Annotated in this window: 47 protein-coding genes, 1 tRNA gene and 2 pseudogenes; 25 read left to right on the top strand and 25 right to left on the bottom strand. The window is 42.3% G+C overall.

Annotated elements, in window-relative coordinates; all coding sequences use genetic code 11:
- Positions 1–316: 316 nt before the first annotated feature.
- Positions 317–769, top strand: coding sequence for a PEP-CTERM sorting domain-containing protein (locus tag HWQ38_RS23840; protein ID WP_292798525.1), 453 nt, complete (start codon positions 317–319; stop codon positions 767–769).
- A 446-nt stretch (positions 770–1215) separates the two neighbouring features.
- Here HWQ38_RS23840 and HWQ38_RS23835 read toward each other — a convergent pair whose 3' ends face one another.
- The 4 genes from HWQ38_RS23835 to HWQ38_RS23820 form a co-directional block, all read right to left on the bottom strand.
- Positions 1216–1500, bottom strand: coding sequence for a DUF427 domain-containing protein (locus tag HWQ38_RS23835; RefSeq protein WP_292798523.1), 285 nt, complete (start codon positions 1498–1500; stop codon positions 1216–1218).
- Positions 1501–1860: 360 nt separating this feature from the next.
- The gene (locus HWQ38_RS23830; protein ID WP_292798533.1) at positions 1861–2319 is read right to left on the bottom strand and encodes an IS630 family transposase; all 459 of its coding nucleotides are present in this window, start codon (positions 2317–2319) and stop codon (positions 1861–1863) included.
- Between the two features lie 30 nt (positions 2320–2349).
- The gene (locus tag HWQ38_RS23825; RefSeq protein WP_292798521.1) at positions 2350–2736 is read right to left on the bottom strand and encodes an IS630 transposase-related protein; all 387 of its coding nucleotides are present in this window, start codon (positions 2734–2736) and stop codon (positions 2350–2352) included.
- 195 nt (positions 2737–2931) lie between these two features.
- Positions 2932–5202 (bottom strand): bifunctional (p)ppGpp synthetase/guanosine-3',5'-bis(diphosphate) 3'-pyrophosphohydrolase, encoded by a 2271-nt coding sequence (locus HWQ38_RS23820; RefSeq protein ID WP_292798519.1) that lies wholly within the window; start codon positions 5200–5202, stop codon positions 2932–2934.
- A gap of 314 nt (positions 5203–5516) precedes the next feature.
- Here HWQ38_RS23820 and patD point away from each other — a divergent pair, with 314 nt between their 5' ends.
- Entirely contained in the window at positions 5517–5936 is a 420-nt protein-coding gene (patD, locus tag HWQ38_RS23815) for a heterocyst frequency control protein PatD (RefSeq protein ID WP_292798517.1), read from the top strand.
- A gap of 185 nt (positions 5937–6121) precedes the next feature.
- Here patD and HWQ38_RS23810 read toward each other — a convergent pair whose 3' ends face one another.
- Positions 6122–6718, bottom strand: coding sequence for a TetR/AcrR family transcriptional regulator (locus HWQ38_RS23810; protein ID WP_292798515.1), 597 nt, complete (start codon positions 6716–6718; stop codon positions 6122–6124).
- Between the two features lie 244 nt (positions 6719–6962).
- Between HWQ38_RS23810 and HWQ38_RS23805 the strand changes: the two genes are divergently transcribed.
- Positions 6963–8552, top strand: a complete 1590-nt coding sequence (locus HWQ38_RS23805) for a DHA2 family efflux MFS transporter permease subunit (protein WP_292798513.1) — start codon at positions 6963–6965, stop codon at positions 8550–8552.
- Between the two features lie 78 nt (positions 8553–8630).
- Here HWQ38_RS23805 and HWQ38_RS23800 read toward each other — a convergent pair whose 3' ends face one another.
- Entirely contained in the window at positions 8631–9965 is a 1335-nt protein-coding gene (locus tag HWQ38_RS23800; protein ID WP_292798511.1) for an ATP-binding protein, read from the bottom strand.
- A 213-nt stretch (positions 9966–10178) separates the two neighbouring features.
- Positions 10179–10715 carry a methanogen output domain 1-containing protein gene (locus HWQ38_RS23795; protein ID WP_292798509.1) on the bottom strand — a complete coding sequence of 179 codons (537 nt, stop codon included), beginning with the start codon at positions 10713–10715 and terminating at the stop codon, positions 10179–10181.
- 876 nt (positions 10716–11591) lie between these two features.
- Between HWQ38_RS23795 and cysH the strand changes: the two genes are divergently transcribed.
- From cysH to HWQ38_RS23765, 6 genes are all read left to right on the top strand, one after another.
- The gene (cysH, locus tag HWQ38_RS23790; protein ID WP_292798507.1) at positions 11592–12317 is read left to right on the top strand and encodes a phosphoadenosine phosphosulfate reductase; all 726 of its coding nucleotides are present in this window, start codon (positions 11592–11594) and stop codon (positions 12315–12317) included.
- A 61-nt stretch (positions 12318–12378) separates the two neighbouring features.
- Positions 12379–13632 carry an exonuclease SbcCD subunit D gene (locus tag HWQ38_RS23785; protein ID WP_292798505.1) on the top strand — a complete coding sequence of 418 codons (1254 nt, stop codon included), beginning with the start codon at positions 12379–12381 and terminating at the stop codon, positions 13630–13632.
- Between the two features lie 400 nt (positions 13633–14032).
- Positions 14033–14563 (top strand): YdcF family protein, encoded by a 531-nt coding sequence (locus tag HWQ38_RS23780; protein ID WP_292798531.1) that lies wholly within the window; start codon positions 14033–14035, stop codon positions 14561–14563.
- Between the two features lie 335 nt (positions 14564–14898).
- Positions 14899–16062 (top strand): GuaB3 family IMP dehydrogenase-related protein, encoded by a 1164-nt coding sequence (locus tag HWQ38_RS23775; RefSeq protein WP_292798503.1) that lies wholly within the window; start codon positions 14899–14901, stop codon positions 16060–16062.
- A 369-nt stretch (positions 16063–16431) separates the two neighbouring features.
- Positions 16432–16755, top strand: a complete 324-nt coding sequence (gene trxA / locus HWQ38_RS23770) for a thioredoxin (protein ID WP_265275256.1) — start codon at positions 16432–16434, stop codon at positions 16753–16755.
- Between the two features lie 217 nt (positions 16756–16972).
- A complete protein-coding gene (locus HWQ38_RS23765; protein ID WP_292798499.1) occupies positions 16973–17785 on the top strand; it encodes a carbon-nitrogen hydrolase family protein in 813 nt (270 codons plus the stop codon).
- Between the two features lie 195 nt (positions 17786–17980).
- On the opposite strand, the gene fba is transcribed toward HWQ38_RS23765, so the two are convergent.
- The 4 genes from fba to pdhA form a co-directional block, all read right to left on the bottom strand.
- Positions 17981–19060: a class II fructose-bisphosphate aldolase gene (gene fba, locus HWQ38_RS23760; protein ID WP_292798497.1), complete on the bottom strand. Its 1080-nt coding sequence runs from the start codon at positions 19058–19060 to the stop codon at positions 17981–17983.
- A 371-nt stretch (positions 19061–19431) separates the two neighbouring features.
- Positions 19432–19503 (bottom strand) — tRNA-Lys (locus HWQ38_RS23755).
- Positions 19504–19564: 61 nt separating this feature from the next.
- A complete protein-coding gene (locus tag HWQ38_RS23750) occupies positions 19565–20434 on the bottom strand; it encodes an aldose epimerase (RefSeq protein WP_292798495.1) in 870 nt (289 codons plus the stop codon).
- Between the two features lie 87 nt (positions 20435–20521).
- Positions 20522–21556, bottom strand: a complete 1035-nt coding sequence (pdhA, locus tag HWQ38_RS23745) for a pyruvate dehydrogenase (acetyl-transferring) E1 component subunit alpha (RefSeq protein ID WP_292798493.1) — start codon at positions 21554–21556, stop codon at positions 20522–20524.
- 141 nt (positions 21557–21697) lie between these two features.
- Between pdhA and HWQ38_RS23740 the strand changes: the two genes are divergently transcribed.
- The 3 genes from HWQ38_RS23740 to HWQ38_RS23730 all read left to right on the top strand — a co-directional run bounded on the left by HWQ38_RS23740 (position 21698) and on the right by HWQ38_RS23730 (position 25712).
- Positions 21698–21877, top strand: a complete 180-nt coding sequence (locus tag HWQ38_RS23740; protein WP_292798491.1) for a hypothetical protein — start codon at positions 21698–21700, stop codon at positions 21875–21877.
- A gap of 714 nt (positions 21878–22591) precedes the next feature.
- On the top strand, positions 22592–24898 hold the full coding sequence (locus HWQ38_RS23735) for an IMS domain-containing protein (protein WP_292798489.1): 2307 nt from the start codon (positions 22592–22594) through the stop codon (positions 24896–24898).
- A 208-nt stretch (positions 24899–25106) separates the two neighbouring features.
- A complete protein-coding gene (locus tag HWQ38_RS23730) occupies positions 25107–25712 on the top strand; it encodes a hypothetical protein (protein ID WP_292798487.1) in 606 nt (201 codons plus the stop codon).
- A 337-nt stretch (positions 25713–26049) separates the two neighbouring features.
- Here the strand turns inward: HWQ38_RS23730 and HWQ38_RS23725 are convergent, their stop codons facing one another.
- The 3 genes from HWQ38_RS23725 to HWQ38_RS23715 form a co-directional block, all read right to left on the bottom strand.
- Positions 26050–26925, bottom strand: a complete 876-nt coding sequence (locus HWQ38_RS23725; protein WP_292798485.1) for an MBL fold metallo-hydrolase — start codon at positions 26923–26925, stop codon at positions 26050–26052.
- 181 nt (positions 26926–27106) lie between these two features.
- A complete protein-coding gene (locus tag HWQ38_RS23720) occupies positions 27107–27571 on the bottom strand; it encodes a hypothetical protein (protein ID WP_292798483.1) in 465 nt (154 codons plus the stop codon).
- 94 nt (positions 27572–27665) lie between these two features.
- Complete coding sequence (locus tag HWQ38_RS23715) at positions 27666–27821, bottom strand: hypothetical protein (protein ID WP_292798481.1); 156 nt, start codon at positions 27819–27821, stop codon at positions 27666–27668.
- 15 nt (positions 27822–27836) lie between these two features.
- Here HWQ38_RS23715 and HWQ38_RS23710 point away from each other — a divergent pair, with 15 nt between their 5' ends.
- On the top strand, positions 27837–28028 hold the full coding sequence (locus HWQ38_RS23710; RefSeq protein WP_292798479.1) for a hypothetical protein: 192 nt from the start codon (positions 27837–27839) through the stop codon (positions 28026–28028).
- A gap of 41 nt (positions 28029–28069) precedes the next feature.
- Here the strand turns inward: HWQ38_RS23710 and HWQ38_RS23705 are convergent, their stop codons facing one another.
- From HWQ38_RS23705 to HWQ38_RS23690, 4 genes are all read right to left on the bottom strand, one after another.
- Entirely contained in the window at positions 28070–28288 is a 219-nt protein-coding gene (locus tag HWQ38_RS23705; protein WP_292798477.1) for a hypothetical protein, read from the bottom strand.
- Positions 28285–28407 carry a hypothetical protein gene (locus HWQ38_RS23700; protein WP_292798475.1) on the bottom strand — a complete coding sequence of 41 codons (123 nt, stop codon included), beginning with the start codon at positions 28405–28407 and terminating at the stop codon, positions 28285–28287. Before HWQ38_RS23700 ends, HWQ38_RS23705 begins: the two co-directional genes overlap by 4 nt.
- 205 nt (positions 28408–28612) lie before the next feature.
- The gene (locus HWQ38_RS23695) at positions 28613–29569 is read right to left on the bottom strand and encodes a heme o synthase (RefSeq protein ID WP_292798473.1); all 957 of its coding nucleotides are present in this window, start codon (positions 29567–29569) and stop codon (positions 28613–28615) included.
- A 263-nt stretch (positions 29570–29832) separates the two neighbouring features.
- Positions 29833–30747, bottom strand: coding sequence for a heme A synthase (locus tag HWQ38_RS23690; protein ID WP_292798471.1), 915 nt, complete (start codon positions 30745–30747; stop codon positions 29833–29835).
- A 404-nt stretch (positions 30748–31151) separates the two neighbouring features.
- Between HWQ38_RS23690 and HWQ38_RS23685 the strand changes: the two genes are divergently transcribed.
- The 5 genes from HWQ38_RS23685 (at position 31152) to HWQ38_RS23665 (ending at position 37998) form a co-directional block, all read left to right on the top strand.
- Positions 31152–32234, top strand: a complete 1083-nt coding sequence (locus HWQ38_RS23685; protein WP_292798469.1) for a cytochrome c oxidase subunit II — start codon at positions 31152–31154, stop codon at positions 32232–32234.
- Positions 32235–32367: 133 nt separating this feature from the next.
- Complete coding sequence (ctaD, locus tag HWQ38_RS23680) at positions 32368–34104, top strand: cytochrome c oxidase subunit I (RefSeq protein ID WP_292798529.1); 1737 nt, start codon at positions 32368–32370, stop codon at positions 34102–34104.
- Between the two features lie 153 nt (positions 34105–34257).
- Positions 34258–34884, top strand: a complete 627-nt coding sequence (locus HWQ38_RS23675) for a heme-copper oxidase subunit III (protein ID WP_292798467.1) — start codon at positions 34258–34260, stop codon at positions 34882–34884.
- Between the two features lie 688 nt (positions 34885–35572).
- The gene (locus HWQ38_RS23670) at positions 35573–36790 is read left to right on the top strand and encodes a serine/threonine-protein kinase (protein WP_292798465.1); all 1218 of its coding nucleotides are present in this window, start codon (positions 35573–35575) and stop codon (positions 36788–36790) included.
- A 134-nt stretch (positions 36791–36924) separates the two neighbouring features.
- Positions 36925–37998 (top strand): substrate-binding domain-containing protein, encoded by a 1074-nt coding sequence (locus HWQ38_RS23665; RefSeq protein ID WP_292798463.1) that lies wholly within the window; start codon positions 36925–36927, stop codon positions 37996–37998.
- Positions 37999–38094: 96 nt separating this feature from the next.
- On the opposite strand, the gene HWQ38_RS23660 is transcribed toward HWQ38_RS23665, so the two are convergent.
- From HWQ38_RS23660 to HWQ38_RS23645, 4 genes are all read right to left on the bottom strand, one after another.
- Complete coding sequence (locus HWQ38_RS23660; RefSeq protein WP_292798460.1) at positions 38095–38667, bottom strand: transposase; 573 nt, start codon at positions 38665–38667, stop codon at positions 38095–38097.
- 142 nt (positions 38668–38809) lie between these two features.
- Complete coding sequence (locus HWQ38_RS23655; RefSeq protein ID WP_292798458.1) at positions 38810–40594, bottom strand: tetratricopeptide repeat protein; 1785 nt, start codon at positions 40592–40594, stop codon at positions 38810–38812.
- Positions 40584–41876 (bottom strand): ATP-binding protein, encoded by a 1293-nt coding sequence (locus HWQ38_RS23650; protein WP_292798456.1) that lies wholly within the window; start codon positions 41874–41876, stop codon positions 40584–40586. The genes HWQ38_RS23655 and HWQ38_RS23650 overlap by 11 nt, the downstream gene beginning before the upstream one ends.
- A gap of 350 nt (positions 41877–42226) precedes the next feature.
- The gene (locus HWQ38_RS23645; RefSeq protein WP_292798454.1) at positions 42227–42430 is read right to left on the bottom strand and encodes a hypothetical protein; all 204 of its coding nucleotides are present in this window, start codon (positions 42428–42430) and stop codon (positions 42227–42229) included.
- 171 nt (positions 42431–42601) lie between these two features.
- Between HWQ38_RS23645 and HWQ38_RS23640 the strand changes: the two genes are divergently transcribed.
- The 5 genes from HWQ38_RS23640 to HWQ38_RS23620 all read left to right on the top strand — a co-directional run bounded on the left by HWQ38_RS23640 (position 42602) and on the right by HWQ38_RS23620 (position 46283).
- On the top strand, positions 42602–42949 hold the full coding sequence (locus HWQ38_RS23640; RefSeq protein WP_292798452.1) for a hypothetical protein: 348 nt from the start codon (positions 42602–42604) through the stop codon (positions 42947–42949).
- Positions 42950–43486: 537 nt separating this feature from the next.
- Positions 43487–43624, top strand: a complete 138-nt coding sequence (locus HWQ38_RS23635) for a hypothetical protein (RefSeq protein WP_292798450.1) — start codon at positions 43487–43489, stop codon at positions 43622–43624.
- A gap of 163 nt (positions 43625–43787) precedes the next feature.
- Positions 43788–44363: a 7-cyano-7-deazaguanine synthase gene (locus HWQ38_RS23630; RefSeq protein WP_292798448.1), complete on the top strand. Its 576-nt coding sequence runs from the start codon at positions 43788–43790 to the stop codon at positions 44361–44363.
- Positions 44341–45339 (top strand): hypothetical protein, encoded by a 999-nt coding sequence (locus HWQ38_RS23625; RefSeq protein WP_292798446.1) that lies wholly within the window; start codon positions 44341–44343, stop codon positions 45337–45339. Before HWQ38_RS23630 ends, HWQ38_RS23625 begins: the two co-directional genes overlap by 23 nt.
- Positions 45340–45344: 5 nt before the next feature.
- The gene (locus HWQ38_RS23620) at positions 45345–46283 is read left to right on the top strand and encodes a CBASS oligonucleotide cyclase (RefSeq protein WP_292798444.1); all 939 of its coding nucleotides are present in this window, start codon (positions 45345–45347) and stop codon (positions 46281–46283) included.
- A 69-nt stretch (positions 46284–46352) separates the two neighbouring features.
- On the opposite strand, the gene HWQ38_RS23615 is transcribed toward HWQ38_RS23620, so the two are convergent.
- A complete protein-coding gene (locus HWQ38_RS23615) occupies positions 46353–47192 on the bottom strand; it encodes a hypothetical protein (RefSeq protein WP_292798442.1) in 840 nt (279 codons plus the stop codon).
- An 84-nt stretch (positions 47193–47276) separates the two neighbouring features.
- Between HWQ38_RS23615 and HWQ38_RS23610 the strand changes: the two genes are divergently transcribed.
- Positions 47277–49205: a hypothetical protein gene (locus HWQ38_RS23610; protein WP_292798440.1), complete on the top strand. Its 1929-nt coding sequence runs from the start codon at positions 47277–47279 to the stop codon at positions 49203–49205.
- Between the two features lie 147 nt (positions 49206–49352).
- Here HWQ38_RS23610 and ndhJ (HWQ38_RS23605) read toward each other — a convergent pair.
- Positions 49353–49598 (bottom strand): annotated as a pseudogene (gene ndhJ, locus HWQ38_RS23605) (photosynthetic/respiratory NAD(P)H-quinone oxidoreductase subunit J); the annotation flags it as partial.
- Between the two features lie 89 nt (positions 49599–49687).
- Here ndhJ (HWQ38_RS23605) and HWQ38_RS23600 point away from each other — a divergent pair.
- Positions 49688–50560, top strand: a complete 873-nt coding sequence (locus HWQ38_RS23600) for an Rpn family recombination-promoting nuclease/putative transposase (protein WP_292798438.1) — start codon at positions 49688–49690, stop codon at positions 50558–50560.
- A 104-nt stretch (positions 50561–50664) separates the two neighbouring features.
- Here HWQ38_RS23600 and ndhJ (HWQ38_RS23595) read toward each other — a convergent pair.
- Positions 50665–50838: pseudogene (ndhJ, locus tag HWQ38_RS23595) on the bottom strand (photosynthetic/respiratory NAD(P)H-quinone oxidoreductase subunit J); the annotation flags it as partial.

The following is a 50838-nucleotide window of genomic DNA, read 5'->3' as shown; positions in this document are numbered from 1 at the left end:
GCTTGTTAAATTGGTATATCAACTATTAGTTAAGCATAGCAAGTACTGAAGAACCTTTGTTATAAATGCTTGCACCTTAGTAACAACAGTTTGTTTATTTCTAGCAAATGCTTAAGCAAACCTGATTAGTATAGAAGTTATCGTAACAAATGACTCCGCTTGTTTTTTTAGGTCATGCTTTTTGCTTGTTAGCTTTAATTATAAAGTTATATCAGTGGCAGTAAACCGCATACCATGCGATCGCTATGCTTGAGTAAGTATAAAATCGTCAAGTTATAGATTTATGTCTTTTGCTCTAAAAATGGATTCACAATCCATGACAAAAAACAATAGAAAAAAGGCTGTTGCTCAAGCTATTTCCACAGCTGTTGCTCTGGGCTGGGTGATAATGCAAGTCGAATCAGCACAAGCTGCTACCTTCGACAATCTCAATTACAGTGGGGCTGGCTCATTGCAAATCTCTACTGGTAGGCTAATGATTCTCGATGGTGCCAGCGTCAATTTTGGGGAAACCGGCGATGGTCTAGCAGGTAACATAACTCTCAGAGCCGATGATCTTCTTATATTGAAACCAGTACGCAAACCCAGTGCGATCGCTGGTGGTAACATTAATTCAGGAGCAGCAGGCACTATAACTGTTACAGCCAGTGAGGTTGTTTTCCTGACAAGAGTACCCGAACCAAGTGCGATCGGTGGTATTATACTTGCTGGTAGTCTGGCTTGGCTGGCGAAGAGAAAGCAAGCAGCGTTTCGCAAAGCCAAGGTATAATTACGTATTAGAATAAATTTTTTACAGCAGTTTTCATCTATTTGAACCACATCTATCGTAGGGGCACAGAAAAAGCTCATTGGTGTCAAATTAACGTGAAAGCCATGTTCCACAAGGAACTGAAGTTCCTTGTTAATAGCTCAAGTCATCTAAAGATGACTAAATAATCCGAAAAATCTTTAGTCTACTTGAGTAGACTTGGGCTAAAAGCCAAAGAAATTTATTTCTGGGCGGGCGTGGAAGTCAACAAGCGATTTCTAGCTGAAGTTGACACCAATGAGCATTGCTGTGCCCCTACCGCGTGGTCTATTTACCTAAAAATAGCTGTAAATAGTTTAAATACAAAGCCCGCTCAGACTTATCTCTGCGCGGGCTAATTATTTTATGGGCAATTAGCCGAAGATAATATCAATTTCCTGAAACTAAAATACTTCCAGGAACCTTTATTAAGCCTCAACTTTTACACCCCTCCAGAAAGCCACATAGCCTTCAATATTCTTAGCCTTCTCCTTGGCGCTGGGATAGTACCAAGCAGCATCTTTATTAATTTGCCCATCAACGTCGATACTGTAGTAGCTGGCGACACCTTTCCAAGGACAAGTGGTGTGGGTGTTGCTTTCTGTGAAATACTGTTTGTTAATGGCGTCAACAGGGAAATAATGGTTGCCTTCCACAACTACAGTATTATCACTCTCGGCTAAAACAGTTCCATTCCAAATTGCTTTCGGCATAAATGACTTTGTAAATAAACTATACACATAACATTTTGACACGATCAGCTTATTTGTAGGTGGTCAAACGAGCAGCAGGCGATCGCGCCTTAATAGAGGTTATGACAGACGAAGCTGATATCTTGCATCAGTTCCAACAACCGCCTCAGAATTCATTCTGAGGCTAATAGCTAAAGTCTTCTAAAGAAGACTGAGCAAAAGTTTGAGTCCACTAAGCGTGGAGTTGAGCTATCAGCCCAGAACTTGAGTTCTGGGCGGGCGATGGTGCTAATTGAGAATGGTGCAAGATGTCAGACGAAGCCTATTAAAGATGTAAAATATACTACCGTTGATTTTTAATTATAGCAACCGCCAAGGCGGTTAAGACACCGAACGTAAAACATGCTCAATGGCATCTCGCAAACAATCGAACTGATCCAGTTTTTTGCGGATTTGACTTTTTAGCCAAGACCAGCATTTCTCAATCTTGTTAAGATCAGGAGAATAAGGCGGTAGGTATAGCAGTTCACACCCCGCGTCCTGAATCAGTTCTTGAATACGTCCACCTTTATCAAATGTGGCATTATCCATCACTACAACCTGTCCCAGTTCGAGTGTCGGAACCAAACAGGTTTCCAACCAGGTCTCAAACACTGTTCGATTACAGGCTCCCTCAACAGTGAAGGGAGCTATCAGGTTTTGGTTACACAGCGCGGCAATCATGTTCACCCGTCCTTCACCTCGGCCTGATTTAAGTGCATGGAAGCGCTGCCCTTTTTTATTCCAACCGTACTCATACTCGTCTCGATTATCCATCCCAGATTCATCAAGGTAAACAATTTTCTCGCCTTAGTAGGCCGGATAACTGCGCTACAAACGTCTGCCGTTTGCCTTCATCGCGCTCACAGTAGCCGTAGGTCTTTTTTTTCGAGTGAAGCCAATTTTCTTCAATGCGCGTGAAATCGTGCGATCGCTAATTTCTCCTTCCCAAAGTGAGGCCATTTCAACTTGGGTTTTATCCCCATGAGATAAAGCGAATTCCCGGAATTTTTCCCAGTCAGTGATTTTATGGCCATTACCAGGAGGCTGATTGGGTATGGCTTGGAAGTCGCCTGTAACGTCCAATCGCTTCAGCCATAAGTCTATGGTATTGCGACTGATATTGAATAGTTGACTCACTTCACTTTTCTTTAAGCCATCGAGTTCGATGGCTTGAATCACCTTCTGACGGAGGTCATAACTATAGGGTTTAGGCATGGGTCGAGCAATCGCACTCCGCAGGAAAAGGGACTACTTCCAGTCTATACCCTAACCGCCTTGGCGGTTGCTATATCAAATATAATACAATTATTTAAGTAAAAACACTGGATATTGATTTCCTCTGCGCCTCTGTGGTTCGACTCCTAAATTGGTGCGTTACACTGCGTTAACGCACCCTACCAATTGGGACACCTACTCGTCAATTTGACCAACGCGGTGGATATTTAAAATGTCGCTCATTTTCTTAATTTGGACGAACACTTGCTCTAGTTGAGAGCGATCGCGTATATCTATTCCTAAGTCGATCAATGCCGGTTGACCAATAGAGGTTTTCACCTGGGCATGGCGGACATTGATCCCTTGGTCACTCAACCGTGACAAAATATCCTTTAGCACCCCTACGCGGTCAAGGGCTTCAATTTGCACATCCACTGGATAAGTATGCGGACGACCACTATTTTCGGCGCTTGGGTTCCACCTAACTGGTACTAAACGCTCATACTCCACACTCTCCAGATTATGGCAGCCTTGGCGATGAATCGAAATCCCCCTACCTCGCGTCACCACACCAATAATTGGTTCGCCAGGAATCGGGGTACAACACCCAGCTAAATAATACACCAAACCTTCCACCCCAACAATTGGCGAATATGTGGAGCGGGAGGTAGTTACAGGTACATCTCGCAAAGCTTTTGATGTAGTTGGTTCTTTGGGGATAAATGGCGACACCGTGGAAACTGGTTGTTGTCCCTTAGCCACTTCTCGCCAACGATTTAATACCAAGTTCAACGTCACTTCACCGTAACCCAAACCGGCAAGTAAATCTTCCACACTATGGTAGTTACACTTTTCGGCGACAGTCTCCATTGCATCCGACTTCAGCAAACTATCAAAACCAGTTTTACCAAGTTCCTTTTCTAACAACTCCCGTCCACGCGCAACATTTTCTTCGCGGCGCGATCGCTTGTACCATTGTTTTATCCGATATTTCGCCGCCGAAGTCCTGACGAAGTTCAACCAATCTAAACTCGGATGGCAGTTCTTTTGGGTGAGAACCTCTACAATATCGCCATTTTGCAGCCGCGTTGATAGTGGCACCATTCGCCCATTCACCCGCGCCCCTGAACAGTGGTTCCCGACTTCGGTATGAATGCGATAAGCAAAATCTATAGTCGTAGAACCGGGACTTAAAGGAACAACATCCCCCTTAGGGGTGAAGACATAGACATCATCTTCAAATAGATTATCTTTGACGCTATCAAGATATTCTTGGGCATCCTTGAGATCACTTTGCCACTCCAGCAGCTGCCGCAGCCAAGTAAACTTGTCATCTGTCGCTGTCAAATGGCTAATACTAGAACCTCCTGTTTCTTTGTATTTCCAATGGGCGGCAATCCCATACTCCGCGATATGATGCATTTCGATTGTCCGAATTTGCACCTCTAAAGGACGACCAGTTAGGCCAATCACCCCAGTATGCAACGACTGGTAACGGTTAGGCTTTGGCAGTCCAATATAGTCCTTAAATCTCCCAGGAATTGGGCGAAAAGCATCATGAACCACCGCCAGCGCCCGATAGCATTCCTCATTGCTTTGGACAATAATTCGCAGCGCTGCCAAATCGTAAATTTCATGAAATTCCTTTTGCTGGCGGTGCATTTTTTGGTAAATGCTATAAAGGTGCTTGGGACGACCACTGATATCGTGAAAATTGATTCCGGTTTGCTGCAAACGTTCCCGCAAAATGTCTGTAGCTTTGGTCAATTTCTCTTCTCGCGCCGTCCGTTTTTCGGAAACAAGTTCTTGCATTTGGCGGAAAGCTTCCGGTTCCAAATACTTAAAAGCCAAATCTTCCAGTTCCCATTTAATCCGCCAAATCCCCAAGCGATTGGCTAAAGGCGCGAAAATATCTCGCGTTTCTTGGGCACTGCGGCGGCGGCTAGCCTCTGACATATATTGTAAAGTTCGCATATTATGCAAACGGTCTGCCAATTTCACCACAATTACCCGAATATCTTGCGCCATTGCCAAAAACATCCGCCGGAAGTTTTCGGCTTGGCTTTCGGTTTTGCTAGTGAAATTGATTTTAGAAAGCTTGGTGACACCTTCGACCAATTGCCGCACTTCTGGGCCAAAGCGCTGTTCTATGTCTTCACTGGTAACTTCTGTATCTTCAACGACATCATGAAGAAATCCAGCTGCTATCATAGCAGCACTCCCCCCCAAGTCACGCAGCAAATCAGCTACAGCAATGGGATGAGCAATGTATGGTTCTCCAGATTTGCGGTATTGACCTTGATGCAGTTGGTAAGCAAATTCAAATGCTCGACCAATTAAGACGGTATCATTATACCTTCGGTCATCTTCGGCTGCGCCGCTAGTTGTCGATGACTCCTTCAAACATTTTTTTAACCATTCTGGAATAGCTAGATCGGCTGATGAATTTATCGCTATGGTGCTCATACAATTGGGTTTAGAGAGGATTGGTAGATAAGTGAAAGATAAATAAAACTACCAGCATCGCCCTGAAAAGATGCTGTCGCTCAAAAAAACAGTGTTAGGATGATTCTGCAATTGCCGATAGCGCAGCCTTAGCGACGCACGAGCGTCTGGTAGTCATCCAGTTTGAGTTTCAAGGATCATAAATTTCAAAATCGATTGATGGCAAACAAAGCCTCAAATCACGACTTGAGGCTTTTAGTGCTGATAAACGATTAAGTAAAGTTTATTGTAGAAGAAAAATTACTTGACATTAATACTATCTTAACTATCACTGGATGTCTTTAAATCGTGAGAAATATCAGGCATTTGTAACCTTACTAGAGCAATTACGCTCCGATGCCACAACTACGCAAATTGTTGCACCCGAACTGCGGCAAGGTGTAGCCTCGTTGCAACAATTTTTTAGGCAACAGATTGTGCCTTTGGCTGATGTTGGCGTTGGCGTTGGCGAAGCTTCTGGTAGAGAAGCCTCTGCTAGAGAAGCCTCTCCCCAAGGAGAAGACTGGCGAGTGCAGTCTTATCAAACGGAAATGAGCAAGCAATTGCGCCTGTTGGAAATAGATGTGATGTTTTTGCAAGGAGCGCGGCAAGCATCTACTGCACAAACGAGACTTCAAACGATTAGCGATCGCTTGACAATCCTCATTCAATACTGTGATGCCATTTTGCAACCAGAAGCGGAGGGAGAAAAATAACAATTGTTCACCTTTTTCTCTAATTATTCCATCATCTCATTTATGACCTATGCTGGAAAGTTATTTTGGCAACAAGTTTCAAATGGGCATTGGGCATTGGCCAGTTAGGAGTTAGGAGTTTGGAGAGACGCGATTAATCGCGTCTGTACAGGAATTTAGAAGAACTCTTCCCTATGCCCCATGCCCTATGCCCTATTCCCAATGCCTTTGAGAAGAAGATTCATTGTACGGCGCATATACGCTTCTACTGGCTCGGTTGTGGGTTTGAAGATCAGTGCATAATATAGTGACCCGCTCACAAGATCGATAATTAAGTCTACGTCTGCATCCTTGTGAATTTCGCCTCTAGACTTTGCACGCTGAAGTATTTTAGCAAAGGCTTCACGTCGGAGTTTGGTATATTTTATCCAATAGACCTCGGCAAACTGAGGATTGCTAGACGCTGTACTAATGATCAGCGCGAGTGTCTGACGACCAAGGGGACTATCTATTTTTTTGGCGGCATTATTGATTAAGATATCCATGTCTCCCCAAAAGCTGCCAGTATCGGGGATCGCTAAATCATCTCTGAGACTTTCTATAGCGTCTGCAACTAGTTCTTCTTTGGAAGTGTAACGCCGATAGATGGTCGTTTTACCAACTCCCGCACGGGAAGCGATCGCTTCTATACTCATGCTTTCATATCCTACCTCTGCAAGCAGGTCTAAAGTCGCTTGCAGAATAGCTTGGTCGGCGTGGATGCTGCGTGGGCGTCCAGAGGGTGCGTTAATTTGCTTACTCATAAAAATATCATCCCCAAGCAATATCTTTTTGACAATTTGCTTCTACCTCTGGGCATAGAACACAGCCTATGGAGAATAAATCAGTCGAGAACTCATTTCCTATGCACGAAAACAGCAACAGTGACCATCCATCTTTAGCATATGTATTTCTGCCACTTTTTATTCAAGACTCTCTTGACCGATTCTATATGATACGCTACCGTAGCGTATATATACAATACTTAACTTTAGCTTTGGCCTAACAATGGCTACCAACATTAAACGTTCAACTTTTGACCAATTTGGTTATGTGCAGGGGCCATTGAAGTGGGCGATCGCTTTCACGGCTTCTCTTGGTGCAATCTTAGAAGTAATTGATACTAGTATTGTTAACGTTGCCCTGACTGATATCCAAGCCAGTCTGGGTGCAACTGTTAGTGAAGTAGGTTGGGTGGTGACTGGATATGCGATCGCAAATGTCGTCTTAATTCCCTTATCTGCATGGCTGGGAGATTACTTTGGGCGCAAAACCTACTTTATCTTCTCGTTGATTGGCTTTACCCTGGCCTCGGTTTTATGCGGTTTAGCATTTAATCTACCGATGCTAGTTTTTTCTCGAATTCTTCAAGGTTTATGTGGTGGCGGGTTGTTAGCTAAAGCACAAGCGATTTTGTTCGAGACTTTTCCACCGGCTGAACAAGGATTCGCCCAGGCAGTTTTTGGGGTGGGTGTAATTGCTGGGCCAGCCATCGGCCCAACATTGGGGGGATTCCTGGTAGATGGTTTGGGCTGGCGGTGGATTTTCTTTGTTAATATTCCCTTCGGGATCATTGCAGTGGCGATGTCCTTGGCATTTTTGCCCAAAGATAAAGATAAGAAAGAGACACAAAGCCAAGCCGTCGATTGGTTCGGGATTGGGTTTTTGGTGATTGCTGTTGGCTGTATGCAAACTTTGTTAGAGGAAGGAGAGACAGACGACTGGTTTTCCTCCAATTTCATCACCACCTTAGCGATCGCTAGTATTATCGGCTTGGGGTTGTTTATTTGGCGAGAACTGAAAACAGATCATCCGGCTGTGGATTTGAGAGTTTTGCGTCACCGGTCTTTAGCTGCGGGAAGCGTTCTTTCAGCAGTGGTGGGTATGGGGCTTTATGGAACACTCTTTGCTGTGCCGATATTTGCTCAAAGTGTGCTGCACTTTACGGCAACGCAGACAGGACTATTGTTAGCGCCTGGGGCTTTAGCGTCTGCGATCGTTATGGTTTTATTAGGCAAACTTTCTAATAAAATTGATGCCCGATTTTTAATTGCAATGGGCGCTGTCGGATCATCTGGAGTCATGTTTCAATTGGCAGCAATTACCCCACAAACCGGCATAGATGATTTATTTTGGCCATTGGTATGGCGTGGGGGTTTTACTGTATTGATGTTTCTCCCTTTGAGTTTGGCAGTCTTAGGCCCGCTACCCAAGCAAGATATTTCTGCCGGATCTGGTTTCTACAATCTCACCCGACAACTCGGTGGTAGCATCGGCATTGCCCTACTCACCACTCTGCTTGACCGACGACACGCTTTTCATCGGGACATTTTGTTAGCAAAACTTAGTCCTTATGACCCAGAAACCAATCAGCGCCTCGATGCGCTCAACGGGGCACTCCAAGGCCAAGGCATAGATGCGGCAACAGCGCAACAACAAGCACTAGCTTTATTAAGTCAAACAGTAGATACCCAAGCTGCGGTTTTATCTTACGCAGATTGCTTTCGAGTCGTAGGGGTAGGATTCCTTTGCTCATTACCTTTGTTACTATTTCTGGGCAAAGGCGGTGCAGGAGTGAAAGCGCCAGTCGGTCACTAGTACTGCTTCTCTACGAGACGCTACGCGAACGCGTAATTCGTAATTCGTAATTACGTTTTAGCAAGGGTACAGTTTTGATCAGTAAACAATGGGTAACTCAATACTAAATTCAGTTCCGCAACCTTGCTCAGATATCACATTAATTCGACCATGATGGCTCTCGATGATTTGGTAACAAATCGATAATCCTAATCCTGTCCCTTTGCCGACTGGCTTAGTAGTGAAGAAGGGATTAAATATCTGATGATGAATCTGGGTAGGGATTCCGCTACCGTTATCCTTGATGCGAATTCCAATGTAGCGATCATTTAGTTTCTCCGTGCAAATCCAGATCCGACTAGGATAATTTTGCATTGATTCTGGCGATGACCTACGGTCGGTCGCAGACCATCGCACTTGTTCAGCTTCTTCTAAAGCATCGATCGCATTATTCAGGAGATTCATAAACACTTGATTGAGTTGTCCAGGAGAACAAGAAACCCAAGGCAATTCTCCATAGTCCTTAATCACTTCAATACCAGAATGTCGCCCGCTAGGGTTGAGGCGACTTTGTAAAATCATCAATGCAGCCTCTAAACCCTCATGAATATTAACTGCTTTGAATGTTGCTTCGTCTAATCGAGAGAAGTTTCGGAAAGATTTAACAATCTCGCTAATCCGCTCGGAACCTGTCTGCATTGACTGGAGTAATTTTTTAATATCCTTTTGAATAAAATCAAGATCCACGGCTTCAATTTCCTGCTGAATCACTAGGCTCGGATTGGGGTATTCTTGCTGATAGAGTTGAATCAGTTTCAGTAATGAATCATAGTATTCACTCGCATAGGTGAGATTTCCATAAATAAAGCTAACCGGATTATTAATTTCATGGGCAATCCCTGCAACTAACTGTCCTAGCCCAGACATCTTTTCTGTTTGAATGGCTTCAACAGCATTTTGCAGTTTGATCAGAGTTTGTTTTAAGGTTTCATTCGATTGTGCGAGTTCTACCTGAAGGTGTTGGCGCTGTTGAATTTCTTTACTCAGCGCCTGAATTTTTTGGTTAAGGACAACGAATTGATTACTCGTTCGCTTTTCTAAGCGCAGTAAATTGATGGCTGGACTTTCTAGCGATCGCGGTTGGATCACAGCCCCTTGACTACGACAAGCAATTCCCTCTCCCTGAGCTTGGTGGATGGTTAAAGTTCCCAAAATCATTTGGCGACTTTGGGAGCAAACTCGAAGATAGTCGATGATCTTCTCTGAAGAATCAGTGACAAACTCGGTAAGACGTTGACCAATGAGTGCTTTACTTGTCTTACTAAAGAGTCTAGCAGCAGGTTGATTGACTGCCAAAATTTCACCTGCGCTAGTCACAAGAAGCAGAGGTTCTGGTAAAGTCTGGGCAAACGTTAAAAATTGATCAGGTGTCATCGATCTTCAGGTATTGAAGCAGGGATCTTTACCATGAGCCACCTTTGGAATCCCCACCTTCAACGAAGTAAGGTGGGGAGGATGTCAACATTGCTCTTAGCACTGACGGGGTAAAAATAAAGAGGCTAAACTATGCTTTGGGGGATCAACTTCAGCCGGGACATATTACAGTCAGAAGCTTATAGTCTGCAAATGTCCCCCTTAACGCTGTTACTATGCTTTGAAGTATTCCTGTGCTGGAAACTCGTCTAATACTTCGCTAGGTTTGAGATAAATGACGATTTTGCATTCCTGCGCGCCTCTAGCAATCGTGTCTTGTAACTCGACTCTAGCGTAGCCGAGATTGTCGGCTGCGATCGCGCCAAAAATATTAGATGTCATAACACACATGGCTTCGCGCCCTTCTACCTGTTCTGCAAAGGGGCATTTGCGATTGCCTAAAACGATCTTCTCATCGGTTTCTTCAATCACGTAAAAGTCGCCTTGAATCCGGCGTTTCCAATCTACGAGGACGGCAGTTACCTGCCTCCGAGAAAGATTTGACAGTTGCAAAGCGTTCTGGTATTGCTGATTGACATGTTGACCTGTTCGATAGCCAACCACATTCAAAAAGCCTGCTGCCTCTTCAATCCCAACAACATCTTGTAAGGTTCCAGCCAATTCTCGAATCATTGTACGCAGAAAGTGATCGCGCTCAATCGGTAATTCTAAGGATTGTATTTGGTTGTCGATCAAAGATATGTGAACCATGATGATGTTATTTACTGGATGTTTAGATAGGACAAGCATCAATGTCGCTTAGTTAAGCGAAAGTCAGGGACACCCCAAAATCTCTTAATTAAGTACCATGTATAGCTATAATAGTTTTCCCTAACTGGCTACAAAACTAACATCAACGCCAGAATGGAATGGTACTAAATTTAGTTATTTGTTGAGGCAAGCTCTTTGAGCGGGTTCAGCCGGGATACCTGCAAAATCGGACAATAGACATCTGGTAGAAAAACATACCTTATCTAGAACCCTTGTAGAGACTTAGCATTGCTACCTCTCTCTACATTCTTTTTCACTCCTATGTTTAATAGTCAAATTCCTGTTAATACGTAAGTCTTGAATTATTCTCTGCCGAAAGTCACAGAAGAGGTTTAATATACACAGATATATGTGGAGCAGAAAAGTAAAAGTCCCACTCAGTTTTGAGCGGGACTTTGTAAAGTCTTATTGCTAAAATTAGAAATCTTTATCTTAGAAAAAGTTCATGATTGTAATAATCCCAACGCTGGTCAAGATCATGAAAGCGCCCATAATTATAGATTGTCCTAAAGCATTGGGCAATTTTGAATCGTTCATTTAAGTAAAATCCTTTTTGTTAATAGTTCCTTAACCATATCAAACTCAGTATAAATATCCAGAAAAGCCTTGTAAAACTTAAATTACCGTAAAGTTTCTTAGTAAATACTGTGATTTCTCCTTATGTAATGATTTTTACTGACCAATGCCCAATGCCCTCATCCTCAGAATGTAGTAATTCCCGAACAGAATAATTACCTTATCTCCGAGCGGAATAGGCGCCTTTATGGGATAAGATCAATATTAATCAAGGTAAAAATATTTGAATAGAAGATTATCATGACAGTCTCCACGGCATCTAGAAACCAAACGATCGCTTTTGACTTAGAGAAATTAAATGAGCAATTTGAAACTGCCACTCCCAAAGAAATACTGGCATGGTCTATAGAAAATATCCCAACGGGACTGGTGCAAACCAGCGCCTTTAATGTGGATGACATGATAATTACCCATATTCTTTACAGTGAACTGAAGCATCCTGTTCCTGTAATCTTTCTGGACACCTTGCACCACTTCCCTGAAAGCCTAGAATTAGTAGCTAAAGCCAAACAAATCTACAACCTCGATTTGCAAACTTACAAAACTCCAGAATTAGACACCCGCGAAGCCTTTGAAGCCAAGTACGGCGAAAAACTCTGGGACAAAGATATTGCCCAATTCCACCACATTACAAAAATTGAACCACTGCTACGCAGTCTAGATGAACTCAATAGCGTCGCTTGGATAACTGGACGCCGCCGTGACCAAGCAGTAACCCGTGGGAATATGCCCATATTTGAATTAGATAATAAAGGTCGGCTGAAAGTAAATCCTATAGCTACCTGGACACGTAAAGACAGCTGGGTTTACGTGGCTGAACACGGAGTCATCTACAACCCTCTACACGACAAAGGTTATCCCAGCATTGGTGACGAACCCATCACCACCAAAGTCGGCGAAGGCGAAGACGAACGCGCCGGACGTTGGCGGGGAAGTGATAAAACAGAATGTGGAATTCACATTTAGTCATTGGTCATTAGTCATTAGTATTAGACAAAGGACAAATGACTAAGAATAAAGGACAAATATGATCAAAATCCTCCACCTCTCTGACATCCACATGGGAAGCGGCTTTTCCCACGGGCGAATTAATCCCGCAACTGGATTAAATTCACGGTTGGAGGATTTTGTCAATACATTATCTAAATGTATTGACCGAGCATTGACAGATGCGGTTGATATGGTGATATTTGGTGGTGACGCTTTCCCGGATGCTACACCACCGCCTTATGTACAACAAGCTTTTGCTAGCCAGTTTCGCCGTCTGATGGATGCCAATATTCCGACAGTGCTGTTGGTAGGCAACCATGACCAACACTCCCAAGGACAGGGAGGAGCGAGTTTAAATATTTACCGCACCTTGGGAGTACCAGGATTTGTTGTTGGTGATACATTAACTACTCACTGCATCGAAACCCGTAATGGCAAAGTGCAAGTAATCACCCTCCCTTGGCTAACCCGTTCCACTCTGATGACTCGCCAAGAGACTGAAGGTTTGTCTTTGGCGGAAGTCAACCAACTGTTAACAGAACGTCTGCGAGTTGTTCTAGAAGGTGAAATTCGCCGTCTTGACCCCGATGTGCCAACTGTCCTTTTGGCTCACTTGATGGCAGACAATGCTACCTTGGGCGCAGAACGCTTTTTGGCAGTAGGTAAAGGCTTTACTCTCCCCCTATCTTTGCTGACGCGACCTTGTTTTGATTATGTAGCATTGGGACACGTCCACCGTCACCAGAATCTGAATAAATCCAACAACCCGCCGGTGATTTATCCAGGAAGCATTGAGCGGGTAGATTTCAGCGAAGAAAAAGAAGATAAAGGCTATGTAATGCTAGAACTGGAGCGGGGAAGCGCTGAATGGGAATTTTGTCCCTTAACAGTTCGGACTTTTCAGACCATTGAAGTGGATGTCTCGAAAACAGATGATCCGCAAGTGGTGTTAATGAAAGCGATCGCCAAGTATGATATTCAAGATGCTGTAGTGCGGCTAATTTACAAACTCCGCTCCGAACAGATGGATTTAATTGACAGTTCCTCGCTACATACTGCTTTAAGTCTCGCTCATACCTACACCATTCAAGCAGAATTAGTCAGTCAACTAGCTCGACCTCGTATTCCTGAATTGAGTGCAAGTAGCAGCATCGACCCAATGGAAGCCTTGAAAACTTACTTGAATAATCGTGAAGACCTCAAAGACATCGCAGCATCAATGCTGGATGCTGCACAGAAGTTGCTAACAGATGATGTGGAAGTTTGGCTAGAAGCAGCAACTAATGAATAGGATAAAATACAAATTATCTTTTGATTCTGCGCTTTACTTTGCGTCCCTCTGCGTTTAAAAAATTAAGTCCCACTAAATTGGGTTCTCCGACAAGCTGCTAGAACCCTTTGATAGATTGTCCGATACAGGTTAGGATAATTCATCAATCAGACGAAAAACTTCAAACACGCTTAATCGCGCTGTAGGGGCAATACCCTGCGGTCAGCTAAAGCTACATGAATTGCCCCAAAGCGCGTGTCATTTTGCGTAAGTCCTATTTGTATTTGGGCAGATTTTTTAGGAGTTTGCTACTCTACTATCAATTGTTGTTTTTCTTCTAACCAGAGGAAATTTTGGATTCAGTAAATTAAGTTATCGAGCCTTGAATAAGTTACTCTTTACAGGTAAATATTTTCGTTTTATGGCTTTTGTGCTACCGCTAATCATGTGGTGGGGATACAAAGAAGTACAAAACCAATTTGTACAGCCGCAAGCAGTTGTAGTGTTAGGTGGTTCAACGAGACATTTAGAGCGAGAGAAGTTTACAGCAAAATTCGTTCGTGAGCATCAAAATATACCTATTTGGATTAGCGGGGGTAGTCCACGTAGATTCACCCAACGAGTGTTTACCAAAGCTGGTGTTGATCCCAAACGTTTACACTTTGACTATGAGGCTGTAGATACAGTTACTAATTTTACTACGTTGGTGGATGATTTGCAATCTCGCGGCATCAAGAGCGTTTATTTGATTACTTCCGACTTCCATATGCGCCGGGCTTGTGTCATCGGCGAAATTATTTTGGGTAGTCGAGGTATTTATTTAAAACCAGTCCCAGTTCCTTCAGAAAACCCCCCTGAATCTATCGAAAAATCTATCCGCGATGGAGCTAGAGCGATACTTTGGTTAGCGACTGGTTACACTGGTGTAGATGTAGCTAAAAATAAACAATAAATCATTAGTGGTAATTTGCATGATATTGACCTAACTGAATATCATGCAAATTAAGAGAATTAATGGCAACAATCGTGAGATTAACTAAGTAATAACAGACACATGAAACTACAATCATCAAAAGCTAGTGCAACACCAACCTTCAAACAACACAATATAAAAACCAATTAACAATTTTTGCTCATTTGCTTGCTTGGTGAATACTTTCCGTCTAGCAAAGTTTTGAGCGGCGGCTTGGGTAACTCGAATTTATCTGTGTAGTTCGGGAAAAAAACGTCCCAATTCCCTCTACAATTTGATACCCTAGCTTAAACAGATTTGAGAAAAATTAAAGCGTGGAAATTCAACTTGGGCGGGGAAAAACAGCTCGCAGAGCTTACGGAATAGATGAAATTGCTCTAGTCCCCGGTAACAGAACACTAGACCCCAGTTTGGCAGAGACTAAGTGGCGGATTGGCAATATTGAGCGAGAAATCCCGATAATTGCCAGTGCGATGGATGGCGTAGTAGATGTTCGCATGGCTGTACGTTTGTCACAGTTAGGAGCATTAGGTGTCCTCAATTTAGAGGGGATTCAAACTCGCTATGCTGACCCAGAGCCAATATTAGATCGAATTGCCTCTGTGGGGAAAGATGAATTTGTTGCCCTGATGCAAGAACTCTATGCCGAACCAATAAAGCCAGAATTAATTGAACTACGTATTCAGCAAATTAAAGAACAAGGTGGCATTGCGGCGGTGAGTGCAACTCCAGCGGGTGCAAGTAAATACGGTGAGGCTGTGGCCAAAGCTGGGGCAGATTTATTTTTTATCCAGGCTACGGTAGTTTCTACTGCACATCTATCACCAGAGTCTTTAATACCTCTTGATTTAGCAGAATTTTGCCGTTCCATGCCTATCCCCGTGGTGTTGGGAAATTGCGTGACTTATGAAGTTACTTTAAATTTGTTGAAAGCTGGGGCGGCTGGGGTACTGGTGGGAATTGGGCCTGGTGCCGCTTGTACTTCTCGTGGCGTGTTGGGTGTGGGTGTGCCACAGGCGACTGCGATCGCAGATTGTGCTGCGGCACGAGATGATTACTACAAGGAAACTGGCAACTATATCCCGATTATTGCTGATGGCGGTTTAATCACAGGTGGCGACATTTGTAAATGCATCGCCTGCGGTGCCGATGGTGTGATGATTGGTTCCCCCTTTGCCAGAGCCGCCGAAGCCCCAGGACGAGGTTATCATTGGGGTATGGCGACTCCTAGCCCAGTCTTACCTCGTGGCACGCGCATTCGCGTTGCCACCACTGGTAGCCTAGAGCAAATACTGATTGGGCCAGCAGCACTAGATGATGGTACTCACAATCTTTTAGGAGCCTTAAAGACGAGCATGGGCACCTTGGGAGTCAAAAATATTAAAGAAATGCAACAAGTGGAAATTGTGATTGCGCCTTCCTTATTAACGGAGGGTAAAGTTTACCAAAAAGCTCAACAATTAGGTATGGGGAAATAGAATTGGGGCATGGGGCATAGGGCATGGCGGATAAGAGAGACAAGGCAGACAAGGGGGGACAAGGAGAATAACCAATGCCCAATGCAATGCCTAATGCCCAATACCTAATTCTTGAATAAATTTTTCCAGCCCCCTAAACAATTGCTGGAAAAATCTGATATGTCACCTACAATAGAGATAGCGGAGACGCATGTTTCCGTTCACTCCTCACACCACACTCCGCCCGGACTATTGTTCGGGCGGTTCCTTATGTTTGTAAATAAAATAAGAGAGCTTCTTTGCAAATGTACATCCTCTACTCCAAAGCTGATGTTTTTGCTATGGTAGAATTTTCACCAAGCTCTGATATTATTGGCGAAGGTTTTAGGCATGTCAACAGCCGCACAAGTTACCGATTCTAGTTTCAAGCAAGAAGTACTCGACAGCGATGTACCTGTTTTAGTTGACTTTTGGGCACCCTGGTGCGGACCATGCCGTATGGTAGCTCCTGTTGTCGATGAAATCTCCGAACAGTACAAAGGTCAAATAAAGGTCGTAAAAGTCAATACAGATGAAAATCCTAATGTTGCTAGTCAGTACGGCATCCGCAGCATTCCCACATTAATGATTTTTAAGGGTGGACAAAAAGTGGATATGGTGGTCGGCGCAGTGCCTAAAAGTACATTAGCTTCCACTCTCGAAAAGTATCTTTGAAACTCAATCGGCAATAAAATCCTCTTGAGTTATCCATTTTGTTCTAACTTGAGGTTAATTTTTATAAACAAGTTTGAGAGACGCGAAATTCCCGTCTCTCAAACTTGTTTACATTTGTATACACTTTTGGATTCAGAATATTTTTAGGACTTTTCTAGAAGTAACGATATATTCTGATCATCTCTCTTCCATAAATCAACTGTTCGTTGTTGAATCTATGAAGTCTTATTTAGCCGCCGCTATTCAATTGACCAGTGTGCCTGATCTACACAAAAATTTGGCACAGGCAGAAGAATTAATCGAGCTTGCCGTGCGTCAAGGTGCCCAATTGGTAGGTTTACCAGAAAACTTTTCCTATATGGGAGAAGAAAAAGACAAACTCGCCCAAGGCGATGCGATCGCTCGTGAAAGTGAAAATTTTCTCAAAAAAATGGCTCAACGCTTTCAAATTACGATCTTGGGCGGCAGCTTTCCACTTCCAGTAGACAATACAGGCAAAGTTTATAACACCACTTTACTCATCGACCCAAACGGTGAAGAACTTGCCCGCTACTACAAAGTACACTTATTTGATGTTGATGTCCCCGACGGCAATACCTATCGGGAATCCAGCACCGTTGTAGCTGGTACGCAACTACCGCCCGTGTATTCCTCAGAAAAACTTGGTAATTTAGGGCTTTCTATTTGTTATGATGTCCGCTTCCCGGAACTGTATCGTCATCTGGCAGAGAAGGGAGCCGATGTGATGTTTATTCCCGCCGCCTTTACCGCCTTTACTGGCAAAGATCACTGGCAAGTACTACTACAAGCCAGAGCCATAGAAAATACCGCCTATGTCATTGCTCCTGCCCAAACAGGCAATAACTATGATCGCCGTCTAACCCACGGACACGCGGTCATTATCGACCCTTGGGGCGTAATTTTAGCCGATGCTGGGGAAAAACCGGGAATTGCGATCGCCCAAATCAACCCCACTAGGCTCGAACAAGTCCGCCGTCAAATGCCCTCTTTACAACATCGGGTATTCTAGGCGCTGGGGAGCAGGGGGTAAGTGAAGAAGAACTATTGATATATTGATTGACCAATGCCCCATGCCCCATGCCCAATGCCTATTACCTGGAAATAAAACAAAAAACCGGGTAACCGCCCGGTTTATGCCTATATAAGAATCCTCAGTCTTTTAGAAGTATAGTAGCACAGTGCTACTATTTATTTGCTGTCAAAATTAAACTTTAGCAGCTGTCTTGGTAACAACGTTGAGTTCACCTTTAGCATACTTAGCAGCAAAATCTTCCAAAGAAACTTGCTTAATCTTGCTTGCGTTGCCAGCAGTGCCAAATTGCTGATAGCGTTCAGCACAAACCTTCTGCATATATGTAATAGAAGGCTTGAGGAAGTGACGGGGGTCAAACTCCTCTGGTTTTTTAGCTAAAGCTTCGCGTACAGCAGCCGTAATAGCCAAACGGTTATCGGTGTCAATATTTACCTTACGTACACCGCTCTTGATACCTTTTTGGATTTCTTCTACAGGTACGCCGTAGGTTTCAGGAATTGCACCACCATACTGGTTAATCAGTGCAAGCAAATCTTCCGGTACAGAGGAGGAACCGTGCATTACCAAGTGGGTGTTGGGCAAACGGCGGTGAATTTCTTCAATGCGGCTGATTGCCAAAATTTCCCCAGTCGGCTTGCGGGTAAACTTATAAGCACCGTGGCTTGTGCCAATGGCAACAGCCAAAGCATCTACTTGGGTTGCTTCTACGAAGTCAACAGCTTCATCGGGGTCAGTTAAGAGTTGAGAGTGGTCAAGTGTACCCTCAAACCCGTGACCATCTTCAGCTTCGCCAGCACCAGTTTCTAGAGAACCCAAACAACCGAGTTCACCTTCAACGCTGACACCCAAAGCATGAGCTACATTTACAACTTCGCGGGTAACATTAACGTTGTACTCGAAGCTAGCGGGGGTCTTAGCATCAGCTTCTAAAGAACCATCCATCATGACGCTAGTGAAGTTGTTCTTCATTGCTGAGTAGCAGGTAGAAGGAGCATTACCATGATCTTGGTGCATGACAATGGGAATCTGAGGATAGGTTTCTACTGCTGCCAAAATCAGGTGGCGTAAGAAGTTTTCTCCTGCATAATTACGAGCGCCGCGTGAAGCTTGCAAAATTACGGGGCTATCTGTCTCGACAGCAGCCTTCATGATCGCCTGAATCTGCTCCAAATTGTTAACGTTGAAAGCTGGGATGCCATAACCGTTTTCAGCTGCGTGATCCAACAGCAGCCGCAGTGGTACAAGCGCCATAGATAGTCCTCCTAATGTGGTTGTTAGCTAGTTGGTATGAGAGAAGCGTTATAATCACGCTAAATCTTAAGAGTTTTTTCAACTTATAGGAAATTATAACTAGTGTCGTGTGTCTATGCTGAAAAACTTTACACCACAGTTACTATAAATATGACCTATACTCGCTCTCTACTGCTGTACTATGCCTCATACTTGCTCTATATTGCTGTACATTAAGCTACCCTACAACTACTAGTTTTGGTAGCGCAGTATCCAAGATGGTGATCTGAAAGCGATCGCTTCAATCTCAAGGCACTAAGCTCTGACAAATCCTCTGATATTTTACCATCAAGGTGCGATCGCCATCTCATATCAATTAATCAACTTCTATATGGGTCGCCCGGGATTCGAACCCGGAACTAATCGGTTAAAAGCCGAGTACTCTACCGTTGAGTTAGCGACCCTTTCGCTGCATTTCGCAACTTTGCCATCATAGCATAAACATCTGTAGATTTGTAAAGCGGTTTAGAAAAAATCTGCGGTTAACCCCACAGATGCCGTGTAGCTGGCTCCTGGTTCTAACACAGTCAGGTTTTCACCAGTATTGAGAGAGTTACGCGTGGCACTCCACGGTTCTAGACAGTAGAATTCTTTGCCTTTGACTGTCCAAAATACCAGCCAAGTAGAGAAATGATCATAATCCAAAGTGAGTTTTAACTGACGGCTGCGGTCGATCGCAGTAGCCGATTGAGTTGTTAGCTGTCCAAAGGCGAAATCAATTTCATCACGGTTAAAGTCGAAATTGCCGTCAAAAGAGTGAATTTCCTTAGTTTGATTATCTTGATACTGCTTAGAGGGAATTTCCACCTCCAACTGAGTTTTATCACCACACAGAAAGTAGGGATGGAAACCAGCTGAAAAGGGCATTGATGTGGATGACAAGTTTTTATACTGCTGGCGGACTTTTAGGGTATTACCTTGAAGTTCGTAGGTGAAAGCCAGCTGAAAATCAAAAGGATAAACTGCCTTAGTTTGCTCGTTGCTATTAAGAACAATAGTTAGACTAGCTTTATCTCCAGTCTTTTGTTCTGTTACTGACCACGGTAATTCACGGGCAAAACCGTGTTGTTTGAGAGTATACTGTAGCCCATTGTGAGTATAAATATTATCTGGTAGATTGCCACAAATAGGAAACAAAATTGGATTCCCACCTCTGACACTCAAATCAGGATGAGTAAAGCGTTCAGTATCTAAGTAGAAAATTTCTTGCCCTTGAATGCGCCAACGGGTGATAATACCACCGCGTTCTGGTACGACTTCCAATTGAGAACCAGCGGCTTCGTCAGAAAGAATGTAGGTTTTGTATTGTTGCTGTTGAACTGCAATGCTAAACACAAATTTAGTCCTGAGTTTAGGGATAGTTAGGAGTTGTGAGTTAGGAGTTAAAAATTCATAACTTTTAATTCCTAACTCCTAACTCTGTTACTCGTCTTCTGCAAAAACGAAACGATATAATTCGCTGGGGTCTGGCTCCGGGCTACTTTCGGCGAATTTAACTGCTTCGTCGATCACATCCTGAATTTTACGATCAATTGTTTTGAGTTCTTCCTCATCCGCCAGATTTTGCTCCAGCAAATAAGCTGCTAACTTCTTAATTGGGTCACGGGCGAACCAAAATTCTTTCTCAGCTTTGCTTCGCATTTCATCAGGATCAGCCAAGGAGTGACCCCGGAAGCGGTAAGTAAGTGCCTCAATTAATGTTGGCCCTTCACCTGCACGGGCACGGGCTACAGCTTCTTGAGCCACGGCTCGTACTGCTAGAACATCCATGCCATCTACTTCCACGCCCACCATGTTAAATACACTGGCTTTTTTATAAATCTCTGGTTGGGAAGTCGCTCGCTCGTGAGACATACCAATGGCCCACTTATTATTTTCGACTACAAACAGAATTGGCAGTTTCCATAGGGCTGCCATATTTAGTGTCTCAAAAAACTGACCATTATTAGCCGCACCGTCGCCAAAAAAGCAAGCTGTCACTTGGTCAGCATTTTTATCTCCTAGCACTTCCCGGCGGTATTTGCTTTGAAAAGCCGCTCCAGCCGCCACAGGAATTCCCTCAGCCACAAAAGCATAGCCACCCAGCATGCGATGTTCAGCAGAAAAAATATGCATGGAGCCACCGCGCCCTTTGCTGCAACCTGTGGCTTTGCCAAATAATTCTGCCATTACCTCCCTTGCTGGTACACCCGCACTCAGAGCATGAACGTGGTCGCGGTAGGTACTACAAACGAAATCTTCACCCGGTCGCATTGACTGCACAACACCACTGCAAACGGCTTCTTGACCGTTGTACAAATGGACAAAACCAAACATTTTTCCCCTATAGTACATTTCAGCGCACTTGTCTTCAAACAAGCGCCCTAAAACCATGTCCTCATACAACCATAAGGCTTCTTCCTTAGTAATGTGAGTAGTAGCAGGATTAAATGTGGGTAAAGTACGCTCTTGAACCATTATTTTTGAGTATTCGTGTTGTACAACTTAAAGTTATCGTCATGAAATACCTACACTGTATACGAAGTATTAGTGTAGGCTTCTGTTTTAAAGACGCTATGCGTAGCGTCTGATTGCCGTTGCTCTGCCCTTGTGTATTCATTGCTGAATACCAAAACCAAATCCGGTCTGAGTCTTACACAGCGTCTCTGGTCTTGCGATCTTTATCTTCTCAAGGAAGAACCCGCACAGCCGTCCACCTTCGGTAGGCAGTTTGATTTTATGACTACAACACCGCTTAGATTTATTGCTTTTGTCTACCAGCGATCGCCTGTTCCTTAAATAAGTTGGTCTGATAACAACTCAGCTTTTAACAGGCTAGCGTTTGTAAGACTCAACAATCAAACTTTATTTATGCACCAAAAAAGGTCTTAGGGAATACCTAAATTTTTAATTTTTGATTTTTAACTTTTCAGCCCATGCCCCGTGAGGATTTGACGCTAACCGGCAATATCTGGCGCTTTGGGTTTTTCTCTCTCACTATTCCCTTTCATAGACTAGCAATCAAGATAGACTACTTTCTGCATATCCATTAACAATTTAAAAAAAGACCCAAATATCTATATCCAAATAGGTAATTGTAATTAAATGTTAATTATGATATTATTTTTTTCTCATGTTATCAGGGTCAACCCCCAATAGTGGTATTTTAGTGACTGGCGACTGGGAAAGTCCCGAAAAAATCAATCATCAATAGATTCTTGCAGCCACAACATTTATGTCGTCACTAAAAGCGGTGGTTGTGGTTTGTGCTATCGAAGGCTGATAATAGTTGTGTTAAACAAAAATACTAAGAATTAAGACAAAAGAGTGAGGCTTTCTAGGCGAAAGTAAAAAATTTGTACTAGAATGTGACTCAAAATTTCGTAAAGGTACAAAACAAGTTGTTGCAATATACACTTAGAGAGTAAATTTTACACGGCATTATGGCACGGTTTTACAGTCCTGGAACGCTCTAGGTGAATTATGTTGATCACGGTGCAGGGGAAGTAGGCTGTGCGAATTCCGCTAGATTACTACCGAATTTTAGGACTACCGTTAGCGGCAAGTGATGAACAATTGCGACAGGCATATAGCGATCGCATTGTCCAATTGCCACGACGTGAGTATTCTCAGGCTGCAATTTCTTCTCGTAAACAACTCATAGAAGAAGCTTACGTGGTTTTATCAGATCCAAAACAACGCAGTACCTACGATCAGCTTTATCTTGCCCACGCCTATGACCCTGATAACCTTGCTGCTGCCGCAGTAGCACTGGAAAATCGCACAGAAAGCACCAAAAGAGGTACTGACACCCAGAGTCTGGGCATCGAAATTACCCAAGAGGAATTAGTTGGCGCTTTATTAATTTTGCAAGAGTTGGGGGAATACGAACTTGTACTCAAACTAGGTCGTCCCTACTTGGTAAATAAAAATAGTCCTACAAGTGCAAGAAAAGGCCATAATTTAGTAGACGAAGAAATACACCAAAGCGCTGAACATCCCGATGTTGTTCTCACTGTTGCCTTTGCCTGTCTAGAATTAGGTCGGGAACAGTGGCAGCAAGGCCACTATGAAAATGCCGCCATCTCCTTAGAAACTGGTCAAGAACTGCTAGCCCGCGAAGGTTTGTTCTCTAGTGTACAGGCGGAAATTCAGGCGGATCTTTACAAATTGCGACCATATCGAATTTTGGAGTTGCTGGCACTACCTCAAGAGAAGACTGCCGAACGACACCAAGGCTTGGAATTATTGCAAAACCTCTTAGAAGATCGTGGTGGGATTGATGGCACGAGCAATGATGACTCTGGTTTAAATATAGATGACTTTCTCCGATTTATCCAGCAGTTACGCAACCACTTAACAGTCGCAGAGCAGCATAAGTTATTTGAAGCCCAAAGCAAACGTCCTTCTGCTGTTGCCACTTATTTAGCTGTTTATGCATTGATAGCACGGGGATTTGCTCAACGGCAACCTGCTTTAATTCGTCAAGCAAGGCAAATGCTCATGCGTCTGGGCAAGCGCCAAGACGTACATTTAGAACAGTCGCTATGTGCGTTACTCTTGGGACAGACTGAAGAAGCAACTCGTGTTTTAGAACTTAGTCAGGAGTACGAAGCTTTAGCTTTTATTCGGGAAAAATCTCAGGACTCTCCAGATTTGTTACCGGGGCTGTGTCTATATACAGAACAGTGGTTGCAACACGAAGTATTTCCACATTTTCGAGATTTAGCAAACCAGCAAGCTTTCCTAAAAGATTACTTTGCTAACCAACAGGTGCAAGCTTATTTAGAAGCACTGCCAACGGATGCAGAAACAACTAATGAATGGGCTATAATTAACCCCCAGTATTTTCCCCAACCCCAGAGAAATAATCCCCCTTTCCCCAACAATTCAACTAGGAGTTCAGGAAAATTTAATCACAGCAGAACACCTGACTTAGATTTGCCAGAAACACCAACAAGAGAAACACCTGAATATTCAAACTTATCACCACTGAGATGGAATTCATCTGAGAGTGTAAAATCCGAGGTTCCTACTGCCGAACGCATGAGTAGAAGCACTAATCAGCATTTAAACGGTTCAGGTAAGACTGCTCCACCCGGTAATAATCAAAAGCGGAGGCGGAGAAAACCTACTCAATCTGCTAGCCGAGAGGGTGTACCAGATAATCGTCCTCGTCGTCCTCGGCGGCGGCGAACCTTTGCTAACACCATAGAAGGTAAAACACGGCTGGTATGGAGAGTGTTTATTTCTTTGGTGAGTATATTAGTTTTCTGGGTGTTAGCCACAACAACTTTTGGATGGTTAAAAAATCTGTTTTTCCCTACACCATCTATACGTGGTTCAGAGTTATTTATACAAATAAATCAACCACCAATATCTATTCCTGATCCAAACAGTAAACTACAATCACTAGAAGGTCCTTTAACAGATGCAATGGCAGAGGAAGTCATTCGGACTTGGCTATCTACCAAAGCCGAAGCTTTAGGGACGAATCATCAGATTAATAATTTAGAGCAGATTTTAACTGGTTCAGCTTTGTCTCAATGGCGGCTGATTGCTCAACAGGATAGGTCAGACAACCGTTACCGCAAGTACGACCATAGCTTGAAGGTGGAATCTGTAGAGAAAATTGATTTATTTGCAGATCGTGGTGCAGTGGAAGCTACGGTGAAGGAAACGATGCAGTTATATGAAAATGGTCAATTTAAAAACTCTTCTAAAGAGAATTTGCGAGTTCGGTATGATTTGATTCGACAACTAGGTAAATGGCGTATTCAGAGTATATCTGTTGTCAATGAGATAAGTTTTAATTTTTAGGCGATGTTTACGACTTACTCCAGCGCTGAACCGTTACCTTGAAAGGCTTTAACAATTAAGTAATTTGACAAGTCAACAATATAACAAGACAAATATTGTATAGCTTTGGAAAGCCAACTTTAAAAAATCGTCGTCCGAACGTGATGATTCCTGCAAATTATATGGGAATACTTATAAATGGAAACCTAAATATTTCTCGCAGAGCATTATGTTTGAAAAAATTACAGCAACGTTTCAGAAGTCTAGAGAATTTCTAAAAAAAAGTCTAGAAGAATACATTCTGTTTAGTTCAGGAGCTAAACAGTTGACTTTGACAAAAAAAACGGTTTTACTTCTCTGTCAACAAGCCGAATCTAGAGTTGAGCAATTAAAAAGCTTAGAACCACACTCTGAGGAAGGACTTATTGCGACAATAGAGTACAATAAAATTCAAGTCAAATTACATTTTACTCCTGAGAAAATAACTCTTCATGAAGATTACCTGGAAGGAGAACTTCGCTTATTGAAACCCCCTCAGTTTGAGACTGAATCGGTAGTTTACCGTTACCTGATTGCAGGTTGGACAACATTTTTGGGAGGTAAACTTCCCAATGGAGCTTTACCAAAAGAGGTTAGAATTGAAAATAATCAGGTTTACTATACTCTTCCTCGAAATCAATTGCAGCTTTTAGATGACCTTTTCTATAGTCTTGAAAATGGTTCTGCTTTGATTACTAACCTTAAAGAAGGAAATTTAACTATTGAAACTTCAGTAGCTTTGAGTTGGAATAATTTGAAGCTTCAAAATCTGCTTCAACTTCTGAATCTCAAATAGGCTTATAGCAGTTATTGCAATACGGTTCGGATAAGGTTTTTTAATGACACGCCGCTTATCGCGTCTCTTGCCTTAACCGAACTGTATTGGCAGTTATCGGTTGAGTGAGGTACAAGAACCCCACCCCCAACCCCCTCCCCGCTCTTCGAGAGGGGGCTATGATGTACCTTATGTAATTAGGAAACGCTATACCATTTCTTCAACTTTCAAATAACGCGATATGCAAAGACAGTTTCGGAAGTGGAGAAGCGGCTAGAGACTGTTTTCAAACTCGAAGATACCCCCTAACCCGACTTAAAAAAGGGGGATTTAGGATGATCTTCAAAGACTAGGGTTCTCAATTCAAAGATTCCATAAACTCAATACACTTGTGCATTTGCTGGCGCATGGTTTCCCAATCAGCATGAAACCTTCGCCCATGGCCTGGTAGCACCCACTCAAAAGAGTAGTTAGCCAAGTTACGCATTGATTTAGTCTGTTCTGACCAAGAATACCAGCAGGCACCGTGGAATGCAACCAGTTGGTGCAAGCTTTCTGACCAAGCGAGATGGTCGCCAGTGAACAGAAACTTATTTTTATAAAGTAGAACAGTTTGTCCTTTGGTGTGACCAGGAACTGGGATAATTAATAAATCTGGAGTCAAAGCAAATGGTTCGGAACCAGTTAGCTGTATTTCTACATTGCGAGTATCCGCAGAAATATCATCAACGTGGAGGATGCGATCGCACTGAAAATGCTCGGCAAACTTTTGATGATCTGCTACATCATCCTTATGAGTTAGATACATATAACGAATTGGCCCCAGTTCTTCTAAACGCTTGACTAAAGGCGGCGTAAACCGGGGAGAATCCACCAAAATGTTACCTTCTGGAAGTTGAATTAAATAGCTAGCAGCACCGTAAGATTTTTCCGAATGATAACCGCAGTGGTAAATATTTTCCGCTACTAATATTGGAAACTGTTGTTGAGCAACTTTGATATCTTTTGGTTTCTCAACTGTGCCAATAGAACTAGTAGGACAAGCTAAAAGTGCTTCAAGCGCTGCTAATCTTTGGGCTTCATTCGTTGGTTGATGATAAACCACCGACTGTTCATCAACACGAGAAAACACTTCAGGAGTCATCCAGCGACAGGTATCACAATCAATACACGTAGTATCTACATAAAAATCGCCGTTGACATTTTGCGATCGACGCTGATTTAAATGTGCCATATTAATCCTTTTGCTTCCAGGCGCTTACTGGGGAGCGATAAACTCTATATCACTACGCTAGCAAAAGTAACTTGAGACTGTTTAGTATAAATGCTCCTTGTGGGGCATTTCCTACTTTTTGGGGTGGAGAGGCAAGAAAGTTGATGTTTGGTTCTGGGGATATTGAACCGTTGTTTCGCGCTTAGAGCGAATCCACTCCAAATTCCTGCGGACGATGGCGAACCGCAGTGTAGGCTTTCATTGGCGGCAATTCTGGTCGTCTTAAAAACCAGTATTCTGAAGCATCAGAACCGTAATTAAACCCCACAATTACCACATATTCTTCCTTGGGCTTATAGGTGTCAATCACATTAAAGAGTTGGGTATATTCGATCGATTGTTCTTTCGCCGCTTGCGAGAGGGTCATCATCTTCCAGGGTTCACTTGTTTGCGCCACATAATGAACCTTGCTTCCAATTGCCGATGGACTTTCTGTGATTGAAAAGTCGTTGCCACCAGAATGCTGGATATTCACGACTTTGTGGAGATACAGGTAGCCCCGACCAGAGCGCTGATAGAACTTCCACGCCTGGGCGCTAAACAGGACTTCACATTCATCAATGATGTTTCTTGCGATTTCGACTCTCAGTTCGCGTTCAGGTGTCATGTCAGTTCACCCGTTCAATGGTCAGGCTTCTTGCTCTCATTTATCATGGTAACAAAAGACAAATAGATTATTTTAGTTCCTTTTGAAAACCAGCCTATGCGAAATGTTGGTCAAACGTGTAAGCAAACAATGGCATGATCCACTCGCCTGTATCGCCTGCTAAGAGTTTGTATTGCAGGCTATAAATGCTGTCAACCCAACTGTTTTCCCACTGGCGATCGCTCATTACCTGCCCCGTGTATGCCTTCACAAACACATACCAAACGTGACCACCCGCATCATTCAACCACAGATGCTAAGGCTGAACGGCGTGTTTTGGCAAGCTGATGCCGCTGAGAGTCAAGCCTTTGTCAGCGTAGGCGGTAGCTTAATAAATTCACTTATGACTGAAACTTTACTTGCCGCAGCTACGCCCGTCGTAGATATAGCAAATCCACCAAACTCTAATTATGTATAATGTATAATTTTTAATTTCTGAAAATGCGATCGATTGACTAGTTAAACCTTATACTCGTCCTTCACCTTTTTACGTATTTTATCAATAAACTCAGGGTAATGATCAAAGTCATCCATTGAAGTCAAAGGTGGCATTGTTACCCAATTTCCTTCTGTCTTTGACTTATCCATGTAAGCATAGAAAGCTTCATTATCGTCTTGATGAGCCAGCACATAGACTCGTAATTCTTTAAGGCTCATTTCGTGAAAATTTGGTTTCATATTTTAAATGTCCATTTCCGATCACGCGGAATCGCTATCTCGGTTTCTTCACCAGCTATAATGACTACTTCGCCTGTGCGTTCATCTAAACGTATTAGATAAACAGGTCGATACATCATAGTTAATCTCCGGCAAAGAAGAAAGCACTGTAGAGTTTGTTCTGCTGTCGGAATAATTAGTAGTCCTCAATATGCTGTATTTATCAGTATAAAACTTTAGAAGTAGCAAAAGAACGATGCCTAGGTTGGGTTACGCCTACGCCCCTTTGAGAAACCGGGTTTTTCTCAAACCCGATTTCTTTTGGCTTAAATCCCCAGCTCAGAATTAGCCGATTAGTAGATGCAGCTGATTGCTCACCGCACTAATTAGATTATGGGTAACGGGAAGACTATCGACTACCATCCCCAGACACAACAGCATCATGTAGGAGATGGAATAGAGAAACAACTCTTTAGCGACAGTGCGATCCTCTGGATTTTGCAACAACCGCCAAGATTTGTAGATAAATAATCCTCCCAGAATTAGGGCGATCGCAGCATAAAGAATTCCACTCGCGCCCAAGGGATAAACCAATAACCCGGTTGCAACTACGGTAAGCAGCGTATAGTACCAAATCTGCTTCACGGTTGCCGTATCACCTTCAATCACAGGTAGCATTGGTATCCCAACCTTTGCGTAATCGTCCCGAATCATTAGAGCTAAAGCCCAGAAATGGGGCGGTGTCCACAAAAAGACGATAGCAAAAATTAACCATGCTGACCAGCTTAATGTACCTGTGACAGCAGCCCAACCCACTAACGCCGGAATTGCCCCAGCCGCCCCACCAACAACGATATTTTGGGTAGTGTGGCGTTTTAGCCAGTGGGTGTAGACCAAAATGTAAAAGACAATGCCAGAGAAGGCTAATAGGGCGGCTAACAGGTTGGCAAATACTGCTAGGAGTGTAAAAGAAATTGTTGCCAGTGCGATCGCAAAAATTAGAGCATCGCGCGGCTGCACCTTACCCGATGGTATCGGCCGATGACGCGTCCGCTCCATGTCATAATCAATATCCCGGTCATAGACACAGTTAATCGTCTGGGCGCTTGCAGCCGCCAAGGTGCCACCAGTGAGAGTTACTAGCAACAGCAAGAAGTCTACTTCTCCCTTAGCCGCAATCCACATACTGCCAGCCGTAGTAATCAAAAGCAACGGAATAATCCGCGGCTTAGTTAGCTGGTAGTAACTTTGAATTACCTGTAAAAATGTTTCGTGGTGGCGAGAGACATTAGTCTCAATCATTTTGACTCTGGTTCCTTATTTTTCAACAACTTATATGCAGCCCACGCTCAAGCTGGCTCTTTCAGTCGAACGAAAACACAGATTTTCTGCACCTGCGTGGCTCGCAATACTCGCCGTTGCGGCTTTCATCGTTTAGTGGGGAGTGGGGAGTGGGGAGTTAGGAGTTTGGAGAGACGCGATTAATCGCGTCTGTACAGGAGTTTAGAATTCTTCCCTTGCTTCCCCTGCTCCCTCATCCCCCCTGCTCCCCCACTCTCCACTCCCTACTCAGCAATAACTGAGTCACGCAGTGCTAGAACTGTAAAAGCCACCAAAGTACCCAGCAAAGTAGCTCCTATAGCTTGGTGAGAGACGGTGAGAGGCTCGACTTGAAGATGTAATTTGTAAGTGGCGACTCCCAACAAGATTTGTAAGAGCAACAACGCACCAGCCATATTTGCCAGTCGTCGCAAAGCTGTATGTAGTGCTGGTGTCCGCCAACAGATAAATACCATCGCCAAGGTTGCTATTGTTGGCGGCACTAAACCAGCAATATGGCTGTACATTACACTACAAAGTTGAGAACCGCCGAGGCATTGGTGTAGCGCCCAGCGAGAGCCTACCAAAGCACCGAGCAGACTTTGCAAATAAACCAGAACAGCCGCAGTTAAACCTACCCAAGGCAATTTCCCAACGGTTCCAGTCCCCTTGTAGGGTGTGAGTGCCGTGCCGATAATCAGCAGGGTGGAAAAAAACAACAGCGCCGTTCCTAAGTGGGCGGTAACAATATCAAACCGCAACAGTTGGGTGACGGTGAGTCCCCCCAAAATGCCTTGGAAGACGATTAAAAACAGAGCGAATGTGGATGCCCAAGGTAGCCAAGAGGGTAAGAAACGACGATGCCACCAGGATAAACCGAAGAGTGCGATCGCGCTTACACCAATTAAAGCTGCATCCAATCTGTGAAACCACTCCAAAAACACTTGGAAATTCATTTGCTTGGCTGGCACGAGTTCGCCATAGCATAATGGCCAGTCTGGGCAAGCAAGTCCAGCATTCATGACGCGGGTGGCACTGCCTATTGCCATCAAAATTAAGGTGGCTATGCACATTTTCCACACCAAGCGCCGAATCATTTCCTTGGGCTTTTGCTGCTGAAGTGCCGCTTCATTTTGTTGTTGTAGGACAAATTCGCTCATTAACGATACCTTCTGCCCGCTCTTGGTGGATCTGTTAAAATTTTCAATTTTCTTTTAGCGTTCCATCTTCACCCTAGCGTATAGGCTAAAGGTTTATAGATTGGCACTCACTTATACTTTCAATTACTCCAGCTACGTTTTGCCTGAAGCTTTAGGTATTTTTCAAGATGTCAGAAATCGATTTATGAGAATTAATTTAAGCATCATAAATTTTTACGGAAATTTTTTCACTGATTTACATCTATTTTTGGCGTTATATGATACTAAACTCATACTCAAGATGATTAAAATAGCCAAAAAAATTAATAAAAATTTCAGACCTTTGTCCCCGATGCCTGACAGTCTAGACTACCTTAGTAAGTGAGTAGCTTCGAGATAACATAGTAAATTCATTTAAGTAAGCCGTGAAGATTCCAAGTTCAATCTGGACATTACTCATTGGCATCGTGCTAACGCTAGTCAGCTTTTGGTACGGTCAAAATCACGGTCTGTTGCCAGCAGCCGCCACAGATGAAGCCGTCTTGGTGGATGGTCTGTTCAATACGATGATGATCGTTTCTACAGGTATATTCCTGCTGGTTGAAGGTATTTTAATTTACTCTGCATTTAAATACCGTCGGCGTGCAGGTGACAATGAAGACGGTCCACCAGTTGAGGGCAATATACCTCTAGAAATTCTCTGGACGGCAATCCCAGCAATTATCGTTTTCGGCATTTCAGTTTATAGCTTTGATGTGTACAACGAAATCGGTGGCTTTGATCCCCATGCTATCCATGAAGCGCCGATGAATCAGGAATCGATGAAAATGCCAGGGGCAGCACTTGCAGCAACTTTAAGCGATACTCCTGGCAGCACTGAACCGAACCTCAATCAAGAAAAATCTGATCAGGCAATGCAAGACCCAGCTACCGCAAAAGTCCGCAATGCTGACCAAATTCCTCAACTGCGGAGTGCCCCTGGTGTAGGTAGTGTTGCTCCGACAATTGGGGGCAGCCCTGATCGAGCAGGCAAACCAGCAGAATTACGGGTCAACGTCACAGGTCTACAATATGCCTGGATTTTCACTTATCCTGAAACTGGTATAACTACAGGTGAAATGCACCTCCCCATCGGGCGAGAAGTAAAAATAAATATGACAGCCAACGATGTCATTCACGCCTTCTGGGTGCCAGAGTTCCGCCTGAAACAAGATGCGATCCCCGGTAGACAAAGCGAGATTCGCTTCACACCCAAAAAAGCAGGCGATTATGTCCTGATCTGTGCTGAACTTTGTGGCCCCTATCACGGAGCGATGAGAGCGCCAGTAGTCGTTGAGACAGAAGAAGCCTTTGACAAATGGCAGCAAGAGCAGCTAGTTGCCAGCAAAGAAACCCTAAATCAAGCGATCGCTGTTAACCCTGGCGATCTATCCCCAAATGAATTTCTCGCTCATTACACCAAAGAGATGGGAATTCAGCCAGAAATCCTCCATCAAGTTCACCATTAATCAATTGTTATTTAGTCAAAATCCCATGACTAATACTTGTCTACGAGAGGCTGCGCCAACGGCTTCGCTCAGTACAAGTGTCGGCTTCTCTACGAGACGCTACGCGAACGCTCAGTACAAGTGACTAATGACTATGACACAAACCCAGTTGCAAGAAACTGCCAATATTCCCGCCCTTGTTGATGAACCAGGGAGCAGAAAATGGCAAGATTACTTTGGTTTTCAAACTGACCATAAGGTGATTGGGATTCAATACCTAGTCACTTCGTTTATTTTCTACTGCATTGGTGGCGTAATGGCTGAATTGGTTCGCACAGAATTGCGAACCCCAGAGGTAGATTTTGTCACCCCAGAAGTCTACAATAGTCTGTTCACGCTGCACGCCACGATCATGATTTTCCTCTGGATCGTGCCAACAGGGGCAGGGTTTGCTAACTATCTAATTCCCCTGATGATTGGGGCAAAAGATATGGCATTTCCTCGGCTGAATGCTGTTGCCTTTTGGATGATTCCCCCTGCGGGTGTGTTGCTGATCGCCAGTTTAGCGGTGGGCGATGCACCTGATGCCGGTTGGACTTCCTACCCTCCCCTGAGTTTGGTAACAGGACAAGTGGGCGAAGGCATTTGGATTATGAGTGTCCTGCTGCTAGGTACATCATCTATTTTGGGGGCGATAAATTTCCTGGTAACATTGATCAAGATGCGTATCCCCAGCATGGACATCCACAAAATGCCCTTGTTCTGTTGGGCGATGTTCGCCACTTCCTCACTGGTTTTGGTATCAACCCCAGTCTTAGCAGCAGGTCTGATTCTACTTTCCTTTGACTTAATTGCCGGGACAACATTTTTTAACCCAACTGGCGGTGGCGACCCAGTAGTATACCAGCACATGTTCTGGTTTTACTCCCATCCAGCCGTTTACATTATGATTTTGCCCTTCTTTGGGGGAATTTCAGAAATTATCCCCATTCATTCCCGCAAGCCGATTTTTGGCTATAAAGCGATCGCTTATTCCTCTCTCGCCATCAGCTTTTTGGGGCTAATTGTCTGGGCGCACCACATGTTTACCAGTGGTGTCCCCGGTTGGTTGCGGATGTTCTTTATGATCACCACCATGATCATTGCTGTACCCACGGGAATTAAAATTTTTAGCTGGTTAGCAACCATGTGGGGTGGAAAAATCCAGCTTAACAGCGCCATGCTATTTGCCATCGGCTTTGTTGGTACCTTTGTGATTGGCGGGATTAGTGGCGTGATGTTGGCAGCAGTGCCTTTTGATATTCACGTTCACGACACTTATTTTGTGGTTGCACACTTGCACTACGTCCTATTTGGCGGTAGCGTTTTAGGGATTTTTGCAGGGATTTACCACTGGTTCCCGAAAATGACGGGACGGATGCTGAACGAATTTTTGGGTAAGGTTCACTTTGCTTTGACTATTGTGGGTTTAAACATGACCTTCTTACCTATGCACAAGCTAGGTTTAATGGGCATGAATCGCCGTATCGCTCAATATGACCCCAAATTCACCACATTGAACGAAATCTGCACGTATGGTTCTTATATACTGGCAGTCTCGACATTACCCTTCATTATCAATGCAATTTGGAGTTGGTTGTACGGCGAGAAAGCTGGTAATAATCCTTGGAGGGCACTTACCTTAGAGTGGATGACAACCTCACCGCCTGCGATCGAGAATTTTGATCAAACCCCAGTACTGGCTACAGGTCCCTACGACTACGGTTTGGAAAGGGCTAAAGAAGGTGTACCTTTGTATGATCCCAATCCACTGTTATCTGGTGGCCCAAACTCAGTCTTAAGAGCAGAACCCGACCCAGAGGTTGCCGCCAATCCCGAAGACCGGAAATAGACAGGGTATGGGGCATGGGGCATGGTGCATTGCTCAATAATTAATAAATAGTTCTTCTTCCCCATCTCCCTCATCTCCCTCATCTCCCCCACTCCCCCACTCCCTCCCTTATCTCCCCACTCCCCACTCCCCAATTTATCCTTTAAAAAATTCATGCAAAGTCAAACTATTGACCCAGCTAAAACCGAACTGAATCATCACCACGCAGAGTCAGCAGCAGTTGGTCATCATGAAGAACATCCAGACCATCGCTTGTTTGGGCTAATTGTCTTCCTGATTGCTGAAGGGATGATTTTTATGGGACTGTTCGGAGCCTACTTGGCTTTCCGTGCTACTTTACCTGTATGGCCTCCAGCCGGTACCCCAGAATTAGAATTATTGCTACCTGGAATCAACACCATCAATCTAATTTCTAGTAGTTTTGTCATGCATAATGCTGACGCTGCGATTAAGAAAAACGATACGCGGGGTGCGCGAATCTGGTTAGCAATTACTGCTGCAATGGGTGCTACTTTCTTGATCGGTCAAGTATATGAATATACCCATTTAGAATTTGGTTTAACTACCAATTTATTTGCTAGTTCATTTTACGTTTTGACTGGTTTCCACGGATTGCACGTTACCATTGGCGTTTTGGCGATTGTTGCCGTGTTATGGCGATCGCGCGTTCCGGGTCACTACAGTAGCGAAAAGCACTTTGGCATTGAAGCAGCCGAAATCTACTGGCACTTCGTTGACGTGATTTGGATTATTTTGTTCGGATTACTGTATCTACTCTAAGTATTAATTATTAGTTGTTCACTCCACGCAAACAACTTAATCCGCCCCCACTAGGGGGCTTTTTTAATTAAAATGCTGCCGTTGCAGCTCACTGCCCTGATGTCAGATTATTTCATCTATCGGCTGACAGTAAAACCTAAATTAACGTGAGTTCGACGGCTCATCTGCTCGTTAAATATCTGGGGAGCCATTGACAACTAACACCTATTTGCCTCAAGGACTTAACTGTTCTTTTTTAGTTTTGTCGAACTTACGTTGATATTACTAATCGCGATCGCGGTTAGTCATGACTAAAATCTGGTAACAAAATTGTGGCGCACACTGTAAGTATATTTGTGTCTTTAAATTCCACTGTTTAAGGTTTTGTCAGTAATCAAACCCAACACTTAAAATAAATAAACTTCCTGACTCCTGAATGTTGTCTTCTGCCCACAGTTGTAAACACTGGGGAATAGTGGTACATTTACTGAAGTGATCAAACTACGGAACTATTCCAGAAATAAATTTTAGATTAAAATACTTATAAAAGTATTAAATGAACCACTGAAGCGGTTAACGATAAAACTACTTTAACGCTAGGTCGCCTGAAAAGGTGACTGCGGCAAATACCATGAACTCTAGCAGCAGGTATTTAATAACCTCACCCAAGCTGTGAACGGTCAGCAAATTAACAAGTAGTAGATACCAGATGAGCCAAAACCCTCTAGTCAGAAAAACATTCCGAGGTCGCTTTGAGACTGTCAAACTGGTGAGAAGCGGAGGATATGGTAATACTTACTTGTTAGCAGGTGCTAGAAGTAAAAGATATCAATCCTCGATCGCCATAAAAATACTTCGGAATCGCTTTGAAATTATCAAACACTTAGGAAGCGGAGGCTCTGGTGATACCTACTTAGCCGTAGATCGGGATTTACCAGGACAACCCCATTGTGTCGTCAAACATTTCCACCCAAAAGATCCCAATCCTGCAGTTGTAGCGATCGCTAAAAGGCTATTTGATCGGGAAGCGGAAGTTTTATATCAGCTAGGCAACGAGCACGATCAAATCCCTAGACTGTTTGCCCATTTTAATGAAGATGGGGATTTCTATTTAGTCCAGCAATTTATTGACGGTCATGCCTTGACTCAAGAAATTGTACCAGGTCAGCGTCTTAGCGAGAATGTAGTTTTAAATTTATTAAGAGAGATCCTGGAAGTCCTGGCCTTCGTCCACCAACATAATATTATTCACCGAGATATTAAGCCCCAAAATTTAATGCGGCGGCACACCGATCAGAAGATTGTGCTAATTGACTTTGGGAGTATTAAGAAAATTAGTGCTTTGGGAGCAGGCTTAACAATTGCTGTTGGGACTCCTGGCTATATGCCAAGCGAACAGGCTAAGGGAAAGCCAAAACTTTGCAGCGATATTTATGCAGTCGGGATGATTGGCATTCAAGCTTTGACAGGTTTAATACCTGAGGAACTACAAGAAGATCCCAATACTGGAGAAGTTATCTGGCGCGATAAAGCACAGGTAAGTGGGGCTCTGGCAAATGTTTTAGACACAATGGTTTGCGATCGCTATAACCAGCGTTACCAATCTGCCACAGAAGCTTTGCAAGCGCTTAATTCTGAACTGGTGTTGTCACAGTCCTCACAATCTACTGAGATCAACCAAAATACTGATGATAGCAATTTGGTAACTTATAAAAACTTTCTTTTGCTGCTGGGAATAGGGCTTGGTGGTATCACTAGTTTGATAGTAATAGTTTTAATCTATATATTTATTAATACAAATACATCCCATCCAAACCAACCTATTCAATTAAATAATTTTATAGAAAAATTGATGGGTAGACAGTTGACTAATGTTAATGTGAATAGCCTAGTAGCCACCAAAAAGCAAATTGAATCTCAACATTAGAAACAATTAATCATCTACCAGCAATCATCTAACTGTCTACCAGCAATCATCTAACTGGCTTATTCCAGATTTGCTTTCAACCTAAATATTTAGAGATTCCTGTAATATAAATAAAATAAACAACATTTCCAGATATGGACAATACAAATCCCAAAAAAGCTTTAGTTAATACGGAAATCGGCCTCTTTCTTAGAGGTTTGATTATTGGGAAAGTGCTGACACTTATAGTTATTGGCGGACTGCTTTGGTGGTTACTGAAGCCCAATTTATTATCCCGTAGCAGCGTTAATTCTTCCGCTAATCAAAGTTCCAACGCCGGTACTACTACATCAACTTTTCAGACAGTTGCTGATGTCCCCACTAACTCATTCAACTACGGAGGCAGTACAGCTTGGGCATCTATCCGGCAATTGGTAGATTCTCAAATCCAGAGCGATCGCCCGGAACTACAATTACGTTACCTAGACCCGGTGAATGGTAGCCCTGGTTCTAGCTCAGGCATTCGGATGTTGCTTGATGGAAAATTAGACTTTGCTCAGTCCTCCCGTTCCCTCACAGATCAAGAACAAGCGATCGCCAAAGAGCGAGGCTTCACGCTTGAGCAACGTCAGGTGGGTATGGATGGAATAGCAGTGGTAGTCAACCCATCGCTCAATGTGTCAGGTTTAACTGTTGAACAATTGCAGCAAATTTATTTGGGTCAAATTACTAACTGGAATCAAATAGGTGGGCCAAACCTACCCATCACACCTTTATCTCAACGACCAGAGGACGCAGATACAGTCATATTTCCGAACAACAGCGACTTGAAGGGGCAAGCATTTGGCTCTAATGTGCAGTATGTCTACTCTACTACAGACGCAGTGCGCCAACTCAGTAAAACCCCTGGTGGTGTGTATTACGCTTCTGCGCGTTCAGTAGTATTTCAATGTAGTGTGAAGGCTTTGCTATTGGGTGGCACTTCTGGTCAGCTAATTCCCCCCTATCGGGAACCGATGGTATCGCATGAGCAATGTCCACGTCAGCGCAACCAGCTAAATACTCAGGCGATCAAAAATGGCAGCTATCCGATGCTTGCTAATTTGTTTGTGGTTATTAAGCAAAATAAAGGTCGCGAACAGCAGATTGGCGATGCCTACGCCAAACTTTTATTAACTGATCAGGGGCAAAAAGCAATTCAACAAGCTGGTTTCGTTGGGGTTCGCTAGTACAGCACGGGGTAAATCCAGCTACTCGATCGCACTTTCCACCACACGTCATTCAGATCCCCGACTTCTTTAAGAAGTCGGGGATCTGATCCCAGGCTAATCATCCAGCAGCAGTCTTTTGAAACCAGCGCCATCAGGTAGGTTATGATCTGTTAAAAATTGCTGATAAGCTAATTCTGACTGAATTTGCATCTTGATATACTCTGTTTTGGGTAGTGTTCCTCCTCGTAATCCGGCATATTCCAAATAGCTGGAAAACTCCCATTCTTCAGGTTGCTTTACCAGTTCTGCTTTCACCAGATTTAAATGAATATAACGTGAGAGGTTGAGAAGATAATCAGTTTGTAAAATATGAATACTTTGAAACCTTCCCTGAAATAGCACCCCAGAACGATTAAAACGCTTATTAATTGCCTTTGTGTAGGAAAGAGAGAGAGATTTCATTGCATCAGACAGAGTTTCATCTTTCAGATAGACCAAAAAATGATAATGATTGGGCATTAAACAGTAAGCAACAATATCTACTGCATTGCTGATGAGATGTTCCCTTATCAACCGGAGAAAATAAATATAGTTCTCACGCTCAAAGAAAATCTTTTGGCGATTGTTCCCCCGATTATAAACATGGTAAAAGTTGCCAGTTTGCAGGGGGGTTTGTCGTCGCGGCATAGGCTTTGAATATGAGATTTTGCTTTTAGTATGCCCTTTTAATCCAATCAGATCCCCGACTTATTAGATCAGATCCCCGACTTCTCTAAGAAGTCGGGGATCTTGGGGAAGCGATCGCATTAACCCCAAATCATATTTTGCTCTATGTAATGCGTTCGCACTCTCCATTATTCTGCATTGCTGCGGCAAGTTTTTCTAAATTTTGACGAACATTAACACTACGAATATGATTCACACCCCAGACTCGTTCACAAATATCTAAAGCTTGCAAATAAAGGGGTTTTGCTTCGCTGTAACGTTCTGTTGCCCGATAGATTTCTGCCAAATTGTTGAGACTTTCAGCAACATTGGGATGATTTTCTCCCAACAGGTGCTTATCAAGTTCTAAGGCTTTTATACATAAGGGTTCTGCTTCATTGTAACGCCCCTGCTCCCTGTACATATAACCAAGAGCGTAGATAGTATCTGCTAAAAGTGGATGTGCCTTTTGTAATAGACGCTGCTTGAGTTCCAATGATTGCAAAAACAAAAATTCGGCTTGAGCGTAACGTCCTTGAGCGCGGTATATTAAACCTAAATTGTGCAAATCTGTTGCAACATCGGGATTCTCTTCTCCCAAAAATCGCTTATCTAATTCTATTGCTTGTTGCGACAACGGTTCAGCTTCACTGTAACGTCCTTGATGATAATAAAGTAGCGCTAAATTATTCAGTATGAGAGCGAAAGAAGGATGATTTTCGCCAAGCAAATGTTTTTCCAGTTCTAACGATTGCAGATACAAAGGTTCTGCTTGGTCATAACGTCCTTGTTCATCATATAGTAGTGCCAAATTGTTCAGACTGACGACAACATCAGCATGGTTTTCTCCCCACAGGCGTTTCCTCAGTTCCAAAGCTTGTTGATATAAGAGTTCCGCTTTAGTATATTGTCCAGTAGATTTGTAGAGTCCCGCCAAATTATTCAGACTAGTAGCAAAAGAAGGATGGTTGTCTCCCAAAAGACATTTTCTGATTTCTAAAGCTTGTTGATATAATGGTTCGGCTTCGCTGTAGCGTCCGGTTGCACGGTATAGTCCTGCTAAATTGTTGAGGCTAGTAGCTAAGTCTATCTGCAAACCTAATTCATTTTGCAATTCACTCGCCTGACGCAAATACTTAATTGCTAATTCCTGTTCTTCTTGATAATTTTGAGATTCACCCCGATCTAATCTGCTGCGGTAAATATCACCTAAGCTTGAATATAAAGTAGCCAAAGTGGGATCTTTAGTTCCCTGTTCCTGTTCTACTTTCTCGATTAGTCTTTGTAAATCTTGGATGGGCAAGAAAAAGTGATTATTTTCATTAGTATCTGTGCTGGTTAATTCTGTGTCTCTAAAAACAAAGCGTATATGTTCTAGTTCTTTACCAGGAATAGCATTTGTTTTTTTAGATTCAAACCGGAATACACCATTGCGCCAACTCCAAAAATCAGGGGCTTTTTTAATCAGGTTGACTAAAATTTGGTTAGTTACCCAAAGCACGATCGCAAAAGGAAACTCGCGCAATCCTTCCCTAGTCCACTGTAAGTAACCAAAAAATTTATCCTGTTCCGATTGCTCATTTCCAAGTCTGAGAAAATAAAGTTGTTCAGCACCCGTCACAGTGATCACCGCCCGGCTTTGCTGAAGAAGATATTCTTCTTGTTGTACCAGTTGGTTAAGAGTAGCTTTTAGGCTTGGTTCTTGACGTGCTAGAGTTACCTGATATGAATGAAACTTAGGTTGTAGTTCGGCTTCATATTGGGCAATAATCTCATCCCGAAAGCTCGCATCATCGCTAACTGCAATCAGTATATTTAATCCCCGCTTTTGAGCTTCAATAGAAACAATTAAATCATCATACGCATCTTGATTTTCTCCATCATCATCTAATAATTCTTTATTTAACATTAATAGCTCCCTTTATTTTCAAGGTTTCTATAATAATTGGATGAACATCGTACCAAGTTTCATCAGTGCGATATTCTAGAACATATAGCCCATGCAGCAAATCCAAAAACTCTGCTTGTTTGGGGTCATTGGGCATAAATTGTTCATAAACACTCTGCAAAATATCTATATCAAGTTTTCCTAAACGGATGGAAAAATCATTGCGAATTTTATTGATTGCTTCCAGGAGAATTTTATCATCAATGATAACTTCTGCCGAGGGATTTCGGCGGATAGTCCGCAAACAAATGCGGCAACATTCCTTAGCAATCCGAATTAACTCTCGCAATACGCCACCACTGTAAATCACCATTTTTTCAGCAGTTTCTGCCGCGATTAATTCACTGGATATCCGCTTTTGTAAAACTTCACCGAGAATCTTTGTTGCTTCCGGGCGAGGTTGGGCGTTAGGGAAACGATTTTTACCTTTCTCAAAGATTTTTAAAACAGGCATTGCCACAACCTGATCGTTGGTTTCAGTGGCAATTATTGTGCTAATAAATGTTTCCCGAAGGACTGCGATGGGGATAGTGTAGATAATTTGAAAGTTAGGTTGACAAAGAGCTTTAATGTTATCTCGATAAATTTCGTTAACTCTTCCTAAATCAAGTTTATCTAAATCATCAATAATTACTAAAACATTTTGTTTCGTTGCAACTTGAATTAAAGCAGCAATTTCATTAATTCTGGCAACTAAATCTGATAACTTGCGTTCAAATTCTTGTTTAATTTCATCTCGAACGCTCGCATCAACTTTTAATTTAGAGCTAATCAACTTTAGGAGGTCAAAACCTATGCTAGCTTCTGCCTGCAAATTTAATTCTTCAGTGCGAGTGCGGGTAGCAAACCACTTATAAAGAGCTTGTTTAGTAGATTGAGGAATATCAACTTGGCGTGCTTCTGCCTCTGTCATTAAATTAACTGCGATCGCAAACAATATATTAATATGATTAACCGCCGACATTTCAATTTTTTCAGCAATAGAAAATAGAACTACAAAATATTTATTTTGAATTTGTCTGCTAAATTCAGCTAACAAAGTAGACTTACCACATCCCCGATGTCCTGTAAAGACAATTTTGCCATCTCGATTGGGACTATCTTCGACTAATTGGTTAAGCTCTGCAATCAAATCATCACCATATTGGACTTTAAATCTTTCCATTTCGTTCCGTTCCATCAACGGAAACAGTTCGAGATTGCTATATGCTTCTTGAAAGGAGTTTAATAATTCTTGAGACATTGCATAGTGCCGTAAACATGGGGACTATTCATATAATGGCTCATGATTTTTGAAGTAAAAGTTCAGGTAATGTCTAGGATAGAGTATGCCTACATAACTTCTCAAATTCCGTCAATAAATAACTACTAGGTGAGTGGTATATTATGTCTTAAAAAGAGATGCTTTAATCCCCAATTTTCAACCTATTAATGAGTAACAGAGGTTAATAATCAATAAGACTGAATGATAGATTATACATTCGATAATTTAAACGGAATGATAGATTATACAGATAACATGGTGAAAGCTACTTAACACATAAATAAAATAAAATTTTCAGTTATAAAAATAAATTTTTAGTGTGCTTCGTCTCATCCCTCTCTAAGCGAAACGGCTACGTGTACCTCTAAACCTGCTTTTGTGACTTCTAAACCTGCTTTTGTGACTTCTAAACCTGCTTTTGTGACTTCTAAACTAGCTTTTGCAACTTCTAAACCAGCTTTTGCGACTTCTAAACTAGCTTTTGCAACTTCTAAACCAGCTTTTGCAACTTCTAAACCAGCTTTTCTCAACAAATTTCAGCAAATATACCATCTATCTAGTTACCTAATGCCATCCAATGCTTTTATAGTTGTGTAACTTCACTGTGGCTGGTGCATCTGTTTATTGCATATTGTTATGATATATAGATAACTCAGTGTATAACATCAGGGTTATTTATAAATTAATTAAAACAGGAAAATTATATGAAGCAACGAAAACGAAACTCCATGCCACTGACTAAAGCTGAACGACGGATTGAAGGAATGCAGACAATTAACCCTGAGTTAGATTTTAGTAATGGGTTTTCAATTACTACTTACAACACTAAAGTAATTGACTTACGAGAAAAGCTAGGCGCTTATAATCAAGCACAAACAATAGTAGATAAGACACACAATGCATTAATAGAAGCAGAACGAGAGTTGAATACTTATTCTGAGCAAATGCTGTTGAATGTTGCATCTCGCTATGGCAAAAGTAGTGATGAGTATGAAATGGCTGGTGGAACGCGCAGGTCAGACCGTAAAAAAGCACGTTCAGCAGTAAACTAAACAGTGACATCTGTAAAGTGATTGTTTGGACTCGCCATTTCTTTAGATAAAGGTGCGTTGATCTTTGTGACAACGCACCTTTAAAATTAATATAAAGCTAATCAAACTCCTCTTTACAATAAAGCCCTAATGCTACAAACCCCATCTAAATCGATAACTTTAGATGAGTTTCTCAAGCTACCAGAAACAGAACCTTAGAGTAATTACGACTGGCGTTGCGGCACCAACTACGATAGAGATGCTGAGTGCGATCGCTCTTTGCGGATGGGTCTATTAGCCCAGAAGTTAACTTCTGGGCGGAATGTTAAGACTAGCTAGATTTTAGGGTTTTAATTAGTACAACGATGTTTACGACGGGCTACGCCTACGCACCAATTACGATAGAGATGCTGAGTGCGATCGCACTTTGCGTATGAATCCGTATAACTCTATCCTGGTAAGCATTTAGAATTTGCGGATGGGTCTATTAGCCCAGAAGTTAACTTCTGGGCGGAATGTTAAGACTAGTTAGATTTTAAGGTTTTAATTAGTGCAGCGATGTCTACGACGGGCTACGCCTACGCACCAATGACGATGGAGATGCTGAGTGCGATCGCAAATGGGCTAGAAGGTTGTTGCAACAATACAGGTGTAACATTAACTTGGTATGTTGTATTGCCAGCATCAACGCACTAATGACTAGTATAATAAAGTGACTATTATAAGAAAGCAGAAGGAAAAAAGCCAATAACACATGCTTTCAGCCTTATCAGATAGATATTTATTTCCGCCGTCCTGTACTACACTAATCCTAAATAGAATAGTTATTAGTGATGTAGCTTCTAGAGGTAAATAATTGATGCTTGAACTAAACGCACAAGTGAATTTACTTCTTGGAGGGGGAATAGATTCAGCAGCTTTAATCCCTTTTTATCTTTCACGCGGCTTATCTGTCAGAGGTATCCACTTCGACTACAATCAACCTAGCTTTGAAGGTGAACGCTGTGCAGTTATAGCACTAGCTCAACATTATAATATCTCTATCACCACAATTGACTTGGGGTTGAAAATTGCCTCCACTCAAGGAGAATACCATTGTCGTAACGCAACCTTACTGCTAGCATCTGCCAGCATTCTTCCTACTAAGCAGGGCAGATTTGCTATAGGAATTCATGCTGGAACACCTTATTATGATTGCTCCAAAGCATTTTTAGAAGATATTCAACGCATTTTTGATGGTTATTTTGCAGGCTCTGTTCAAGTAGAAGCTCCATTTGTAGAATTCACCAAAAAAGATATTTTCAAATATTGTAAAATTGCAAAAGTGCCAATAGAAATTACATTTAGCTGCGAACGTCGTAGTGACAAACCTTGTGGAGAATGCCCATCATGTTTAGACAGGAGAGCATTAGATGAAAATTTCGGAAATTTGTAAATCTCGTCAAATTTCTATCATTGATGTCCCTACTCCCCTCATCGTACCATCATTTTCCAGCCGGGGATTTCCCGAAGTAAAAAGCATTTACATAAAAACAAAAGAATATATTTCAGATGTCTCGCTAATCAGTGCTTATGATATATACTACGAACTGCGAGAAGAGAATATTTACGCCTCTGATATTCTTTTTATTGATAGTGGTGGTTATGAGACTCAACCAATCAAATTAACTGCTACTTCAGATGATGTTTATGCCTACAGAGACAGCACATCTGTGCACCATTGGTCTAGAGAATTACACCAAGCTGTACTTGATAAATTACAAGATTTCTCTCAATTAGTTCTGATTAGTTATGACGACTCGAAAAAGCATCAATCAACGCTCAGTCAAATAGAAACGGCTAAATCACTCTTTCAAAATTATCCAAATTTCGCCTCAAATTTTCTTTATAAGCCAGAAGCACCTGAAGTTAAAATAATCAATGCAAACAGCTTACTTGAGCACGCTCATTATCTAACTTCATTTTCAGTGCTAGGCATAACAGAAAAAGAGCTTGGGAATTCAATCTTAGAAAGATGCCGTAACCTTCTAAAAATACGCATCCACCTTCAAGAACAAAGTATCGAAATACCAATCCATATTTTAGGATGCCTAGACCCTGGTTTAATTATTTCATACTTCCTTTGCGGAGCCGACATATTTGATGGACTTGCTTGGCTGCGCTACGCTTTTGTTGACGGTTCTGCTTTGTACCAATCAACAGCAGCACTTATGCAAGGAGATTGGCATTATTCTGAATCAGAGTTAAATCAACTTTACAGTATAAAAAATCTTCAACATCTTAGCCACTTATCTCATGCAATGAATAGATTTTGTCATACAAAACTTATCCAAGAATTTTATGCATGGGAAAAACTCATGCCACAAGTGCTTAATTTAGTAAAAGAAGCTGGATTAGAAATTGGGGAATAACAGTTATGGGTGGTAGTGGTGGAAGTTCTAGTTGGTCTTCTAATAATTCTTCAGAAGAAATAAACCAACTCATTAAACGTGCAGGTGAAAGCACCGACACTTCGTCTTATAACTCAGAAGTCAACAGTCTACTTCAAGGTGCATTAAAGTCCTTTAATGATAGAGACTCCGAAGCTACCCAACGGCATTTAGATGTTCTCAAAAAAGCAATTGAGTCAGAAATAGAAAATAGCGTTGACTTATTATTTGGTGGCTCAATTCGTAAAAATACATTCATCAACGGTTTGAGTGACGTAGATACATTAGTACTCGTTAATAACACGTCTTTAGAAAAAAGTTCTCCTCAAGAAGTTTTAGACTACTTTGTACAGCGAATTAAACAAAGACTTCCTGATACTAATGTTTCTCCTGGTAAATTAGCTATAACAGTCCCTTATTCAGATGGACAAGAAATCCAAATTTTACCGGCTATCAGAACCGCAAGTGGTGTTAAAATTACTAATCCAGAAGAAGGCAAATGGAGTAATGTAGTACGCCCTGATTTATTTGCTCGCAAGCTAACTGCTGTAAATCAAGGGTTGTCTGGTAAACTTGTGCCAACAATCAAACTTTTTAAAGCAGTTGTCAAAGATATCCTGCCTAAAAACCTAAAAATATCTGGTTACCACGCAGAATCACTAGCTATTGAAGCATTCAAAGGCTACCAGGGAAGCAGAACATATAAAGATATGCTGACACATCTTTGCCGTGAGGCAACCAATCTTGTCAAATCACCGATTAAAGATAAAACAGGACAATCGCTACACGTAGATGATTACCTGGGAGAAGCAAATAGTCAAGATAGACTCAAGACTTCAACCTATCTAGGAAGATTAACGAAGAAAATCGAGACAGGCGATAAGTTAAAGTCTATAGAAAAATGGCAAGAGTGGTTTGGCGAATAGTTAACAATTCATTACTGATTATTAGAGAGCAAAAACACCTCAATATATAAGAGACTATACTGATGCTAGTTAAACTTGACGAGAATTAGCTAATATTTCTCTAATTGACTTCCAGTACGTTTCAAACATAACTTCGTGTTCAGTTTTCAAAATATGGAAATGCGGCACTTCCGCTCTTTTTATTCCATATAAATAAGGGGCAATTAGCATCCGACCATTTACTTCATTTACATCAATACAAGTAGCAGATATATAGGGGAAAGTGGAAGAAATGTATATCTCAAATCTTCCTGGCAATCCTAATTTATCAAATTCTGATTTCAGAGATTTTACGGCATCAAGTGAGGTTCTGATGCGGTTGATAAGTTCTACTTCCCCTCTGTCTTGAGCATAGAGCTTGGCAATTTCGCCATCAGGGTCTAGAAAAATATACTTAAGTACAACTCCTTTTCTGAGTAAGTCTAAAATATAATCTTTGTACTCGCGTGCTGGTCTTTGCTCAAAATATCCAACTAAAGAACGATGTGCAATTCCTAAACTAACGACTTCAGAATTCGCAGACAAAAGTAAATCTACCTTTTCAGAAATACTTGGTCTACCATCCTCATATAATTTCAAACCAATTTTGTAATTAGGAAATTTACTATCTAATAATTCTTCAAGCTCTGTTAGAAAAAGTTGATGTTCTTCAGATTTAATTAACTTTTCATAGAAAAATGGTATCGCAACCGCAACAGCCAAAAATGTACCAATATCTTTAGTTGCATCCCAAAAAAATCCGGTTTTTCCTAACGCAGCAAGCCTCAGCAAAACGCCTACAAGAAAAACTATTATTCCTGCAAGACCGTAATACCTACCCAGAATTCGCTTTAAAGAGCTTTTAAAATCTTGTCTCGATTGGTTTGGCATTTTCTCACACAGAGGTTTTTAGTGTTAATGTATTAAGCTAAAACTAGAGTTAAGTTAAAAAAAATACATAGATTATAAGTGTTTATGCTCATTAAAGGACAGCGAATTCATATTGCAGGTAGTGCAGATAAAAATATAGATCAAAACATCCTTCGTTATGCCCATGAGTTCGTAACGGAACTCGTAAGGACATTGATATTAGAGGGAGCAATGTTTATCACTGGCATTGGCAAAGAACCTCTCTCGATAGAGAATGATTTTAACTCACCGTCAATTATTTTTGACTGGACTGTACTGAATGTAATCCACGACTCCTTGCAGCAAGGGCTAGTTACTATCTCTAATTTTCCAGAACGTCCGCTTTTCACAATAGGAACAAGTAAGACAGAAAATCAAATCCCTGATAACCGACGTGATTTATGGGAATCTTTCCTAGCTGTTAATGCACTTGAAATAGACTTTCTTCAGGTAGGTTTTGCATCAGCTGCCTTACGTCGGCAACGTCAAGCACAACGAGGAGATATCCTCATCATTATTGGTGGAGGTGAGGGGGTCGAACACTTAGCAAGCTTATATATAGAATATTGTAAGCCTGTTATTGCCCTCGACCTCGAAATTGGTAATAGCTGCCATGATGGAAGTGGGGGAGCACCAAGCTTGGCGATGAAAATGGGTGCTGACCCTAATCATTTCGTCCACTTTTCTGATGTTAGTGCAGCTGGTAGCCTAGTGGCTGGTTTAACAACCCGTCAAGGCAAAAAACCCGTTAAGCAAGTAGTACAAGCTATAGTCAAGTTAATCCAGTCATTGGAGCCGAATACTAACTGCAACCAACTTCAATCTTCCGTACACAGCAACCAGCAAATGAACTTAAGATCACAAGGTCAAAATTCCCGCTGTGCAGTTATACTCACCGCTATTTTTGTAGAGTATGAGGCTGTTCGCGGACATCTCAGCAACCTTGAAGAAGAAACACACCCCCAAGGAACAATTTACGAACGGGGTAATTTTACCGCTAACGGCAAGGTTTGGAAGGTGATAATTGGTGAGATTGGTGCGGGAAATTCAACAGCAGCGATGGAAGCAGAACGGGCAATAAGCCACTTTAATCCCCATGTGATACTTTTTGTTGGAGTCGCGGGTGGTATAAAAGATGTTGTCCTTGGTGATGTGGTAGCCGCGACAAAAGTGTATGGCTATGAGTCAGGTAAGGCGGAACTTGAATTTAAACCCAGACCGGATGTCGGGCAATCAGCGTACAAATTGATACAACGAGCTAGGGCTGAGGCAAGAAAACCAGACTGGCTACAAAGGCTAACCCCACCCACTCAAACTCCAAAACCCCGCGTCCTCGTTGCACCCATCGCTGCTGGGGAAAAAGTGGTAGCTGATACCAAGTCCACTACTTGCGAGTTTCTTAGGTCAAACTATGGCGATGCAGTGGCAGTGGAAATGGAAGGTCGGGGCTTGCTGGAAGCCGCTCATGCCAATCAGCAAGTATCGGCACTCATTGTTCGTGGAATTTCCGACCTTATTGATGGTAAAAGCAAATCTGATGCTCTTGGCTCTCAGGAAATAGCCGCACTTCATGCTAGTGCTTTTGCTTTCGAGATTCTAGCCAAGTTTAGCGTAGATGATGTAAGCCGCACAACAACTAATAAAGATGCAAAACGTAGCTGGAGTCAAGAAGCGATTGATGAAATAAAGTCGGATTTTGAGGAATCAGAGTTTGATCACCATAATTCTTCTGGAGATAGCACTTCAGATATTATCGAGCAACTAAAAAAACTCAAACCCGAAAAAGTTGTTAGTTCTTTGAATACTTTGCAAGAAGTACATGGGTTCATTAATGCGTTGTGGAATGAAGCTAACACAAAAGCTATGAAAGGTCAGCTTGCAGAAGCTGTTTTTCTACTGGAATTTGGTATTGCTACTTGTGATCTTATTGATAACCCTGTTCTAAAACTAGCAATGAACCAGGAATTGGAATTTATAAAAACTAAACAACGCTAAGAAAGCAACGTTGATTACATTTTCAGCGTAGCAATGCAACTTGTACATAAACTATTTTTCCTCAACACCCCTTTATTTCACTGGAATAAAACATAATCCCTCTCCGCCACCGGAAAGGGGTTAATCACTACTGAAACTCAGCAATCTCTAATAAGCGTCCTGCAACTCATAAAAATCAGGCGAGATGTAATCCTTCCGCAAAGGCCAACCTACCCAATCTTCCGGCATCAAAAGCCGCTTGAGATTTGGGTGTCCTTCGTAGACAATGCCGAACATATCGTAAGACTCGCGCTCTTGCCAATCTGCCGTCTTCCAAATCCATTACAGAGAAGGCACTACAGGATTTTGCCGTGGTAAAAACACCTTTAAGCGTACTTCTTCAGGGCGATCGCTTTCTCTAAGTAGTCCAATCAAAAATCTGAATATCTGTAATCCAGTCTTAAGTACAATTATTTGATAACCTTCAGTGCGTTTACAACCCCATGATCAAACCCGCCGACGTCAGCACCAAACGCTTAATTAGCCTTGCACCTGATAACTGGGTAAAATGGGTAACGCAAATTCCTGATATTGTTGCTGGAGAAATTCTCAACTCAGAATTTCAGTGGATAAGTCGAGAAAGTGATGTTTTAATCCGTGTCGAAAGTCCCCAGCAGGGAAAATTTCTCGTTCTTAACGAATTACAACTGCGCTATAAACCAGAAATGCCCCGTAGGATGCGTGCATACACAGCACTTGCAGAAGAAAAATATAATTTGCCCACGTATCCAGTACTAATTAATATCCTCAAGGCAAGTGATGCTGAAATACCGACAAATTATGCATCAAATATTGCTGGTTTACGTGCTATTCAAGATTACCGTGTCATTAATCTGTGGGAAGTCGATGTAAACATTGCCTTTGCACAACCATTACCATCACTACTTCCATTTGTACCCATCCTCAAAGGAGGTGATAACGAGTCTACGATTCGGGACGCATTGCGAATATTACGTGCAGATGAACAATTGAATCAACTAGAAACAGTATTAGGATTTTTTGCTACCTTTGTATTAGATAGTGCAATAGTTCAACAAATTCTGAGGTGGGATATGGCACTTTTAGAGCAGTCGCCTTGGTATCAAGAAATTTTTAGCAAAGGGGAAGAACGCGGAGAACAGCGAGGAAGAAAGGAGGAGTTATATTCAGGAATTGAATTAGCATTAGAAATTAAGTTTAGCAATCAAGGTTTAGAATTGATGCCGATAATCTCTCAAATTACGGATTTGCAGAAATTAAAAGCAATTCAACAGGCAATTAAAACTGTAAATACAGTCAATGAATTACAGCAAATTTTGTCAACCAACTTTACGTGAAATACAAAAAACATAACCCCTCTCCGCTACCGGAAAGGGGTTAATCACTATCGAAACTCAGCACTTGTACAGACGCAATTCATCGCGTCTCTATTCAGCAATCTCTAATAAGCGTCTTGCAACTCGTAGAAATCAGGCGAGATATAATCCTTCCGCAAAGGCCAACCTACCCAATCTTCCGGCATCAAAAGCCGCTTGAGATTTGGGTGTCCTTCGTAGACAATGCCGAACATATCGTAAGACTCGCGCTCTTGCCAATCTGCCGTCTTCCAAATCCA

The organism is Nostoc sp. NMS7 (assembly GCF_017115085.1).
Taxonomy (GTDB): domain Bacteria; phylum Cyanobacteriota; class Cyanobacteriia; order Cyanobacteriales; family Nostocaceae; genus Nostoc.
The sequence above is the reverse complement of the archived record's forward strand: the minus strand, read 5'-3'. Positions and strand labels throughout refer to the sequence as shown.

Excerpts from the sequence above, each read along its gene's own strand:
- HWQ38_RS23840 (WP_292798525.1), top strand. The coding sequence starts at position 317 with ATGACAAAAAACAATAGAAAAAAGGCTGTTGCTCAAGCTATTTCCACA.
- HWQ38_RS23835 (WP_292798523.1), bottom strand. The coding sequence starts at position 1,500 with ATGCCGAAAGCAATTTGGAATGGAACTGTTTTAGCCGAGAGTGATAAT.
- HWQ38_RS23825 (WP_292798521.1), bottom strand. The coding sequence starts at position 2,736 with ATGCCTAAACCCTATAGTTATGACCTCCGTCAGAAGGTGATTCAAGCC.
- HWQ38_RS23820 (WP_292798519.1), bottom strand. The coding sequence starts at position 5,202 with ATGAGCACCATAGCGATAAATTCATCAGCCGATCTAGCTATTCCAGAA.
- patD (WP_292798517.1), top strand. The coding sequence starts at position 5,517 with ATGTCTTTAAATCGTGAGAAATATCAGGCATTTGTAACCTTACTAGAG.
- HWQ38_RS23810 (WP_292798515.1), bottom strand. The coding sequence starts at position 6,718 with ATGAGTAAGCAAATTAACGCACCCTCTGGACGCCCACGCAGCATCCAC.
- HWQ38_RS23805 (WP_292798513.1), top strand. The coding sequence starts at position 6,963 with ATGGCTACCAACATTAAACGTTCAACTTTTGACCAATTTGGTTATGTG.
- HWQ38_RS23800 (WP_292798511.1), bottom strand. The coding sequence starts at position 9,965 with ATGACACCTGATCAATTTTTAACGTTTGCCCAGACTTTACCAGAACCT.
- HWQ38_RS23795 (WP_292798509.1), bottom strand. The coding sequence starts at position 10,715 with ATGGTTCACATATCTTTGATCGACAACCAAATACAATCCTTAGAATTA.
- cysH (WP_292798507.1), top strand. The coding sequence starts at position 11,592 with ATGACAGTCTCCACGGCATCTAGAAACCAAACGATCGCTTTTGACTTA.
- HWQ38_RS23785 (WP_292798505.1), top strand. The coding sequence starts at position 12,379 with ATGATCAAAATCCTCCACCTCTCTGACATCCACATGGGAAGCGGCTTT.
- HWQ38_RS23780 (WP_292798531.1), top strand. The coding sequence starts at position 14,033 with ATGGCTTTTGTGCTACCGCTAATCATGTGGTGGGGATACAAAGAAGTA.
- trxA (WP_265275256.1), top strand. The coding sequence starts at position 16,432 with ATGTCAACAGCCGCACAAGTTACCGATTCTAGTTTCAAGCAAGAAGTA.
- HWQ38_RS23765 (WP_292798499.1), top strand. The coding sequence starts at position 16,973 with ATGAAGTCTTATTTAGCCGCCGCTATTCAATTGACCAGTGTGCCTGAT.
- fba (WP_292798497.1), bottom strand. The coding sequence starts at position 19,060 with ATGGCGCTTGTACCACTGCGGCTGCTGTTGGATCACGCAGCTGAAAAC.
- pdhA (WP_292798493.1), bottom strand. The coding sequence starts at position 21,556 with ATGGTTCAAGAGCGTACTTTACCCACATTTAATCCTGCTACTACTCAC.
- HWQ38_RS23730 (WP_292798487.1), top strand. The coding sequence starts at position 25,107 with ATGTTTGAAAAAATTACAGCAACGTTTCAGAAGTCTAGAGAATTTCTA.
- HWQ38_RS23725 (WP_292798485.1), bottom strand. The coding sequence starts at position 26,925 with ATGGCACATTTAAATCAGCGTCGATCGCAAAATGTCAACGGCGATTTT.
- HWQ38_RS23720 (WP_292798483.1), bottom strand. The coding sequence starts at position 27,571 with ATGACACCTGAACGCGAACTGAGAGTCGAAATCGCAAGAAACATCATT.
- HWQ38_RS23705 (WP_292798477.1), bottom strand. The coding sequence starts at position 28,288 with ATGAAACCAAATTTTCACGAAATGAGCCTTAAAGAATTACGAGTCTAT.
- HWQ38_RS23700 (WP_292798475.1), bottom strand. The coding sequence starts at position 28,407 with ATGATGTATCGACCTGTTTATCTAATACGTTTAGATGAACGCACAGGC.
- HWQ38_RS23695 (WP_292798473.1), bottom strand. The coding sequence starts at position 29,569 with ATGATTGAGACTAATGTCTCTCGCCACCACGAAACATTTTTACAGGTA.
- HWQ38_RS23690 (WP_292798471.1), bottom strand. The coding sequence starts at position 30,747 with ATGAGCGAATTTGTCCTACAACAACAAAATGAAGCGGCACTTCAGCAG.
- ctaD (WP_292798529.1), top strand. The coding sequence starts at position 32,368 with ATGACACAAACCCAGTTGCAAGAAACTGCCAATATTCCCGCCCTTGTT.
- HWQ38_RS23675 (WP_292798467.1), top strand. The coding sequence starts at position 34,258 with ATGCAAAGTCAAACTATTGACCCAGCTAAAACCGAACTGAATCATCAC.
- HWQ38_RS23670 (WP_292798465.1), top strand. The coding sequence starts at position 35,573 with ATGAGCCAAAACCCTCTAGTCAGAAAAACATTCCGAGGTCGCTTTGAG.
- HWQ38_RS23665 (WP_292798463.1), top strand. The coding sequence starts at position 36,925 with ATGGACAATACAAATCCCAAAAAAGCTTTAGTTAATACGGAAATCGGC.
- HWQ38_RS23660 (WP_292798460.1), bottom strand. The coding sequence starts at position 38,667 with ATGCCGCGACGACAAACCCCCCTGCAAACTGGCAACTTTTACCATGTT.
- HWQ38_RS23655 (WP_292798458.1), bottom strand. The coding sequence starts at position 40,594 with ATGTTAAATAAAGAATTATTAGATGATGATGGAGAAAATCAAGATGCG.
- HWQ38_RS23650 (WP_292798456.1), bottom strand. The coding sequence starts at position 41,876 with ATGTCTCAAGAATTATTAAACTCCTTTCAAGAAGCATATAGCAATCTC.
- HWQ38_RS23640 (WP_292798452.1), top strand. The coding sequence starts at position 42,602 with ATGAAGCAACGAAAACGAAACTCCATGCCACTGACTAAAGCTGAACGA.
- HWQ38_RS23635 (WP_292798450.1), top strand. The coding sequence starts at position 43,487 with ATGTCTACGACGGGCTACGCCTACGCACCAATGACGATGGAGATGCTG.
- HWQ38_RS23630 (WP_292798448.1), top strand. The coding sequence starts at position 43,788 with ATGCTTGAACTAAACGCACAAGTGAATTTACTTCTTGGAGGGGGAATA.
- HWQ38_RS23625 (WP_292798446.1), top strand. The coding sequence starts at position 44,341 with ATGAAAATTTCGGAAATTTGTAAATCTCGTCAAATTTCTATCATTGAT.
- HWQ38_RS23620 (WP_292798444.1), top strand. The coding sequence starts at position 45,345 with ATGGGTGGTAGTGGTGGAAGTTCTAGTTGGTCTTCTAATAATTCTTCA.
- HWQ38_RS23615 (WP_292798442.1), bottom strand. The coding sequence starts at position 47,192 with ATGCCAAACCAATCGAGACAAGATTTTAAAAGCTCTTTAAAGCGAATT.
- HWQ38_RS23610 (WP_292798440.1), top strand. The coding sequence starts at position 47,277 with ATGCTCATTAAAGGACAGCGAATTCATATTGCAGGTAGTGCAGATAAA.
- HWQ38_RS23600 (WP_292798438.1), top strand. The coding sequence starts at position 49,688 with ATGATCAAACCCGCCGACGTCAGCACCAAACGCTTAATTAGCCTTGCA.